The sequence below is a fragment of the Pseudomonas sp. CNPSo 3701 genome, assembly GCF_028674975.1.
Lineage (GTDB): Bacteria > Pseudomonadota > Gammaproteobacteria > Pseudomonadales > Pseudomonadaceae > Aquipseudomonas > Aquipseudomonas straminea.
On record NZ_JAQZSI010000004.1, the window covers coordinates 56015 to 110958 of the forward strand.

The following is a 54944-nucleotide window of genomic DNA, read 5'->3' on the forward strand; positions in this document are numbered from 1 at the left end:
GTCCCTCACGGAACAGATCGACTGCAACTTCAGGGGTCATGTGAGCCTCGCTACAAGGTGCCGAAACTGCTGGCTAGGGTGCCCATGATCAGCGCCCAACCGTCGATCAGCACGAACAGCATGATCTTGAACGGCAGGGAAATGATCAGCGGCGACAGCATCATCATGCCCATGGCCATGAGGATACTGGCCACCACCATATCGATGATCAGAAACGGGATGAAGATCATGAAGCCGATCTGGAACGCGGTCTTGAGCTCCGAAGTCACGAAGGCCGGCACCAGGATGGTCAGCGGCGCCGCTTCCGGCGTGGCGATGTCGGTACGCTTGGACAGACGCACGAACAGTTCCAGATCGCTCTCGCGTGTCTGCGCCAGCATGAAGTTCTTGATTGGCACCTCTGCCCGCTCGATGGCCTGCTGCGCCGGCAGTTGCTGATTCAGATAAGGCTGCAAGGCCTCGCGGTTAATCTGGTCGAACACCGGCGCCATGATGAACATGGTCAGAAACAGCGCCAGGCCGATGAGGATCTGGTTGGACGGCGTCTGCTGCAAACCCATGGCCTGACGCAGGATCGAGAACACGATGATGATCCGCGTGAAGCTGGTCATCAGCATCAGGAACGCCGGGATAAAACTCAGCGCCGTCATGATCAGCAGAATCTGCAGGCTGACCGAGTATTCCTGCTGCCCGTCGGCGTCGGTGCTCAGGGTGATCGCCGGAATAGAAAGCGGATTGCTGCCCTGCTGGATCAATGGGCTGGGCGATGATGGTTCCTGAGCGAAGGCCAGCGAAGTCCCCAGCGCGAACACCAGCACAAGCAGAAGTCGCAACATCAGGACTTGTCCTTCTGGTCCTTGCCCAGCAGTTCCATGAGGCGCTGGGAGAATTCGGTGGATGCCGGCTCGGCATCAGGCAGGTGAACCGGCTCGCCCATCACGTGCAGCGAGTTGATACGCCCAGGTGTGAGGCCTAGCAGAATCTGCTCGTTGCCGACCTGCACCAGCACCAGCCGATCACGGGGGCTCAGCGCCTGAGTGGCGACGATCTTGATCACCTTGCCATTGTTGGGGCCCAGACGCTGCACGCGGCGCATCATCCAGGCGAGCAGGAAGATCAGGCCAATCACCAGTAGCAGGCCAATCACCAGTTGCGCCAACTGGCCGGCGATACCGCCGCTGGCGGCAGGCGCCTGGGCAGAAGGTTCGGCGGCGAAGGCGAAGCACGGCAGCGCAAGGAGTGCGAGCAGGAGTCTGTTCATGGCGTCAGCGCAGCTTCTTGATGCGTTCGCTGGGGCTGATCACGTCGGTCAGGCGAATGCCGAACTTCTCGTTGACCACCACCACTTCGCCATGGGCAATCAGGGTGCCATTGACCAGCACATCGAGCGGCTCGCCGGCCAGGCGATCGAGCTCGATCACCGAGCCCTGGTTGAGCTGCAGCAGGTTGCGAATGGTGATGTCGGCATTGCCCACTTCCATGGAAATGGACACCGGAATATCGAGGATCACATCGAGATTCGGGCCTTCCAGGTTAACCGGATTGTTGACCTTGGGCATGCTGCCGAATTCTTCCATCGGCGCACGGGGCGCCGACGGCTGGCTGGCCGCACTGGCGGCCAGCATCGCGTCGATATCGTCCTGCCCGCCTGCATCTCCGGACTCGGAAAGCGCGGCCGCCCACTCATCGGCGAGCGCTTGTTCTTCGGGGCTGGTTTGTTCGTTCTCGTCTGCCATCGTTCAACCTCGGCTGGCGTTTATCGGCTTGGCTGCGCACAGGGCGCGGCGGAAATAGTGGGCTAGCGGTGACGATCAACCGGATCGAGTACCTGTAGCGAGAGGTTGCCCTTGTGCGAACCGAGCTTGACCTTGAAGGACGGCACGCCGTTGGCGCGCAGAATCATGTGCTCGGGCAGCTCGACGGGAATCACGTCGCCGGGCTGCATGTGCAGGATGTCGCGCACCTTGAGCTGACGGCGCGCAACGGTGGCGCTCAAAGGAACGCTGACATCGAGAATGTCTTCGCGCAGGGCCTTGACCCAGCGTTCATCCTGATCGTCCACGTCGGACTGGAAGCCGGCGTCGAGCATCTCGCGAATCGGCTCGATCATCGAATAAGGCATGGTCACGTGCAGGTCGCCGCCGCCGCCATCGAGTTCGATGTGAAAAGTCGACACCACGATGACTTCGCTGGGGCTGACGATGTTGGCCAGGGCCGGATTGACCTCGGAGCCGACGTACTCGAAGTTGATGTCCATCACCGCCGCCCAGGCTTCACGCAGGTCGACGAAGGCTTGATCGAGCACCATGCGTACAACACGCAGTTCGGTGGGGGTGAATTCACGCCCTTCGATCTTGGCGTGACGGCCGTCGCCGCCAAAGAAGTTATCGACCAGCTTGAACACCAGCTTGGCGTCCAGAATGAACAGGCCGGTGCCGCGCAACGGCTTCATTTTCACCAGGTTGAGGCTGGTAGGCACGTACAGGGAATGCACGTACTCGCCGAATTTCATCACCTGCACGCCACCAACCGCCACATCGGCCGAGCGGCGCAGCAGGTTGAACATGCTGATGCGGGTATAACGGGCGAAACGCTCGTTGATCATCTCCAGGGTCGGCATGCGCCCGCGCACGATGCGATCCTGGCTGGTCAGGTCATATTGCTTGACGCTGCCGGGCTCGACGAACTCCTCGGTTTCCACCAGGCCATCGTCGACGCCGTGCAGCAGCGCATCGATCTCGTCCTGGGACAGCAGGTCTTGTACAGCCATTAGCGAACTCCCGCCCTATTGCAACACGAGGTTGGTGAACAGCACCTGCTCGACAGCCACCTTGCCGGTTTCCTTCTCGGCCACTTGCTGCACGCTGGCGGTCGCCTGCTGGCGCAGCATTTCCTTGCCAACCGGGGTGATCAGGCTGGCGAAATCCTGGCTGGAAAACAGCATCACCAGGTTGTTGCGCAACACCGGCATATTTACTTTGAGCGCGTCCATGGCTGCCTGGTCGCGCCCCATCAGCGCAACGCTGACCTGCATGTAGCGCGGCTTGCCGTTCTGAGTGAAATTGACCACGAAGGCCGGCGTCAGCTCTTCGTAGATTGCCGGCTGCTTGACGGGCGCGGCGTTCTCGGCCTGCGCATGCTCGGCCTCTGGCTTGGCGTTGTCCTTGCTGAGAAAGAACCAGGTGCCGCCGATCGAGGCGCCCACGGCCAGCAACAGGGCCAATACGATGGCGATGATGAGCTTGAGCTTGCCTGGCGGCTTGCTGCCTGCTTCGGCAGCAGCGGCGGGAGGCGCGTTCTTCTTTGCCATGCCAAAAATCCGTCACGGAGCGGAGAACCCTCCGCTTTCAATGGGTTAAGAGCAAGTGTTATGCCAGCTCATAGATGCGGCTGCAATCACCGAGCGCGCCATGTTACGCGAAAGCGTGATGCCTGACCCGACTCGCAGCGCGCCTTAAAACGCAAATCACCCTGCCGATATATCGAGCAGGGTGATTCGAAGTCTAGAACAGCCGCCACAAAGCGGCGTCGTCAGGCGTAATAGTCGACCATACCGCGACCAGCGCCCTGAGCCGGGTCGCGGATCTCGACACTACCGATCACCCGCTCCTCGCCCTCGCCACTCGCGCTCCCTTCATCGACCATACGGCTACCGCGGCCACGGCCATCGCCTTCCTGCCCCTGCCAGGCACGGCCCTGGGACTGGTCGGAAACGTTGACGTCTGCCAGGTTCATGCCCTGCTGGGTGAACATCTCGCGCAGCCGATGCATCTGGCCTTCCAAGGCCTCGCGCACGCTGGGGTGTGCGCTGGCGAAGCTGATCTGGGTCTGATCCTGGTTGAGGCTGATGCGAACGTCGAGACGCCCCAGCTCGGCGGGATCAAGCTGAATCTCCGCGGACTTGAGGTTTTGGCTGGACATCCACATCACCTTGTCCACCACACCTTCGCTAAAGCCAGCTTGCTGCATGGCCAGCGGCTGGCCAGGCACCACGGGCGCCCGACCGACCTGAGCGGTCTGCTGACCAATTGCCTGACTCAGCGCGCTGAGCTTGCTGACGAATTGTTCGGGCGGGGTGTCGGCCGAACTCTCCTTAAGCGCTTCCAGCCCTTCGGTGCTGAGTTCGAAAGACGGCAACGGCGTCGTTTCGCTGGATTCACCTTCCATAGCGCTGCTCTTCACGCCCATTGCAGCCATGGCACTGGCGAACGCCTGGCCGCTGCTGGCCGATGATGAGGTCGCCGCGCCGCCTGGCGTGGCGGTGGACTGAGCAGCGGTTTTCTCCTGAGCGCCGACCTCAAGCGCCAATTGCACGGCAGGCTGCTGATTTAGTGCGTCAATTTCCGGATCGAAGCTCGCCTCGGTCATGGCGGCCGGGGCAGAACCGATCACGCTGGGCGATACATCAACAGTCGGCGCAACCTCGGGCTGCTCTTCGAGCACCTCGGCTTGCGGCTCAGGCTGGAACAAACCCAGCAGCATCAGCGGATCGACGGCGCCCTCTTCGAGTGTAGGCTCTTCGGGCAAATCCTTGCCGCTATCGGCAACCACTGGCTCGGCGGCAACGGCCGCCGCCGGATCGCTGGCGCTTGCCTGGGGGTCGGCCTTGCCGTCGCGTGCTGACTTGGCGGCAGCGTCCTGACGCTCGGCGGCCTTGGCCTGACGCTCCTTGGCGTAGACCTGGGAGAAGCTGGAACCCTCCTGCTTACGTGGTTGCGCGGCGCTCTGCGGGGCATTGGCCGGCGCAGCCTTCGGCTTTGGGGCAGCCGCAGGGGTCAGCAAAAGATCTGGGGCAACGGGCATGAACGCTCTCCGCTTGAATAATGGCGTATACCTTGGCAAAGCAAAGGTCGGGCCAATTATTCCCAATAGCGGTCAGGCGGCAGGAAACCGCTGACGTTCGGACTTCAGCAGAATGCGCAGAATGGCGAACTCGCGTTCGATACGCGCAACCAGTTGTGCCGACTCGTCCAGTTCGCCACGGCGGGCCAGCTCCTCAAGCTCCCGGCAGGACTCGGCCAAGGCCCTGGCGCCCATATTGCTGCAACTGCCCTTGAAACTGTGGGCGGCGCGGCGCATCTCGACGGCGTCCTGGTGCTTCTCAGCCAGATGCAGCAGGCGCAGGCGTTCCTCAGAGTCGGTCATGAAGGTATCCAGCAACACCGGATACTCATCCTCCATGATCTCCTGCAGGGAATTGAGTACATCACGATCAAGATGATTGTCGGACACCCTAGACTCCAGGCCGGCCTCGAATGACGGTACGTCATTACGCGAGCCCGCTGGGGTCGCGCGCGAAAGCCGGAATTATGCCTGCGTGGTCCAGGAAAACTCCACACTGACCCGACGTCCGTCAGGTGACCACTCGCAACGCTCGCTGAACTGTCGGATCAACGCCATGCCACGCCCGCTGAAGCCACCGGCAGTGTGCTCGCGAGCAAGTACCTCCGCGGGATCGAAGCCCCCGCCGCTGTCCTCGACAGTCAGTGTCAGACGCCCACCACCCGGCTGCTGAGTCACATCGAAGACTACACTGACGCAGCCATCCTGCAGGCTGTCGAGCCGCTCGGCACGCAACCGATAATATTCGGCGAATCCTGCCGCATCGCGCTTGAGCGAAGAATCCAGCCCCAGCACACCATGTTCCAGCGCATTGGTATACAACTCGCACAGCACGCTGTAGAGATTGCCGCCGCTGCCGCGCAATCCAGGCACTTCGAGCAGCAACTGCAACAGATGGGGCAACGGATAATAGTCGCGCAGGGTGGGGCCGCGGAAATCATAGCGTGCAGACCAACTCTCAGGGCCGCTCTGGGACTCACTCGCCGCTAACGGCGGTCGGCTGACTGCACTCTCCTCGACCATCGTCACTTCGACCAGGCTGACATCGTCGCGGGCTTCACCGTGGAATGCTTGCAGGGCCTGTTGAATATCGGCGAACAGCCGCGACGGGTCGTGACTGGCATCCAGCACGTCAAGTAGGCGCTGCTCTCCGAAGAGCTCGTCATGCTCGTTCTGCGCCTCGAGCACACCGTCAGAAAGCAGAAAGACCCGGTCGCCCAGCTCCAGCGAATAGGACTCGTAGCCGTCACGAAAACTGTCCGGGTCGAGCACACCCAAAGGTAAGTGATGCGACACCAGCGGTACCCGCTCACCACCCTTGCGCAGTACATAACCGGCGGGCAAGCCACCGCCCCAAAAATCGACCATGCGCCGACGAAAGCTAATGTTCAAAAGCGTTGCACAGCAGAACACGCCGCGAGGCAAAATGCGGCGTAGCTTGGCGTTGCCTTCATGGAGAATCTCCACCAGCGAGTGCCCCTTGCCAGTCATGCGGTAGAACACTTCCGCCAGCGGCATGGCACCAATCGCCGCCGGCAGGCCGTGACCGGTGAAGTCCCCAAGCAGTACGTGCATGTCGCCGCTGGGATGAAAGGCAGCCAGCAGCAGATCGCCATTGAACAGCGCATACGGCGATTGCATATAGCGCACATTGCCAGCGCCCAGACAGCCGGAGTGCGCCACCTTGTCAAAAACAGCCTTGGCGACCAGTTGCTCGTTCTGCAAGTGCTCGTTGTGTCGGGCGATCTGGTCGCGCTGACGCAACACCTCCTGATGCAGGCGCCGCAACCGATCCATGGCGTTGATTTTGGCTTCGAGGATCACCCGACTGTAGGGCTTGGCGAGAAAATCATCGCCGCCCGCCTCCAGGCAACTGGCCAGAGCCTCCTCCTCACTCAGTGAGGTCAGAAAGATGATCGGCACCATAGCCTCGCCCGCCATGGCCTTGATCCGCTTGGCGGCTTCGAAGCCATCCATCACCGGCATCAGCGCGTCCATCAGCACCAGCTGTGGGCGCTGCGATTCGAATAGCGCCACCGCTTCCAGGCCATTGGCGGCAGCCAGCACCCGATGCCCCTGGCGACCGACGATGGTCGACAGCAGCATGCGGTCGGTGGCGCTGTCCTCGGCGATCAGGATGGTGAGCGGTGAGGCCTTCATAGCGCCTCAGTCGATCTGGAAAAGCTGTTCGAAGTTGGAGATGGAGAGAATCTTGCGCACATCGGCATTGCAGTTGAGCAGCCGAATCTGCGCACGGTCGCCACCGGCATGGTCACGCAGCAGCAGCAGCATGCCGAGCGCCGAACTGTCGAGGTAAGTGGTTCCCTTGAGGTCGACCGTGTAACGCTTGGGGCGGATATCGACACGCTCGTAGGCGCGGCGAAATTCCTGATGGGCGCCAAAATCGAAGCGACCTTGAATGGTGATGGTCAACTCTTGCCCGTCTTCCGAGGGCAGCGAGGTGATGGGCATGAAACACTCCTTGATATCCGGGATACCCGCAGCCCGCTAAGGCGAGCCAACCTGGCCGAGGCTGCTCTGGCGAGCAGCCGATAGCTTGTTGACCCGTATGGTGACGCGGTGTCTCACCTGTTTTTCCTGGCCCTGCCCAGCCCGCACTCCGGCGCACTGAATGTCGGCAATAGAAGATTTAGCACTAGCCTGCGTCAGCGGCAACCATCATTCCAGGGAATCACGTCGTGGTATGCGTTGGGACAGCTCATCGAGCAGCTTCTGCTCGCGCTTATCCTCGGCCAGGCGCGCCTCGTCCAGATAGCGCTGCACCAGTTTGCGCAGCCCTTCGAGCCGCGCATAGCGCTGTTGCCAGACATCACGAACCTTGTCCACGTTGTTGCGATGCCAATTCACCGCCTGCTGCTGCTGGGCAATAGCCACGTCGAGCTGTGACAGGAAGCGCTGGTAGTTCATCAACCACTGGCCAGAGACCCCGCGCTGGCCCTCGCCCATCCATTGCTGCTGATAGCCCTGCAGGTATCTATCCAATTCGACCAATTTGCTCTGTGCTTGCCCCAACAGCCCCTGGGCACGGCCAAGCTGCAGCGCCGCCTCGCGCTCGGCCTTCTCGGCCATGTCGACTACCGGCGCCAGGCGCGCCGCTCGGCTGTTGGCCACGGGTTAAGACGCCGCTGTGGGGTTGAGCACTGCCGCCAGCAACTCGCGACTGCTATCCAGGCTCTCGCTCTCGCCAAGGGCCTGACGCAGGTAGCGCACCATCACTGGTTGGCGGGCAATGGCCAGGTCGGTGTCGGCATCGCCGCCCGGAACGTAGGCACCAACGCTGATAAGGTCGCGGCTCTGCTGATAGCGCGACCACAGCTGCTTGAAGCGCTGGGCGTTGCGCATATGCTCTGGGCTGACCACCTGGGGCATCACCCGGCTGATCGAGGCTTCGATATCGATGGCCGGATAATGGCCTTCTTCGGCAAGGCGCCGGGACAGGACGAAGTGACCGTCGAGCACCCCGCGCGCGGCGTCGGCGATGGGATCCTGCTGGTCATCGCCCTCGGAGAGCACGGTGTAGAACGCCGTAATCGAGCCGCCGCCAGCCTCTGCATTACCGGCGCGCTCGACCAGACGCGGCAGCTTGGCGAACACCGAAGGTGGATAGCCTTTGGTAGCGGGTGGTTCGCCGATGGCCAAGGCGATTTCCCGCTGGGCCTGGGCGAAACGGGTCAGCGAATCCATCAGCAGCAAAACGTTCTTGCCCTTGTCGCGGAAGTATTCGGCGATGCGCGTACAGTACATGGCGGCACGCAAGCGCATCAGTGGCGCATCGTCGGCTGGCGAGGCGACGACCACGGAGCGCTTGATGCCCTCCTCGCCAAGAATCTCGTCGATGAATTCCTTCACCTCGCGACCCCGCTCACCGATCAGCCCGACCACGATGATCTCGGCCTCAGTGAAGCGGGTCATCATGCCCAGCAGCACCGACTTACCGACACCGGTACCGGCGAACAGGCCCAGACGCTGGCCACGGCCGACGGTCAGCAAGCCATTGATGCTGCGGATACCGACATCCAGCGGTTCGCTGATCGGGTGGCGCTTGAGCGGGTTGATGGTAGGGCCGTCCATTGGCACCCAGTCCTCGGCCTTCATACCGCCCTTGCCGTCCAGGGCACGCCCGGCGCCGTCGAGCACCCGACCAAGCATCGACATGCCCATGGGCAAGCGCCCCGTATCCGGCAGCGGCACCACCCGGGCGCCCGGCGCTATACCGGCCAGGCTGCCGACCGGCATCAGGTAAATCTTGCCGGAAGAAAAGCCCATCACTTCAGCCTCGACCTGAACCGGGTGATAGCTGTCGTCGTTGATCACCAGGCAGCGGCTGCCCAGGGCGGCGCGCAGGCCTTCGGCTTCCAGAGTCAGACCGACCATGCGCAGCAGGCGGCCTTCGACGATGGGTTGGGCGGGCAGTTTGACGGCCTCGCCATAGCCCTCAAGGCGGCGGGCGAAGCTCAGGCGCTCAAGGCGCATCGGTGGCATCCAGGTCGATGACCATATCGGGAGCGCGTGGCGTGGTGGCGTGCTCGCGCTGCTGTTCGAACAGTTGCTTGATCGCCTGGCTCAACCGAGTTTCCACGCTGGCATCGATACGGCTGTGCTCGGTTTCCACCCGGCAGCCGCCCGGCAGCAGCGAATCGTCTTCGAGAATCCGCCAGCTTTCCTCATGGCGGTCGCGCAGCGCCTTGACCACCTCGAAATCCTGGGGATTAAGGTGAATGCGGATATTTTCCGCGCCCATTGGCAACAGCTTGAGCGCCTCGCGCAACACCTGGCGAATCTGGCTGGAGTCGCGGCTCAATTCACGCTGGATGACTTCGCGGGTGATCTGGCCGATCAACGTGACCAAGGCGAGCTCCAGCTGCTTATCCTGCTCGGCGATTGGCTCGAACAGATGACGCATGACCTGCTCGAGCGCCTGCACGCGCCCCGCCAGAGCGGTATCAGCTTCCTGCTTGGCCTTGAGCTGGCCGGCGCGAAAACCATCCTTCTCACCGGTAGCGAAACCCTCGTTGTAGGCGTCCTGGCGGATAGCCTCTAGCTCGTCGAGCGTCAAGGGTTTGACATCCTCGAGGGCCACCTCCTCGCTTTCCTGAGGCGGAGGTGGCGCCTCGGCAGCCAACGGCTCAGGGTCCGGCGCCTGCTCTTGAGACTCATCGTGTTCGTCAAAGCTGGGCAACGACCAGCGATCGACGCTGCGCACATCCTTGGCGCGAATCAGCTCGCTGACAGGTTCCTTGCCGGCCATGGGTTACACCATCTCCTCGCCGCCCTTGCCGCCCAGCACGATCTCGCCGGCCTCGGCCATGCGTCGGGCGATGGTGAGGATTTCCTTCTGCGCCCCTTCCACGTCGCTGACCCGCACCGGCCCTTTAGCCTCCAGGTCATCTCGCAGCAGCTCGGCGGCGCGCTTGGACATATTCTTGAAGACCTTTTCCTTGATCGCCTCGTCCGCGCCCTTGAGGGCCAGCACCAGCACATCGGAGGAAACCTCACGCAGCAGCGCCTGGATGCCGCGGTCGTCGACGTCGGCCAGGTTGTCGAAGACGAACATCAGGTCCTCGATCTGCGACGACAGGTCCTCGTCGATCTCGCGGATCGAATCCATCAACGGCCCTTCGACCGAGCTGTCGAGGTAGTTCATGATGTCCGCGGCGCGCTTCACACCGCCCATGGTGGCGCGGGTAGTGTTGGAGCTGCCGGAGAACTGCTTCTCCAGAATCAGATTGAGCTCCTTGAGCGCCGCGGGCTGTACGGTATTCAGGGACGACACGCGCAGCACGATGTCCAGGCGCACCTTGTGATCGAAATGCCCGAGCACCTCGCCGGCCTGGTCGGGATCCAGGTAGGCGACCACGATGGCCTGGATCTGCGGGTGCTCGTAGCGAATCACGTCGGCGACCGCCCGCGGCTCCATCCACTTCAGACTGTCCAGGCCGCTGGTGCTGCCACCGAGCAGAATGCGGTCGATCAGGTTGCCGGCCTTGTCCTCGCCCAGCGCCTGGGTGAGCATCTTGCGAATGTAGCCGTCGGCGCCCACACCCAGGCTGGTCTGGTCGCCCACGGTGTCGACGAACTCGCCCATCACCTGCTCGACCTGCTCGCGGTGGATGTTGCGCATGGCAGCCATGGCCACACCCACGCGCTGAACCTCCTTGGGGCCCAGATGACGAAGCACCTGGGCGGCGTCGGTCTCACCCAGCGAGAGCAGAAGAATCGCGGCCTTCTCGACCTTGCTCATCTTGGCGGCAGTGCGGTTCTCACTCATCGGCATTGATCCAATCTTTGACTACCTGGGCGACACGGCCCGGATCTTCGGCGACCAGACTTTTGATCGCGTTCAGTTGCGCATCATACCCCTCGCTCGGGCTCGGCAACATAATGCTTTGCGGCCCGCCGAGGCTTACCCGATCAGAGGACAGGCCGTCGAGCCCCCCCATTTCGCCGAGGTCGACATCGCCGTCGCGGCCGCCACCGGCCAGAGCCAGATCCTTGCCTTTGCCACCACCGGTGATGTTGTTGAGTACCGGGCGCAGCACGAACCACACCAGGAGGAAGATCAACAGTGCCGGGAACAGCGACTTGAGACCGCCCATGGCCATCAGGAACAGATCGCTCTGGTACCACGGTACGTCGATCACTTCCGCGGTTTCGCTGCTGAACGGCGTGTTGATCACGCTGACGCTGTCGCCACGGCTGGCATCGAAGCCGACCGAGTCCTGAACCAGGCGGGTGAAGCGCGCCAGATCGTCGGTGGTCCACGGCACGCGGGTGGTTGCGCCGGTGGCCGGGTCGACACGCATCTGGTCATCGACCACCACGGCGACAGAAAGCCGGCGCAGGCGACCCTGCTGCTGCTTGGTGTAGCTGACCGAACGATCGAGCTCGAAGTTGCGGGTCGACTGGTCACGCTTGTCGGCCGGATACGGCGCCAGCATCGGCTGGCCTGTAGCCGGGTCCATGATCTGCTGACCATTGGCATCGACCAGTGGCTGACCGGGGGCGATCGGGCCGCCAGGCGCCGCGGCGCCGCCAGTTTGCTGCGGGGCGGTAGCCGGGCCAGGCGGCTGATTGCTCAGGGCACCGGGTACGCCCTGCGGGCCGCTGCCGCTGCTGCGTTGTTCATTGACCTGCTGCTCGCTGCGCAGGGCCGGCTGGTCCGGATTGAAGGTTTCCGAAGTCGACTCGACGGCGCTGAAATCCACGTCGGCGGACACTTCAGCCTTGTAGCGGCCAACGCCCAGCACCGGTTGCAGAATGTTGTGCACGCGCTGGGTGAACAGGCTTTCCATGCGGCGGCTGTAATCAAACTGCTTGCCGGCCATGCTCAGCTCGGACATTTCCTGCTGATCGGACAGCAGATTGCCCTTCTGGTCGACCACGGTGACCTGGCCCTTGTCCATTTCCGGTACGCTGCTGGCGACCAGATTGACGATGGCCATCACCTGGCTCGGTTCCAGGCTGCGCCCGGCGTACAGTTCGACCAGCACCGAGGCGCTGGGCTTGCGCTCGTCACGCACGAACACCGAGCTTTTCGGGATCGCCAGGTGCACGCGGGCGGCCTTGACGTTGTTCAGGCTCGACACGGTGCGCGCCAGTTCGCCTTCCAGGCCACGGCGATAGCGGGTGGCTTCCATGAACTGGCTGGTACCCAGGCCCTGCTCCTTGTCGAGGATTTCGAAACCGATGCTGGTATCGGTCGGCGCCACGCCGGCAGACGCCAGGCGAATGCGTGCCTGGGCCAGATCCGAGGACTTGACCAGTAGCGCGCCGGAGTTCGGTTCAACGGTGTAATCGATATTGGCGGCGGTCAGGGTTTCCATCACGCTGCGCGCATCCATGCCCTCGAGGCTGCCATATAGCGGCTTGTACTCGGGCTGTTGCGACCACAGCACCACGGCGAAACCAATCGCTACGCTGGCGGCCAGGCCGATCAGCAGGCCGGCTTGGCGCAACAGCGGCATGTCGGAGAGGTTTTCCAGAAAGGTCAGCCCGAACAGCGGCTTCTTCGGCGCGTTGTCAGCGGCAGTGGCGGGTACGTTTGCAGCGAGCGTGTCGGCCATGATGGAAATCTACCCCTTAAACCGGCATCTGCATGATGTCTTGGTAGGCCTGGACCAGCTTGTTGCGCACTTGGGTCATGGCCTGAAACGAGACACTGGATTTTTGCGAGGCGATCATCACGTCGGTCAGGTCGACGCCGCTCTGACCCATCTCGAAAGCGGTAGCCAGTTGGCTGGCGGCATTCTGGGTTTCGCTGACCTTGCTCACCGCCTGACCGAGCATGTCCGAGAAACTCGACGCGCCAACTTCTTGAGCCTGGGGCACAGCCGGTTTGCGCGCCATGGCCTCGGCCTGCATCGAGCGCATTTCCAGCATTAGACGATTGAACGCGACACCCTGACTCATGACCTTCCTCCACCTGACCGCGGTTTTTTGACGCCGCGAGTGCTTTGCTGAGGGTGTTTGCAACAAGGGTGCCAACTACTGGAAGCGCCATAAACACGTTGCCTGCCAAGGGCTTGAAGCAGAAAGCAGGCCAGCTCTGGCGAAGCGACGCCAGGAAAAGCGCCCCCCATAAAAAAGCCGCGCCTTTCCAGCAAAAGGCGCGGCAAGGATGGAAGGTTTACTGGCTGACAGTGAGTTTGGCGCGGTTGCGTTCGAGCAAGGCTTCACCGATGCCTTTGACTTCGAGCAGCTCGTCCACCGAGGCGAATTCGCCGTGGGTATCGCGATAGGCGACGATAGCCTGCGCTTTCACCGCGCCCACGCCGCTAAGCTCGCGCTGCAGGGTTTCGGCGTCGGCGGTATTGAGGTTGACGGGATTGAGCTCGGCCACTTGCTGGGCCACCGGTTCGGTAGCCGGCGCCTTGGTCGACTCGTTGGCGCCGGCCAGCAACGTGGCGCTGGCGGCCAGGGAAAACAGCAAGGCTTGCAGGGTAGTTTTCAGCATGATTAGACGTCCTTTTCGTGTTCGACTCGAGTTGAGCGACGCGGGTACTCCATACGCCGCATGATCAAAACTAGTCCGCCCGAATCGAGTGTCAACGAATGGCTTTGTAACCACTCTTTCCGCGGCTATCTAAAGCCCCCTCTCGCCGCTAAGATGCGCGTCTCCATTTACCATGCGTGTTCGACCATGCCCGCCAACGCCCGCTTTCCCCTGCTCCCGTACCTCTGTGCCTGCATCGTCGGGCTTCTTGCGCTGGGCAGCCTCTGGCAAACCATCGGCAAGCCCGTGGTGCTGGCCGACGCCGCCACGCCGACCCACAAACTGCAATGTGCGTCCTACACGCCGTTCGGCAAGGATCAGTCGCCATTCGATCTGCCCCTGCAGATCCACCCCGAGCAGATGGACACCGACCTGGCGCTGCTGGCCCAGCGTTTCCAGTGCATTCGTACCTATTCGGTCACCGGCCTGGAGAAACTGCCGGAGCTAGCCCGCAAGCATGGCCTGAAGTTGATCACCGGCGCCTGGGTAAGCCGCAACCCGCATGACACGGACGTCGAGATCCAGGGCCTGATCAAGCTGGCCAAGGAAAACCCGGATGTGGTCGAGGCAGTCATCGTCGGCAACGAAGCCCTGCTGCGCAAAGAAGTAACCGGCGGGCAGCTGGTCGAGCTGATCAACAAGGTCAAGGCTGAAATCACTCAGCCGGTCACCTACGCCGATGTCTGGGAATTCTGGCTCAAGCACCCGGAAGTCGCGCCGGCAGTGGACTTCATTACAATCCACCTGCTGCCGTACTGGGAAGACAACCCGGCCGGCATCGACGCGGCCTTGCACGAAGTGACCGAAGTGCGCGAGCTGTTCGGCAAAAAGTTCGCGCCCAAGGACATCATGATCGGCGAGACCGGCTGGCCCAGCGAAGGCCGCCAGCGGGAAACCGCCGTGCCGAGTCGCGTCAACCAAGCCACCTTCATTCGCGGTTTCGTCGCCATGGCCGAGCAGCACGGCTGGCGCTACAACCTGATCGAAGCCTTCGACCAACCCTGGAAGCGCGTCAGCGAAGGCGCGGTGGGTGGTTTCTGGGGCTTGTACGACGCGGACCGCCAAGACAAGTCGGTCCTCGCCGGCCCGGTGTCCAACCTACCGCACTGGCCGTTGTGGCTGGCCATCAGCGCAGGCGTTCTGGCCCTCGGCCTGCTGATCGGTGGTCGCCCGAGTTCGATGCGCAACGCGGTGCTGCTGCCGCTGGTGGCGGCACTGGGCGCGGCTTGTATTGGCCTGTGGGCGGAGTTGGCCTGGGTGACCAGCCGCTATATCGGCGAATGGCTGTGGGCCGCCGCCCTGCTCGCCCTCAATCTGCTGGTGCTGGCCCATGCCACACTGGCACTATCCACCTCGCAAGGCTGGCGAGCACAGGCTTTCGGCTGGCTGGAGCGGCGTGCAAGCTGGTGGCTGGCGGCAGCCGGCTTCGCCGGTGCGGTGATGATGCTGGCAATGGTCACCGATGCGCGCTACCGCAGCTTCCCCAGCGCCGCGCTGCTGCTGCCGGCAGTGGTCTATCTGCTGCGCCCAGTAGCGGGCCCGCGCCGGGAAATCGCCCTGCTGGCCGTGCTGATCGCCGCCGGCATCGTGCCGCAGCTCTATGAAGAAACCCTGGGCAACCTGCAGGCCATCGGCTGGGCCATTACCAGCGCACTGCTGGCCGCCGCACTATGGCGCAGCCTGCGCCTCTCGAAAAAACGCTAGAAATGCCGCGGGTGCTGCGCTTGCCGCGCAGCGCCCGACTTGGTTAGTGCGTCGCCGTGACAGCCGGCGCGCGTACCAAACGCAGCAGCGCCAGCACCACGGCGAATACCGCCAGGCTAGCGGTGTACAGCGCCAGCGCCGGCACGCCGAGCAGCAGCCCCGGCACCGCCAGGCGCCAGCCCCAGACGCCAGGCACCACGAATGCCAGCAGCGCACAGCCCAGGGCAGTCAGGGCAATGATTCGCAGGTGAATCATCCAGCCCAGGGTGCCACGCACCTGGCAGGCCAGAAGGCCGGGATCGTCGACGCAGCGACCGACCCACTGATCGCCCTCCATGAGCAGGTAGCGCAACGCATAACTGGCGACCACGCAGGCGAGCGCTGCAATCACCAGGGCGACGATGGATGAACGACGAGGCATGCTGCACTCCAGAGGGCTTGAAAACGGCGCTCAGCATAATCTCACGGCAGGCGGATGCAAGCGGCAAATAAGGAGGTGCCGAAAGTGACGTGAGCGCCCGAGTGCAAGGCCGTTGGCGGCTCAACCGCCTTCTGGTATACCCATTGCCAGCGCAGCGAAATTTCCCATGGCACTTTGACACAACCGCGATTGTCCTACTCATCGCGGCTGATGCCGAAAGCACCGGCTTGCCGGCCACCTCTGAAAAGAATGCTCTCTTCCAAAGGGACTTTGTATGTCTTTCATTCCCCGTCTTGCAGCCCTGCTCGGCACCCTGCTGTTCAGCGTCTCCGTCTGGGCCGCCGACGTTGACCCGCAAACCTACGGCTATCCGCTGACCAACCCGTTCGAAGCCACCATCGCCACCACGCCGCCGGATTTGCGCCCCAAGCTGCCCGAAGACTCGGACATCAAGCAGGGCGATTACCAGGTTCGCCTGCGCCCGGAGCGTGAGTTTCAACTGCCTGACAACTTCTGGGCGGTAACCAAGATGAGTTATCGCCTGGCCGAGCAGGATGGCCCGGCACCGCTGATTTTCATCATCGCCGGCACGGGCGCGCGTTATTCGAGCAGCACGCCCGAATACCTGAAGAAGCTGTTCTATGGCGCGGGCTACCATGTCGTGCAGCTGTCCTCGCCGACCAGCTACGACTTCATGACCTCCGCCTCGCGCTTCGCCACACCCGGCATCAGCCGCGACGATGCCGAGGACATGTACCGCGCCATGCAGGCGGTACGCGCCCAACACCCGCGCCTGCAGGTCACCGATTACTACCTGACGGGCTACAGCCTGGGCGCCCTGCATGCGGCGTTCGTCAGCCAGCTGGACGAGACGCGCCGCAGCTTCAACTTCAAGCGCGTGCTGATGCTCAACCCGCCGGTCAACCTTTACACCTCGATCACCAACCTGGATCGACTGGTGCAGACCCAGGTGAAAGGCATCACCAACCGCACCACCTTCTATGAACTGGTGCTGGCCAAGCTGACCCGCTACTTCCAGCAGAAGGGTTACGTAGATATCAACGATGCCCTGCTCTACGACTTCCAGCAGTCCAAGGAACACCTGACCAACGAACAACTGGCCATGCTGATCGGCACCTCGTTCCGCTTCTCGGCCGCCGACATCACCTTTACCTCGGACTTGATCAACCGCCGCGGCCTGATCACCCCGGTCGATTATCCGATTGGCGAGGGCACCAGCCTGACGCCGTTCTTCCGCCGCGCACTGCAGTGCGACTTCGACTGCTACATGTCCGAACAGTTGATCCCCATGTGGCGAGCCCGCTACGACGGCGGCAGCATGAGCCAGCTGATCAACGAGGTCAGCCTGTACGGCATCGAGGACTACCTGAAGAACAGCCCCAAGATCGGTGTGATGCATAACGCCGACGACGTGATCCTCGGCCCTGGCGACCTCGGCTTCCTGCGCCGCACCATGGGCGATCGCCTGACCGTGTACCCCTACGGCGGCCACTGCGGCAACCTCAATTACCGCGTCAACAGCAACGACATGTTGGAGTTCTTCCGTGGCTAAGTCCTTTCCTACTCTCGCACTGTTCGCTGCCGTGTTGAGCTGCGGCACCGCCTCCGCCCAGACCACCGTCGAGGACGATGGCTTCAAGCAGCCGCTCAAGGAGCTCAAGTTCAACCCGGGCCTCAACCAGCGCGAGTTCGAGCGCTCGACCCTTTCGGCACTGGAAATCCAGGATCCGCTGGAGTCATGGAACCGCCGGGTCTACCACTTCAACTACCGCTTCGACGAATGGGTGTTCCTGCCTGTGGTCGACGGTTACCGCTACGTCACGCCGACCTTCATGCAAAAGGGCGTGACCAACTTCTTCAGCAACCTGGGCGACGTGTCCAATCTGGTCAACAGTGCCCTGCAACTCAAAGGCGAGCGCGCCCTGAACACCACCGCGCGCCTGCTGTTCAATACCACCATCGGCGTGGTCGGTCTGTGGGACCCGGCCACCCTGATGGGCCTGCCCAAGCACCGTGAGGACTTCGGCCAGACCCTGGGCTTCTATGGCACCCCGGCCGGCCCCTACCTGATGCTGCCGATTCTCGGCCCGTCCAACCTGCGCGACACCACGGGCCTCGTGGCGGACTTCGGCATCAACCAGCAGATCAACTACCTCAACGTCGCTGAGGCTAGCAGTGCTCACCCCGAGATCATCGTTCTCAGGGGCATCGACCAGCGCTCCACCACCAGCTTCCGCTACGGCCAACTAAACTCGCCATTCGAGTACGAGAAGCTGCGCTTCTTCTATACCGAATCGCGCAAGCTGCAAATCGCCGAGTGAACACTCGGGTGGCGCTGCAAAGCGCCACCCGCTACATCGATATTCTCGATAGATGAGTTGACCTTTTCCCAACCATCTGACGGATCGGCTGGCCTACCATGGACGCATCACTTTTCACGGGAGACAGCCCCATGACCCAACTACGCCGAGTCCTTGCCATTCAGCCAGGGCAGCCTGCCTCAGACGGCGCCGGTGTGCGTCTGAACCGGGTCATTGGTGGTGTCGGCATCGAACGTTTCGATCCGTTTCTGATGCTCGACGAGTTCAGCACCGACAATGCCGACGACTACATCGCCGGCTTTCCGCCCCATCCCCACCGTGGCTTCGAGACCATCACCTACATGCTTGAAGGGCGCATGCGCCATGAAGATCACCTCGGTAACGTGGGCCTGCTGCAGGGCGGTGACGTGCAATGGATGACTGCCGCGCGGGGCATCATCCACAGTGAAATGCCCGAGCAGGAACAGGGCGCCATGCGCGGTTTCCAGTTATGGCTGAACCTGCCTGGCCGCGAGAAGATGGCCGACCCGCAGTACCGCGACATCCCCAGCGCGCAGATTCCGCGTCTGCACACTGAACAGGGTGTCGAGGTCGTGGTAATCGCCGGCAGCTTCGCCGAAGGCCAGCAGCGTCAGGCCGGTGCCGTGCAGCGTCCGGATACTGAGCCCCAGGTCTTAGACCTGCGCCTGCCCGCTGGCAGCGTCGTACGCCCCGAGCTTCCCGCCGGCCACCGCGCCCTGCTGTACGTCTACCAGGGTAAAGCAAAGGTGCAGGACAGCCACGAGGCCCACGCTGGCCGACTGGTACGCCTGGATGATCAGGGCGAGTTGCTGATCAGCAGCGCTGATGGCGCCGGCGTGCTGCTGATCGCCGGCAAGCCGCTGAACGAACCAATCGTGCAGTACGGGCCTTTCGTGATGAACAGCCGGGAAGAGATCGAACAGGCGCTGCGTGATTTCCGTGATGGCACCTTTGGCTGAAATCCCCTTCAGCGCTGGTGATTGCGCCTGAACGTGTCCTCGCCCATCGCAGCGATCTGCCCTTCGATCAGCGCATCGAAGGGTTTGAGCAGTGCCCGGTAATCGGCGGGCGCCTCGATCACGTTAAGGGCTTCGACGATGGCCTCCAGTGTCGACAGCGAGCCCTCCATCGGCGCCTTGCGCAAGCGATAGCGTGATGGCGGCGCGTCGGCCAAGGTCACCCGTGGCAGGCCTGCCAACAGAGGATTCATATAGAGAATTTTGCGAGCCTTGCGCCATGTGCCATCAGGCACGATCAACCGCACAGGCCGTGGATCTGCATCACCAGGCAGTTCGCTGATCGCCCGCGCCTGCTCACCCGGAAACAGCAGGCAGGTGCGATAGCTGGGCTCTGCCACCCACTCCGGTAGCGACTCGAATACCTCACCAACCCACAACGCGGCACTACGCAGCCCCAGTACGGCGAGATTCGCGGTATTGAGCGCGTGGTCGACTTCAGTAGGGTGCTGCAGCACCAGCACTTCGGTGCGACTGGGCAAATCGGGAATCAGGGCGCACAGGCAGTGGCTGGCCGGGCGCCTGCAGCGCGAACAACGGGGGCGTGGCATAGGGCGGGTCTCCTCGACCGCGCAGTGTGCCACAGCACGCCCGCGCAGCCGAGGGCAGAGGGTCAGCGGTTGAAACGCTCGGCCAGGCTGTGCAGGTAGTCGGCCATGCTTTCCAACTCCTTGCCGATCGCCGCGCCCTGGTGAGCCTGCTCGGCGCCCTGCTCGGAGAGCTGGGCGATGCGGGTAATCTGCCGGCTGATATCGTCGGCCACCTGGCCCTGCTCCTCGGAAGCCGCGGCGATCTGCTGGCTCATGCCGCTGATGCGACTGACAGATTCACTGATGCCGTCCAGCGCAATGCGCACCGCTTCTACGCTCTGCACGCTTTCCCGGGAGATCTCCTCACCCCGCCCGGCCGTGGCGACGGCGCGCTCGGCACCGGCCCGTAGCGACGCGATGATCTGGTGAATCTGCTGGGTCGATTCGCGAGTACGCGAGGCCAACGAACGAACCTCGTCGGCCACCACGGCGAAGCCCCGCCCCTGCTCGCCGGCACGGGCTGCTTCGATGGCGGCGTTGAGGGCTAGCAGGTTGGTCTGCTCGGCAATCGAGGTGATCACATCAGCCACGCTGCCGATCGATTGGGTGGAGTTGGCCAGATCGTTTACAGCCTGGCCGATATCCACCACAGCCTTGGCCATGTGCTGCATGGATTCCAGACTACCACCGGCCAGCTGTCGCCCTTCCCGGGCCAATCTATCGGCCTCTTCGGCCGCATGACTGGTAGTCTGCACGTTCTGGGTTACTTCTTGAATGGTCGCTGCCATCTGGTTGATGGCGGTGGCCGACTGGTCAGTTTCGCTGCGCTGCTGATCGAGCATTTCGGCGCCTGAACGCGAGAAACCCGCGGCCTGGGCTGCCTGCCGCTTGACGTTGACGCCGGCATCTTCGAGCCGCGTCAGCGCCGTCTGCAAGCGCGCCTCTTCGCTGATCATCGCCATGTCGAGCAAGGCCTGGGCACCGCGGCTGTCGCTGTAGGTGAGCGCCACCAGGCTGCTGGTAAACGCCTTGGGATGTTCCGCCAGGGTACGGCGAATCAGTGCGCGCTGACTGTACAGCTGATAGGAGCCCAGCGCAGCCATCACCGCGACCACGAGCGCCGCCAGCCACACGCCGGAAAGCGTGCTCTGGGCGGCGAGGATCACCAGCGCGGTGACAAGCAGCGGCCAGGAGCGAATCAGGTCATAGGTCAGGTGTTCGATTTTCGGCACGGGCGCTTTGCCGGCGCGCAACCTTGCATACAGCGCCTCGGCGCGACGCTTCTGATCTTCGCTGGGCAGTGAACGCACGGATTCGTACCCGGCCACCTTGCCATTCTCGTAAACGGGCGTGACATAGGCGCTGACCCAGTAGAAATCGCCATTCTTGGAGCGGTTCTTCACGATACCCATCCACGGCTTGCCTTGCTTGATGGTGTCCCACATGTGGCCGAATACAGCTGGCGGCATATCGGGATGGCGCACCAGATTGTGCGGCTGGCCAATCAGCTCTTCACGTGTAAAGCCGCTGATCGTCACAAAGGCATCGTTGCAATAGGTAATCTTGCTGCTCAAATCAGTGGTGGAAATCAACCGCTCGTGGCCAGGAAAAGTCCTTTCCCGCTGAGTTACCGGAAGATTCTGACGCATGATTGCGATCCTTTAGTACGTTAGGGGTACGTCCTTTCCACTCAACTATGTCTAGCACAGCAAAGTTGCCGCGCCAGCACGGACAGGCAGTAACGTTAAAACGCTGAACAGAAGATGTGCATGAAGCCGAAAGCCGGCTCTTTGCCATCACTCTTGCTCGGGTCTGCCTTGTTGTCGGCAAAGCTTTACGCGACTTGAATAAGTTGAACCAAGTTCGCCAAGGCTTGTCCGCAACGCGAGCACCACTCGCCCCGCGCTACATGTTGGCAATAGGAGCTTCAAGATATGCGGCCGGGGTATGGCGGACAGAACGAACGCCCATGAAAAAGTCGATGCTTACGCATCGACCTGTTCACACCATCATTCGCAAAAAAGGCTAGCGCCAACCAGCTGAAGGACGTTGGCGACTCATGGCAAGCGTCCGAACGACGCTTGCAGAGGAAACTTGCAGGAGATCAGCGGCGGCGACGGCGCTCTTCGGCCAAGCGACGCTGCTCTTCGCTGCGGATTGGAATGGGCTGCATGCGCGGGGCAAACAGGGCATTGAGCTGGGCAGTGATTTTTTCGAACCAGTTTTTCATAAGTGCATCCTCGAACTGCGCACGGCTTTGGTGACCGCTTGACTTGAGAGTAGCCCAAACCCTGGCGCGAGTGGAGGGCCAAGCAGCCTCAAAGCGTTGCAAGTCGCTACCGACTGTCGCTTTGTTTGTCAGCCAGCACGTCCCGCCTCGCCTTAAAACTGATATTCGATGCCCGCACCCGCATACCAGGAGCGCCCGGGCGCCGCTTCGTAAAAACGGCTGTTGCCATCGCCGACAATTACCGAGCCGACGTATTGGCGATCCAGCAGGTTATCCAGGCGCAGGGTCTGGTGGGTTTTCCAGGGGCCGAAGTGCTGCTCGAATCGCGTGCGCCAGTTGAACACTGCGTAGCTCGGAGCCGCTTTCTCGGTATTGGTGTCTTCGATGTAGACCTTGCTGCGGTAAAGCCCCTCGAGTGCCGTACTGATGCCATCGACCGGCTTCCAGGCCAGCTCGCCGAATAGCGTGGTGCGAGGTACGCCAGGCAAATCGTTGCCTTTATCGATGCTGTTGTTGCCGGCGACGAAGCGCGAATCATAAGTTGCGGCCAGGTAAGTGTAGGCCAACGCAGCCGACCATTGTTCGGTGAACTGGCTTTCGACGCCCAGCTCGAAACCGCGCCGCAGGGTCTTGCCGGCGTTCTGGTAGCTGGTGCGGCCGTCGCGATTTTCCAGCACGACGATCTCGTCGTCGGTGTTGATCTGGAAGATTGCGGCATTGATGCGAGTATCTCTGGCGACTCGGGCTTTCAGGCCGATTTCGTACTGAGTGCTTTCAGAAGGTTCTAGTCTGTAGTTGAAACCGGCATTGCCCTGGGAATAAGCCAACTCGGCCTGGCTTGGCGTTTCAAAACCCTTGCCGACGCTGACGTAGCCATTCAGATCCGGCGTAAAGGCGTAGCCAACGCTTACCGATGGCGTGGCCTTTTCGTAGCGTTTGGTGCCACTGTCATCGCCATTGACGCCGACGATGTACTTGTCATCGACATCCACTTCCACGGTGCTGTAGCGCAGGCCGCCCTGCAGAGTCCAGTTGCCGATGGTCCAGGTCGCTTGGGCGTATGGATCCAGGCTGGTAACGGTGTCGACTTCATCGCGGCGCAACTTGCCTTTTACCCCATTACCGGCACCCGAAAAATTCTCATATCCACGGCGATCATCGCGACTCTGATCGTAATCGAGCCCGAACACCAGACGCAGGTCCCCGCTTATCTCGTCCACCGGCTGCAGCCAACGAATGCTGCCGCCATGAAACTCGCGGTCGAAGTCGACGGCGCCGCCGCTGTTGTTCGGGTTGTTTTGCGGCCCACGTGGAATGGCCAAGTACTGAACCACCCTGCGTTTGCCCGCATAAACAGTGGTCTGCAGCGTAGAGTCTCCAAAATAGCGCTCGTAGTTGGCGCCCAGCTGCTGATGATCGATGCTCTTGCGGGTATTGAAATCCAAGGCGTTGGTCGCCACAGAACGCGGATCCGCCTTATAAGCCTCCCACGCCTGCCCCAGCGGATCCTGGGTGCCGTTCTGCTCCAGGCTGCTATAGATCAGCGCCAGCTTGCTGCCTTCATCGGGCTTGAAATTGAGCTTGGCGAAGGTCTGGTCACGGCGCGCCGCGCTGTGGTCGCGATAGCCGTCGGTGTCCATGCGCGAGGCGTCGAGCACGAAGCCCACGCCGTCAGCTTCGCCTTCGGCGCTGAGGTGATTGCGGCTCAGGCCGTCGCTGCCAATCAGCGTCTCGGCGCCGATACGGGGGCGACCGACACCGTCCCTGGAGAACACCTGGATCACCCCACCGGCGTTGCTGCCGTACAACGTGGAAGCCGGCCCGCGCAGCACTTCAATGCGTTCGGCGGTGTCGAGGTTGAAGGTCGCCGCCTGGCCCTGCCCGTCCGGGGTGCTGGCGGGAATGCCATCGGTGATCAGCTTCAGCCCGCGCACGCCAAAGGCCGAGCGCGCCCCAAAACCGCGGGACGATATCTGCAGGTCCTGAGCGTAGTTCTGGCGGTTCTGAACCACCAGCCCGGGCACCCGCGTCAGCACTTCCGAGGCGTTGATGCCCAGCTGACCGTCACTGATCTGTTCGCGATCGATGCTGTCCACCGAAAACGGCAGGTCGAAGCTCTGCGCCTCGCTGCGCGAGCCGCTGACCACGCTGGGCTCAAGCACCAGCGTATCGGTCGCCTCCTGCGCCTGCGCAGTGCCCGCCGCCGCACAGCCACATAACAGGATGGCGCGGCTCAGGTGGGAGAGTTCGAAGGGGCGCGATGGGGAGCTACAGCTCATTGGAAGATCCTTTCATAGTTCGACTCGGCGCCCCGTGGCGCAGCCACCCGGATCGAGTGGCCCAGGCAAGCGGGAGACCTGACCGCTGGCCAGCTCAGCCACGCGGTCGCAAAGCCCGCCATTGTGACCGCTGCAGGCCTGAGGTGCGACCTGCAGGCCTGCGCCGTCGTTCAAACAATAGTGAGCCCCGGGCGCCTCGAGCACGCGACCATGGGCACGCCGCGCATTGCGACGGTAAGCCTATACCGGCGAACGGTGAGCTTGCCTTGCGTGCATCATCCAGCAACACTGCCGCCCTTCTTTAGATGACTGGAGCCCGCCGTGCGCCCTGCCGACATGCTGCGCCTCTTGCTGCTCGCTGCAATCTGGGGGGCCAGCTTCCTGTTCATGCGTATCGTCGCGCCAGTGATTGGCAGTATGCCAACCGCCTTATTTCGCGCCTCCATCGCCATGCTCGGCCTGCTGGCAATCCTGCTGCTGATGCGGGTGAAATGGGACTTTCACGGCAAACTTGGCTTTTGTCTGGCACTCGGCGTGATCAATGCTGGCATCCCCTCGGCCATGTACAGCATGGCGGCGCTGGTGCTGCCGGCGGGTTACTCGGCGATCATCAATGCCACCACGCCGATGATGGGCGTGCTGATCGGTGCCTTGTTCTTCGCCGAAGCGATGACGATGAGCCGCGCGGCGGGTGTCGCCCTGGGCCTGTTCGGCGTCGCCGTGCTGACCCGCAGCGGGCCGGCAGAACTAGACATGGGCTTGCTGCTGGGCGCCCTCGCCTGCTTGCTGGCGACAGCCTGCTATGGTGTGGCCGGTTTTCTGACCCGGCGCTGGATAGCGGGCCGGCTGGATAACCGACTCACCGCGTTCGGCAGCTTGTTGGGCGCCAGCCTGTTCCTGTTGCCGCTGTTCGCCGGCTCACTGGCCTTGGGAGCGCCAACCAGCTGGGGCGGCTGGCTGGAATGGGCATCGCTGCTGGGCTTGGGGCTGGGCTGCACGGCGTTCGCCTATGTGCTGTATTTCCGCCTGCTCAACGACATCGGGCCGATCAAGGCATCGACCACCACTTTTCTGATCCCGATCTTTGGCGTGCTGTGGGGCGCGCTGCTGCTCGGCGAGCCGTTGTCCTGGGCGCATCTGTACGGCGGCGTGCTGATCGCTATCGCGTTGTGGCTGGTGGTTCGACCTGGAGCGAAGGTACCGGCTTGATGCAGGCTCGCTTTTGTTGGGCTGAAGCCCACCCTACAACTGCATGTACCGCGTAGGGTGGGCTTCAGCCCAACAATTGGCAGATCACCTGACGTCCCTCAAGGCGTTCCCGCGCAGAGCATCGGGAACGATCTGGTCGCGCAAATCTACTGCTGCAGTTCCTGCTCGGTGAACAGGTCGCTGAACAGCATGCTGGTCAGGTAGCGCTCGCCGGAATCGGGCAGGATCACCACGAGGGTCTTGCCCTGCATCTCCGGCTGTTCGGCCAGGCGTACCGCTGCGGCCATCGCAGCGCCGCAGGAAATCCCGCAGAGAATGCCTTCTTCACGCATCAGGCGCAGGGCCATGGCCTTGGCGTCTTCGTCGGTGACCTGCTCGACGCGGTCGACCAGCGACAGATTGAGGTTCTTCGGCACGAAGCCGGCGCCGATGCCCTGGATCTTGTGCGGGCTGGGTTTGACTTCATCTCCGGCGATGGTCTGGCTGATCACCGGCGAAGAAACCGGCTCGACCGCCACGGACAGGATCGCCTTGCCCTGGGTCTGCTTGATGTAGCGGGAGATGCCGGTGATGGTGCCACCGGTGCCGACGCCGGACACCAGCACATCGATGGCGCCCTCGGTGTCGTTCCAGATTTCCGGGCCGGTGGTTTTCTCGTGGATCGCCGGGTTGGCCGGGTTCTCGAACTGCTGGGGCATGTAGTACAGCTCGGGGTTGGAGGCGGCGATTTCGGCGGCCTTCTCGATGGCGCCCTTCATGCCCTTGGCCGGCTCGGTCAGCACCAGCTCGGCACCCAGCGCCTTCAATACCTTACGGCGCTCCAGGCTCATGGAGGCCGGCATGGTCAGCATCAGTTTGTAGCCACGGGCGGCGGCGACGAAGGCCAGGCCGATGCCGGTGTTGCCGGAGGTCGGCTCGACCAGGGTCATGCCCGGCTTGAGCACTCCGCGGGCCTCTGCGTCCCAGACCATGTTGGCGCCGATCCGGCACTTCACCGAATAAGCCGGGTTGCGGCCTTCGATCTTGGCCAGGATGGTCACGCCCTTGGGCCCGAGGCGGTTGATCATCACCAGCGGAGTGTTGCCGATAGCCTGGGCGTTGTCTGCGTAAATGCGGCTCATGGTATACCGGTTCCTTGTCATGACTGAGCCCGTCAGCCTATGCCTCAAGCCCAGGCGCGTCCAGCGTCTGGAAAGTCGAACTCAGGCCGATCGGCGGCAGTCCACTTCCACACACCGCGCAACCGGACACCTCCGATGAAACGTCGCTACAGCCTGCCCCTGTGGATCTGCCTCGGCCTGCTTGCCCTGCTGCTGGCGGTGCACGTCGCCCTGCCCTACATGGTGCGCGACTACCTGAACGAAAAGCTGGCCGAAATGGGCGACTACCGCGGCCATATCGATGACATCGACATAGCGCTATGGCGCGGCGGCTATCGGATCAACGGCCTGCGCATCGTCAAGGTCAACCAGGACCTCCCCGTCCCTTTCGTCGACGCACCGCAGATCGATATCTCGGTGAGCTGGAACGAACTGCTGGAAAAACGCGCCGTGGTCGCCCGGGTGGTATTCGAGCGCCCGGAGGTCAACTTCGTCGACGGCAAGAGCCGCGAGGATTCGCAGACCGGTGAAGGCACCGACTGGCGCGAACAGCTGAACAAACTGTTGCCTATCACCCTAAACGAAGCGCGAATCAACGACGGCACCCTGGGTTTCTACAACTTCAATGCCTCGCCGCCGGTGAAGCTCAAGGCCAACGCCATCCAGGCCAGCTTCTACAACCTGACCAACGTGGCGGACGAACAGGGCGACCGCGTCGCGCGTTTCGAGGGCAAGGCCAAGCTGATGGACCAGGCACCGCTGGAGGCCAGTGCCGTGTTCGACCCTTTCCACAACTTCCAGGATTTCGAGTTCCGCGTGCGCGCCACCAACATCGAACTGCCACGCCTGAATGATCTGGCCAACGCCTACGGCAAGTTCGACTTCAAATCGGGAACCGGCGATATCGTCATCGAGGCCTTCGCCGAGGACTCCCAGCTCAGCGGCTATATCAAACCGCTGCTGCGTAACGTCGAGGTGTTCGACTGGCAGCAGGATGTCGAGAACCAGAACAAGGGCTTTTTCCGCTCGATCTGGGAAGCGGTGGTAGCCGGCAGTGAAAAGGTGCTGCGCAATCAGCCGCGTGACCAGATCGCCACCCGTGTGGAACTGCGTGGCAGCACCAAGCAACAAAACGTCAGCGCCTTCGAGGCCTTTATCGGCATCCTGCGCAACGGCTTCGTGCAGGCCTTCAACAGTGGTTTCGAAAGGGACGCCGCTGAAGAGCCGTGAGCCGTCCATTCAGTGACTGAATACCTCGGCGGCGTTCACAGTTACAAGCTGCACAAGCTATAGTCGGCGCTTTCGCATTCGCCTGCCCCGCGTGAGGATTCCCGATGAAGTTCGAAGGCACCGAGCACTATGTCGCCACCGATGACCTCAAGCTGGCGGTCAATGCCGCTATTACTCTGCAGCGCCCGCTGTTAGTCAAGGGCGAGCCCGGCACCGGCAAGACCCTGCTCGCCGAGCAACTGGCCGAATCCTTCGGCACGCGGCTGATCACCTGGCACATCAAGTCGACCACCAAGGCGCACCAGGGGCTGTACGAGTACGATGCGGTAAGCCGCCTGCGCGACTCGCAACTGAGCTCCGACAAGGTTCACGACGTTCGCAACTACATCAAGAAAGGCAAGCTTTGGGAAGCATTCGAGGCCGAGGAGCGCGTTGTCCTGCTGATTGACGAAATCGACAAGGCCGATATCGAGTTTCCCAACGACCTGTTGCAGGAACTCGACAAGATGGAGTTCTACGTTTACGAAACCGACGAGACGATCAAGGCCAAGCAGCGGCCGATCATCATCATCACCTCGAACAACGAGAAGGAGCTGCCGGATGCCTTCCTGCGCCGCTGCTTCTTCCACTACATCGCCTTTCCGGATCGTCAGACCCTGCAGAAGATCGTTGACGTGCACTACCCCGGCATCAGCAACAGCCTGGTGGCCGAGGCGCTGGACGTGTTCTTCGACGTCCGCAAGGTACCGGGCCTGAAGAAGAAGCCATCGACAAGCGAGCTGGTCGACTGGCTCAAGCTGCTGATGGCCGACAACATCGGTGAGGCGGTACTGCGCGAGCGCGACCCGACCAAGGCCATTCCGCCACTGGCCGGTGCCCTGGTGAAGAACGAGCAGGATGTGCAGTTGCTCGAGCGTCTCGCCTTCATGGCACGTCGCGGTAACCGCTGATGCATAGTGGCAGTTGCCTGTGCGGCACGGTGAAATACCAGATCGACGCCCCCATCGAGTCGGCCAGTCATTGCCATTGCAGCCAGTGCCGCAAAGCCCATGGCGCGGCGTTCGCCAGCTACGGCAATGTGCGCCGCGAGCATTTTCGCTTCATCGAAGGTGAGGCATCGGTCAGCACCTTCAGTTCTTCGCCCGGCGTGAGCCGTACCTTCTGCCAGCGCTGTGGCTCGAACCTGCAATGGTTTTCCGAGAAGCCTTACCCCAAGTGGGTGTCGGTGGCACTTGGCACACTGGACACGCCCCTGCCGACGGTCGAGCTCGAGCAGAAGCACATCTACACCCGCTCGAAGGCCGACTGGTACTGCCTCAACGACGGCCTGCCCGTCGATGACCGCCACTGAGGACGCGCCATGCTGCTCAACCTGTTCAACGAAATGCGCGCGGCCAAGGTGCCGGTGTCCCTGCGCGAGTTGCTAGACCTGATCAGTGCGCTCGAGCACAAGGTCGTGTTCGCCGACATGGACGAGTTCTATTACCTGGCGCGTGCCATTCTGGTGAAGGACGAGCGGCACTTCGACAAGTTCGACCGGGCCTTTTCCGCCTACTTCGACGGTTTGCAGAACCTCGATCAGCACCTCGAAGCGCTGATCCCCGAGGAATGGCTGCGCAAGGAATTCGAGCGTTCACTGACCGACGAGGAACGCGCGCAGATCCAGTCGCTTGGCGGTCTCGACAAGCTGATCGAGGAGTTCAAGAAGCGCCTGGAAGAACAGAAGGAACGCCACGCTGGCGGCAATAAATGGATCGGCACCGGCGGCACCAGCCCCTTCGGCTCGGGCGGTTACAACCCGGAAGGCATCCGCGTCGGCGATGCCGGCAAGCGCCAGGGCAAGGCGCTCAAGGTGTGGGACCAGCGCGAGTACAAGAACCTCGACGACTCGGTGGAGATCGGCACGCGCAACATCAAGGTCGCCCTGCGCCGCCTGCGCAAGTTCGCCCGCCAGGGCGCCCAGGACGAGCTGGACCTGGACGGCACCATCGACCACACCGCCCGCGACGGCGGCCTCTTGAACATTCAGATGCGCCCGGAGCGTCGCAACACCGTCAAGCTGCTCCTGCTCTTCGATATCGGCGGTTCGATGGACGCTCACGTGAAGGTCTGCGAGGAGCTGTTCTCGGCCTGCCGTACCGAGTTCAAGCACATGGAGTATTTCTACTTCCATAACTGCGTGTACGAATCGGTGTGGAAGAACAACCTGCGCCGCACGTCCGAACGCATGTCCACCCACGACCTGCTGCATAAATACGGCGCCGACTACAAGGTGGTGTTCATCGGTGATGCGGCCATGGCGCCCTACGAGATCACTCAGCCGGGCGGCAGCGTCGAGCACTGGAACGAGGAGGCGGGTTACGTATGGCTGCAGCGCTTTATGGAAACCTACAAGAAGCTCATCTGGATCAACCCCTACCCGCGCGAAGCCTGGGACTACACAAGCTCGACGCGCATCGTCCGCGATCTGATCAACGACCAGATGTTCCCGCTGACCCTGCAGGGTTTGGAAGACGGCATGCGTTTTCTGGCCAAGTAGTTGCGCACCTGTAGCCCGGGTCGAGCGAAGCGACACCCGGGAGATGGGCAACCTGGGTACCGCTTCGCTCAACCCAGGCCACGCAACTTGCGCAATACCGAATATCGCTTGGTGGGTTCATGCACGCACTAGCGCATGCGCGGCGTCTGTCGCTCGGGCACGCTGCGACGCTCGCGGCGCCGGAATGGCAGAGCCAGCAACAGCAGGATGCTTTCCACCACCCATGCGAGGAACAGTGCGCAGGCGATACCCCAGGCGATTGCTTCAGGCGCGAGGAGCACCTGGTAGCGATAGGCTGCGCGGGTTTCCGCCAGCAACTGTGAGTCGGCCGCGGTCGCCAGGTGCCAGACCTGTCGGTACCAAGGCCCCTTCATGGCAAGGGACTCCTGCTCCAGCAGCGCCGAGCGTTCAACCAGCAGGCCGACGCTACGTGCATCGTTCTGCATCACCGGGTCGCTGCTGTTGCGGTAATGGCCGACCAGCCGCTGCAGATCGCCATCGAAGAAACGCCGGGCAGTGTCGCGAAAGCCGCTCAGGCTCTGCTCGGACTCCAGGCGGTGGGCTTCGACGCGCTTGGCGTAGTCATCGATGAAGCCGGGCACCTGAACGCCCAGGAGCAGCCCCAGAGCGAACAACGCCAGACGCAGATAACTTCGAATCATCCTTCCCTCGCGGCCCCGCCACGCGGGACATCTGTCAGTTGCTCAGGCCCTGGGCGATGCACTCGCCCGCGCGCCACAAACGCCATTCACCCGGCTGGTAGACCGACCAGGCTTCGTTGTCGGTCAACGGCTCGGTGGCCAGTACCGAAACTACGTCATCGGGCGTGGTTTCGGCGTGAAAATCCACGCTCATATCGGCGTCACGCAAGTGCGCAGGGCCGAACGGCGCACGCCGGGTGATGTGCGCCAGCTTGGTGGAGCAGAAGCTGAACAGCCAGTCGCCATCGCTGAGCAGGCAGTTGAACACGCCATGCTGTCGATAGGCCGCGCAGGCCGCGACAAGTTCAGGCAACAGCACCTCGACCGGCACGGCTTCCGGGAAGCTGGTACGAATACGGTTGAGCAAGTCGCAGAAGGCCGACTCGCTGTCGGTGTCGCCCACCGCACGGTAGAAGCTCAGGGCCGGGCGGAAGTCGGCCAGTTGACCGTTATGGGCGAAGCACCAGTTGCGCCCCCACAGCTCACGCACGAAGGGATGGGTGTTGGCCAGGCACACCCGGCCGACGTTGGCCTGGCGAATATGTCCGATCACCACTTCGCTCTTGATCGGGTAACGCTGCACCAGCTGCGCCACTTCCGACTCGCTGCTCGCCCGCGGATCCTGAAACAGGCGCAGGCCGCGCCCTTCATAGAAGCCGATGCCCCAGCCATCACGATGCGGCCCGGTACGTCCGCCCCGCTGCATCAGCCCGGTAAAGCTGAAAACGATATCGGTAGGGACGTTGGCACTCATGCCGAGCAATTCACACATGGGCGGGCTCCCGACTGGTCAGGCTTACAAACGCGGTTCGACGCGCGCGCCGCGGCCGCTGCGTGGCGCCGAATAAGTGGGTTCTTGCTCCTGCTGCAGGCGCTCGCGCAGGGTCAGGTCGCTGTCTTCGCCCTGCTCCTCTTCGCGCGCCGCCTTGCGCGCCTTGGCGCGGCTCAGGAACGGCCAGCGAATGGCCACGAACACCAGGTAGACGGCGACGATCGCCACGGCCGGGGCGAACAGATCCTTGGCCGGGTCGACGATGGTCGGGCAAAACAGAAGGATCGCCACCAGCACGCGCAGCGGCTCGCGCAGGTAGCGCCACATCCAGCTGGTCAGCTTGAACCACACCAGCAGGCAGCCCAGTGCGGCAATCGCGTAGGCGCCCCAGGCGAGGAGATAGTCGTTTTCGATCATGAGGGCGGTGTTCCCTGGCTTGACTGGGCTCGCGCAGGCGGCAGCGCATTTACGCGGTCGCCAGACGACAAAGGCGCTTATGATAACGGCTTTTACCCGGTTCGGCGCCTTCGCAGCCTTCCTAGAAACCAGTCGCAGCAGTTTTTGGAAATGCTGCCGAGGCCGCCACGCGCTCTGGAGACACTCATGACCACCGCCCCCATCGCCCGCAAGGCCTCTGGCGCCGATCCCTATAACTGGCTGGAAGCACGCGATAGCGACGAGGTACTGGAACACCTGCGCGCCGAGAACGCCTACCTGGAAAGCCAGCTGGACGACCTGCCGCTGCGCGAGCAGCTGTTCCAGGAAATCAAGGCGCGCATCCGCGAAACGGACCTGTCGCTGCCCACGCCCTGGGGCGACTACCTCTATTACCAACGCACCACGGCAGGCGATGAGTACCCGCGCCACTATCGCTGCCCTCGCCCGACCGATGACGGTTTGGCTATCGATGAAAAGGCCGAGCAACTGCTGCTGGATCCCAACGAGATTGCCGCGGGCGGCTTTCTGTCCCTGGGCGCCTTCAGCATCAGCCCGGACCAGCAGCGCCTGGCCTACAGCCTGGACACCAGCGGCGACGAGATCTATCGGCTGTTCGTCAAGGAGCTGGCTCGCGGCACCATCACCGAGCTGCCGTTCGAGAACTGCGACGGCAGCATGACCTGGGCCAACGACAGCCAGACCTTGTTCTACGGCGAACTGGACGACACCCACCGCCCTGCCACCCTGCATCGTTTTCGCCTGGGCGATGCGCGCAGCAGCCAGGTTTTCCACGAAGCCGACGAGCGTTTCTTTCTCAGTTGCTATCGCAGCAGCTCCGAGCGCCAGCTGGTGCTACTGCTGGGCAGCAAGACCACCACGGAATGCTGGGTTGTCGATGCCGAAAGCCCCGACCGGGCCTTTCAGTGCCTGGCACCGCGCGAGGAAGGCCACGAGTACTACGCCGACCACGGCAAGCTGAACGGCCAGTGGGCCTGGCTGATTCGCAGCAACCAGAGCGGCATCAACTTCGCGCTGTACAGCGCAGCGCCCGAGCAGCCCAGCCGGCCTCACTGGCAGGAACTGGTGGCGCATGACGAACACGTCATGCTCGAAGGGGTCAGCCTGGCGGAGTCGGCGCTGGTACTCAGCCTGCGCGAAGGCGGCTTGCCGGTGATCGACGTGCGTCCGCAGGGCATGGCCGGCTACCGCGTCAGCCTGCCGGATGCGGCCTACAGCTTGTACGTTCAGGACAGCCTGGAGTTCGCCAGCCCGGTGATTCGCCTGCGCTACGAGGCGCTCAATCGCCCGGCGCAGATCCGCGAACTGAACCTGGCTGACGGAACCCAGAAGGTGCTCAAGGAAACACCGGTACTTGGCGACTTCGATGCCGACGATTACCTGAGCCAACGTCTATGGGCGACCGCGCCGGACGGCACCCAGGTACCGATCAGCCTGGTGGCGCGTCGTGATGCCCTGGGCCAGGCAGCGCCACTTTATCTATATGGCTATGGCGCCTACGGCGAAAGCCTCGACCCCTGGTTTTCCCACGCACGGCTGAGCCTGCTCGACCGCGGCGTGGTGTTCGCAATCGCCCATGTGCGTGGTGGCGGCGAGCTGGGCGAAGCCTGGTACCGCACCGGCAAGCTCGCCCATAAGCAGAACAGCTTCAGCGACTTCATCGCCTGCGCCGAACACCTGATCGCCAAGGACTTCACCAGCACCTCGCAACTGGTGATCAGCGGCGGCAGCGCCGGCGGCCTGCTGATCGGCGCCACACTCAACCAGCGCGCTGATCTGTTCGCCGCTGCCATCGCCGAGGTGCCCTTCGTCGACGTGCTCAACACCATGCTCAATCCGGAGCTGCCACTGACGGTCACCGAATACGACGAATGGGGCGACCCCAACGAGCCCGCGGTGCATGCGCGGATCAAGGGCTATGCCCCGTACGAGAACGTGCAGGCGCAGCGCTATCCGGCGATTCTCGCCGTGGCCGGCTATAACGACAGTCGCGTGCAGTACTGGGAGGCAGCCAAATGGGTGGCGCGGCTACGTGAGCTGAAAACCGATGACAACCTGCTGCTGCTCAAGACCGACCTGGAGGCCGGCCACGGCGGCATGAGCGGCCGCTACCAGGCCATCCGCGATGTGGCGCTGGAATACGCCTTCATCTTCAAGGTGCTCGGCATAAGCGCGGCAGGCTGATAGCGGGTGATCGCAGCGCGCGGCGTCAGTCCGGAACCTGCTCGCCTGGCTGCTCAGGGATCAGCTCCTGCTGATCCTCGGAATCGTCATCGGCCGCTTCGGTGGAGCCGTCGTTGTAACGCCCGTCACGAATCACCGGCGGGGTATCGGGGTCGACCTTGGAAGGGTCCGGTACCTGCGGCGTCTGAATGGCGCCAGCCGGCTCGGGTTGTGCCGACTGAGGCTGCTGCGCCTGGGCAATGTCGGCGATCGACAGCAGGCTGATCAGCACGAGTGACGGGGTGCGCATGGTCTGTACTCCAAAAAGTGGAACGTGCTGCGTTGGGCATTGGCCGCCGACGGAAAGTGCAGGCTGATTGCACGGCCCTGGCTATATACTGCGCCAAACGCCAGCCAGGAACGACCATGAGCAGCCCAACCACGCCGACCTCCAAGCTCGACCGCATTCTCGCCGAAGCCCAGCGCAGCCGTGAAGAAGGCTACCGGGACAAGGCGCTGCGCATGTACCCTCACGTCTGTGGCCGCTGCGCCCGCGAATTCTCCGGCAAACGCCTGAGCGAGCTGACCGTGCACCACCGTGACCACAACCACGACAACAACCCCCAGGACGGTTCCAACTGGGAGCTGTTGTGCCTGTTCTGTCACGACAACGAGCACGCCCGCTACACCGATCAGCAGTATTTCAGTGAAGGCTCCACTGCCAGCCAGACCGGACTGAAGACTACCCACAAGGCGTTCGCCAACCTGGCCGAGCTGCTGCAGAAAAAGTCCTGAGAAGCGTATAAAGCCCACAAACCGTATAATGCCGGCCCTTTTCTCGAGGCCTGGTCCGTGGGCAACAAACGATACAGCTGCATCGGTCTCTACAATCCGAAATCGCCGGAAAACGTCGGCGCCGTGATGCGCGCCGCCGGCTGCTACGGCGTGGCGTCGGTCTTCTACACCGGCAAACGCTATGAGCGCTCCCGCGACTTCGTCACCGACACCAAGCGTGTGCACCTGGATATTCCGCTGATCGGCATCGATGACCTGCAGAAAGTCATCCCCTTGGGCTGCACGCCGGTCGCCGTGGAACTGGTCGATGGCGCCCGTCCCCTGCCCACCTACACCCATCCGGATCGCGCCTTCTATATCTTCGGCCCCGAAGACGGCTCGCTCGACAAGAGCATCCGCGACTGGTGCGAGGAAGTGGTCTACATCCCCACCGAGGGCTGCATGAACCTGGCAGCTACGGTAAATGTGGTGCTCTACGACCGCCTGGCCAAAGGCAACAACACCCGCACCGGCGCCAAGTACTGAGTCAAATCGCAGGCAAAATAAAGCCCAGCTAATGCCGGGCTTTTCGCATAAGGGCCTGGAGCTAGCAGCGATCAGGCGAAGGTCTGGCCTGCTGGGGTACGGTCGAAACCATCTTCGGCGACAGCCTGGCCTGCCGGGGTGCGGTCAAAGCCGTCTTCAGCGACAGTCTGACCTGCCGGGGTGCGGTCAAAACCGTCTTCGGCAACAGTCTGACCTGCTGGAGTACGATCAAAGCCATCTTCAGCGACAGTCTGGCCTGCTGGGGTGCGGTCGAAACCATCCTCGGCGACAGTCTGACCTGCCGGGGTGCGGTCAAAGCCATCCTCGGCGACAGTCTGACCTGCCGGGGTGCGGTCAAAGCCATCTTCAGCGACAGTCTGGCCTGCTGGGGTGCGATCGAAACCATCCTCGGCGACAGTCTGACCTGCCGGGGTGCGGTCAAAGCCATCTTCAGCGACAGTCTGGCCTGCTGGGGTGCGGTCAAAGCCGTCTTCGGCCACTTTCTGAGTGCTGATCGAGTGCGAAGTGTTGGCTTCTACCGGGCCTTGGGGCAGTGCGAATGCAGCGCTGGCAAGGGTGGCGATGAACAGGCTGGCGATAAATTCAGTTTTCATGGTGAGCTCCTTGGGAGGACGTAAGTGGGTATGGAGCTCATGTTACTCAAGAAAATTTGATCAAAAACTTGATCGCGCAAATAGTAAAGATCGATTCCATTGATATCTATATAAACCTTTGTAAATAAAAGAATTTAATATTTTAAACATGCCCTAAACGGCAGCATACCGGGCATTTTAGGCACGAAAATAAAGATCAAAAAAATAGATAAATCTAGAGATATGTGGGTTTTAACGCAGGACCAACAGTTTTCCAGCGCACTGAGATGCAGATCCAGGGCTGGAACGCGAAGTTTTCGAGAGCAGAAGCGCCTATGCGTACAGAGATGATGCATAGGGCCGGGGAGGGATCGACCACCGCGCATCATCTGCGCGATGGCCTAAAGGATCAGCGCAGCAGCCGGGTATCCAGCACCTTGGAGCTGCGGCCCATGACGTTTTCGGTAATTTCGATAAAGTCCTTGGTGCTGGCCTTGTCCAGGCGCATCAGGCCGCGGGCCACGTCGTCGAGGGAGCGCTGCTGGCCATCCTTGGTCGCCTGGCGAATCTCACGGTCGAGCTCCTGCAGCAGCAGTACTGCCCGGGCGGTAACTGGCCCGGTGGAGGTTTCGGTACGCAGCGACTTGACCGGCTTGCTCCATTTGATCAGGTGCTCGCGGACTTTCTGGTAGCGGTCTTCGCTCAGCCCACCGGCGCGACGCATCACCTCAATAGCGTAGTACTCGGCGATGCCTTCGCTGATCCAGTCGCTCTTGTCGGTGTCGCTGATGCGGCTGAACACGTGCACCAGCTCGTGCACCAGAGAGCTGGTGCCGTTCTCGCTGACCAAAGGGCGGTCGGCATGCATGAAATAGGAATTGGGCGCCGACAGGCCACCGCGCCACATCGGGTCACCGGCGCCGACCACCAGCAGCTTGGCGGGGTCGCGCGGGAATACTGCCTGCATTTCCGGCCAGACGAAGGTCAGCAGGGTCAGCGCATCCATCCGGCGCATGCCCTCGCCCACCGGTGCGGCGACGGTCACCTGGGTTTCGCCGAGCTTGGCGCGGCGGGTGCCGATCTTGCCAGCCAGGATCCAGCCCGTGGGCCGGTCGAACTTGCGCTGCGGGTTGTCGATGCGAAACTTGTTCTTGCCGACTCGCGGCCAGCCGGTCTCGACGCTGCGCCAGCCCTTGGGTAGGTCGAACTCCAGGCGCGCGACCAGATCGGTGCCGTCGGCCTGATTGAGTACCGCGCTGGGAATCAAATCATCACCGCGCAGCAGTGCCCAGTCCTCGGTCATGCGCGCGTCGAAACGGCCTTCCCCACGCGGATGATCGACACGCACCTTGTAGCTCAGGCTGCTCTTGCCCTTGGCCGGCACCCACAGGCCTCGGTTATCGCCTTCCGGCTTCCACTCGCCATCGGCCTTGAAGTCGCTGTAATAACCCTCGTCGCCGAGGTTGAAATTCAGCCCGCGTACACGCTCGCCCTTCTCCAGGGTGATGCTCACTTCTGCCTCGTCGCTCTGCGGCAGGAATTTGATCTTGTAATCCAGATCGACCTTCTCGGCGGCCCACAAGGGTGTGCCGGTACTCAACAGAACAGCGGACAGCAGCAGGCAGCGAATCGACATACGGGAGACTCCAGAACGGACAAGCGATACGTCACGGGGATCAGCGCACAAAAGACTATGCGCAACGGCGTCATCAAACACCAGCGCGCTTAAACGAGCCTTAACGGCTCATCACAGACACTCAGCCGGCGCGAAAGATCAGGTGATCTTCCCAATCATCCTCGGCCACGGCGTTCTCACTGAGCATGCGCCCGGCCTGGGAAATGCGCTCGCGGTGCACGGCATCGGGGTCGCCGCATACCAGGTGATGCCAGGACGGCAGATCCTTACCCTCGCTGACCAGCCGATAACCGCAGGTCGGCGGCAGCCACTGGAACTGATCGGCCTGGGCCGGAGTGAGCTGAATACAGTCGGGCACGAAGGCCTTGCGATTCGGGTAGTCGCTGCAGCGGCAGGTCTGCAGATCGAGCAGCTTGCAGGCGATGCGTGTGTAATACACCGCGCCGTCGTCCTCATCCTCCAGCTTCTGCAGGCAGCACAGCCCGCAGCCGTCGCACAGCGACTCCCACTCCTGGTGGTCGAGCTGCTCGAGAGTCTTGTGTTGCCAGAAGGGATGCGCAGGTGCGGCCATGGTCGAGCTTGCAGGGAGGAAACGAAAAGGCCGGCAGTCTAGGTCTGCCGACCGCACAGTACAAGCCGCGCGCGACGGCGCGCTCAGTAGCCGCGGGCGAAATCCACCAGACCGTGCAGCTCGGCGCCGGCCTGATAACGCTGCAGGTTGGCGAGGAACAACTCGACCAGCAGGTGCGGCAGGGTCGGCGCCGCGCTGTGCCCGGTCAACGTCAGGTTGCGCGCGGTCCAGAACGGATGGCCGGGCGGCAACGGCTCTTCGCGGCAGACATCGATCACCGCCGCGGCCAGTTGGCCAGCAGCCAGCGCAGCGACCAGATCCTCATCGACCACCGACGTACCACGCCCGGCGTTGATCAACACCGCCGGGGGCTTGAAACAGGCCAGCAAGGCGGCATCATAGATATCCCGGGTCGCGGGCGTATTGGGCAGCAGGTTGACGACGTAATCGGCCCGGGCCACCAGCCGCGGCAATTCGCCGAGCGCGGCCACTTCCGTGAACGGCGCAAGAGTTCGCGGGCTGCTGGCAACGCCGCTCAATTCGACGTTGAACGGCTGCAGGAAACGGGCGACCGCCGCGCCGATCTCACCGGTGCCGACGATCAGCACCCGGCGCCCGGCCAGGCTGCCCGGCAGGCGGCCATCCCAGCACTGCTCACGCTGCGCCTGCTGGCGGGCGACCAGCTCGCGCTCATGGGCAAGCATATGGCACAGCACGTACTCGGCCATGATCTGCCCGAACACGCCAACCGCTCGAGTGAGCGGGTAGTCCTGGGGCAGGTCGTCCGCCAGCAGTGGTGTAATACCTGCCCAGGTCGACTGCAGCCAGGCCGGCTTATGGCCGGCGCGCAGCACGCTGGCGAACAGGTCGGGCTCGCCCAGCCAGATCGGGCAACGGGCGGCCTGTTCGGCCAGCGCCGCGCCCTCGCCCACGACGAGTTCGAGCTGTGGCGCAGCTTGCTGCAGCAATCGCTGGTACTCGGCGTGATCCTGCTCGGCAATCAGTACGCGCATGGCAGCCCTTTCCCGTCAGACCGGATCGTTACGGCGCAGCAGTTCCTCGGGAAGATGCTGGATGTAATCCTCTTCCGGCGGCGGCATCTGCAGGTGATAGCCCTGGTTGTCGAGGTTTTCCAGCACCTTGGTGATGTCCTCGCGGGCCAGGGTGCGCTCGGGCGTGAGCACCATGTCAAAGGCATGCACGGGCGCGCCGAAGGCACCCAACAGTGGCTCGGGCACCCGGCTCAGCGCGTCGGCACGCAGCACGTAGAGGTACATCTCGTGCTTGCGCGGACTGCGGTAGATCGAGCAGATACGTTTCAAGCAGCTTCTCCTTCATCGGCCAGGCAGTCGAGTAGCGCCTGGCCCATCAATTCGCGACGCCAGCCGCGCAGGCTCTCGGGCAGGCGGTAGGGGCCGTTCGGATAGCCGCTCTTGAGCAGCGCCTCGAGGGTCTTCTTGCGCAGCATCAGTTCGGGGACGATTTCCAGACGCTCGCCTTCACGCTGACCGATCGCGCGCAGCTTCTTGAGCAGCCCAGAGGCTTCGATCGGCAACGGCTCTGGCATTGCCGGCGGCCACTCGGCCGGTGACAGTGCGGCGGCCTCGCGAATCAACTGCAGAATGGTTTCGCCATCCTGGCGCACGGTTTTCGGGTGCATGTCCTCGATGCGCGCCAGGCTGACCAGGTCGTTCGGCTGATGGCGCGCCAGCGGCCATAGCGAATGCTCGCGCAGGATGCGATTGCGCGGCTGATTGCGCGCCCGCGCCTGACGTTCACGCCAGGCACACAGCGAACGCAATACGGCCAGTTGCGCGCGGGACAGCTTCCAGGCCAGCTTGGCTTCGCGGTAGGCGTCCTCGGGCGAGGTCTCGCGGCGCAACCCGGCGGCCAGCTCAGCGCCGTCCTCGAGCACCCAGGCGTTCTTCTCGGCGGACAGCCTGGCCTGCAGGCGACGATAGAGTTCGGCCAGGTGCACGACGTCTTCGGCGGCGTAGCTGACCTGGGTCTCGGACAACGGGCGCTGCAACCAGTCGGAGCGGGTCTCACCCTTGGGCAGTTCGATCTCCAGCACGGCCTGCACCAGGCGCGAATAGCCCATGGAGAAGCCCAGATTGAGGTAGCCGGCGGCCAGTTGCGAGTCGAACAGCGGTGCCGGCAGGCTGCCGGTCAGGCGCAGGAACACCTCCAGATCCTCGCTGCAGGCGTGCACTACCTTGACCACCTGCGGGTCTTCGAGCAATGCGGCGAACGGTGCCCAATCGCCGATCAGCAAGGGGTCGATCAGGTAGGCACGCTCGCCCTCGCTGACCTGCAGCAGACCGGCGATCGGGTAGAAGGTATCGACACGCATGAACTCGGTGTCCAGCGCCACGAAGGGCTGTTTGCGCCAGACAGCGCACTGCGCTGCCAGGCTGGCGTCGTCTCGAATCCAGACAATTTCGATGGTCACGCGGCTCTCCCGTAAAGATTGCCGCGCAGTATATCCCGTGAGCCTCTGCCGTGCGCTCATGGCAACTCATTGCGCAGTTGCGCCCGCAAGCCATCGGAAACGCACAGCATGGGTTCACGCAGTTCATCGGCGATCATGCCCTGCAATGCCAACGCGGCCTTGACCGGCGCGGGATTTGGCTCGCTGAAGGCCAGGCGTATCCACGGCAACAGCTCACGGAACAGCGCACGCCCGGCAAACAGGTCACCCTCGCGCAGCAGGCTGACCACCCTGGCGAAGTCGGCGGTACGCAGGTGCGCGGCTGCGGAAATGGCGCCGCTGCCGCCCAGGCACAGGGTGGCGAAGATCTGCTCGTCCTCGCCGGTGAGCACATCGAGCTGGCCATCGCCGATCAGCGCCTGGGTCTTGCGCACGTCACCGCCGCAGTCCTTGATCGCCACGATGCGCGGGTGCCGGGCCAGTTGCCGCAGGGTCTGCAATTCCAGGGTCACAGCGCTGCGATAGGGAATGTCGTAAAGAATGATGGGCAGCCGCGAGGCCTCGGCGAGAGCCAGGAAGAACGCCTGCAAACCGTCTTGCGACGGCCTTATGTAGTACGGCGCCGGTACCAGGATGCCGGCCAGCGGGCGACGCTGGATCCGCTGCAGGCGGGCCAGCACTGCCGCCTGGTTGTTGCCGGCAAGGCCCATCACCACGCGGCTGGCCGGCACCACCTCGAGCACGGCATCCAGCACCGCCAACTGCTCCTGCTCATCCAGGGCTGCCGCCTCGCCGCTGGTGCCGCAAACCACCAGCCCGGCCGCACCGCTTTCGATCAAATGCGCCGCTAAGGATCGCAATGCCGGCAGATCCACCTGCCCGCCGCGAAACGGCGTTACCAACGCAACCCAGATACCGGAAAATGTAGACATGCTTGCAACTCCTCGGTGTAGACCGTCTGGTCACCGTCGATGGAGTGCGGGAAGGGAGTGTAGCGAAGGGATACTTCGACTCTGCGCCTCTGTCCTGTCAGCCCATCTGACGGGACAGCGCGCCCCGGTCAAATGAGCAACTGTTTCTTCGACTTGCCAGCGTCCAGGCACACGCACGCATCCATGGCGACAAGGCCAGGATTGGGGCACGTGGGCAGGGAGATGATGAACATGGACAGCTCGGCAGGACGATATGGGTCTGATACTGCCGAAGCCGCCGCAGCGGTGTCAATCAGGTCGACGCGAAGTTTCAACCGTGGCTGCAGTTCCAATTCGATCTATGCAGGCCGCGCCAAATCTTCAAACGATTTAAAAACAGCCCTTTACTGCATGAATATCCCACTACGCTTCAAGTTGAGCGGCTAAGGCCCGCTCCCAGTGGGATTTATCGGCCATCAAACCAGAGTATCGACGCCTCAGGCAGCTTTGAATCTGCCCCCAGCGCCCTCCCCCACAGGCCACCATCGTGTAGAGGCTCGTATGGGAATCGCCGCCAGTGATCTGAACCAGCAGGTCATCCGCCCGACCTTGCTATACCTGAACAGCCAGTGTGTGGCAGCCGAGGCCCTGCTGCTGGGCATCGCCGCCTGCCAATCTTCCCTGGGAGCAGAACTCGACAACCACAGCGGCTATGGCCTGTATCGGATTTCAGCCGCTCACCACCAGCAACTCTGGGACCACTACCTGGCAGTCGACCCGGACTTGGCCAGCCGAGTCCGGGGCTTGGCCAGCCAGCATGCATTCCTGGGCGCGCCGCATTTCGAACTGACGGTCAACCTGCGCTATGCCACAGCCATTGCCTGGCTGCTGATCGAGCAGCGCTGCGAAACTCTGCCGGCAGCCGATGATCTCGGCGCCCAGGCGATGATCTGGCAGCAGATTTTCGCGCCCTGCAGGCAGCCGAACGAATTCGTTCGCGCCTGGCAACGCTGCATCCAGCACAGCGCGACCGCAGCTTGAGAAACTGACTGCATGGTCATAGGTGCCAAGCGGCGAAAGGCTCTATATCCTGCGTTTCAGGGACAGCAAGACCTCGACGGATCGTGTTTACCCTGAACTTTCGAAAGTGGCCCCGAGTCAGCAGCGAGAGTTCCCCGACCCTGCCAAGGAGTACCCCGTGAGTAAAACAATGCTAAGAACCGGCCTGGCAATCGCCATCGCAACCACCTCCACCTACGGCCTAGCCAGCGGCTTTGCGCTCAACGAGCAAAGCATCTCTGGCATGGGCCTGTCGTTTGCCGGCCGTTCTTCCGCCGCTGACGATGCCAGTACCGTCTTCGGCAACCCGGCCGGTATGGCGCGCATTCAGCGCGAACAGGTCAACTTCGGCGTCGCGGCTATTCATGCCAAGAGCCGGATCAGCAACACCAGCAGCACGACAGCCCCAGCTGCGGGCGGTGGTGGCGCAAACGTTGGTAGTAACGACGGCGATATGGTGCCGGACACTGGTGTGCCAATGGGTTATTACGTCAAACCACTGGATGAAAAAGTGGCCTTTGGCGTGGGTGTCTATGTGCCCTTCGGCCTGGCGACCGATTATGAGAATGGTTTCCAGGGTCGCTATTTTGCCGACAAGAGCTATGTACGCGTCATCACCGTACAACCGACACTCAGCTATCGCTTCAATGACAAGCTGTCAGTGGGTTTCGGCCCGACTTTCAACCATATCGAGGGTGAACTGAGTTCTTCGCTGACCAACCCCTTTGGCCCGGCTGGCTCAAATGACGGCAAGGTCAAGGTTAAGGGTGACGACACAGCAGTGGGCTTCAATGCCGGCGTGCTTTACGAGTTCACACCCCATACTCGCGTCGGTGTGACCTATCGCTCTCGGGTAAAATACGAACTTGAAGGCGACACCCGTGTATCCGGACCGGGGGCTGCCATCGCTACATCTGCTGGCAAATACGACGCCTCGCTTGATGTGACAACACCCGAATCGGTGGATATGTCCTTCACCCACGAACTTAACGATGCTTGGACACTTTACGCTGGTAGCACTTGGACTCGCTGGAGCCGCTTCAAGGAGCTGCGTATCGAAAACGAAGGTGTCGGCGGTGCCTTTGCAGGCTCGTTAGGCACCATTGTCGAAGAACAGAACTGGCACGATACTTGGGCGCATGCCGTTGGCCTGTCCTACAAGGTCAACCCACAGTGGGTACTGCGTACCGGTCTCGCCTTCGATCAGTCGCCAATCAACAACACCGATCGTTCGCCGCGCATCCCTTCGGGTGACCGGACCATCTTCAGCCTCGGCGCAGGCTGGAGCCCAACCGATGACATGACCATCGACGTGGCCTACTCCTATCTGAAGGAAGAGGACGTCGACGTCAACCGCAGCAGCGCGGCGCGTGGTAGCTACAACGCCACCTACAAAAACAGCGCTCATGGTCTGGGGGCCTCCCTGACCTACCGTTTCTGATAGAAGCAAGCCCGTGCCCCAAAGGCACGGGCTACGCAGTTTCAGTCAGCTAAAAAACCATCGCGGCCATGGGCCGCTCCCACGATCAGGTAGGAGCGGCCCATGGCCGCGATGCATTCCGATGGCGAGCAAAGCCTCAAGGCTTTGAAGCAATCGCCTTCTCGATAGCCGAGATAAGTTCGGGATCGTCCGGCTTGGTCATGCTGGAGAACCGCGCAATCACCTGCCCCTGGCGATCGATCACGTACTTGAAGAAATTCCAGCGCGGCGCGGCCGTCTGCCGGGCCAGTTCCTTGAACAGCGGGATGGCCTTGTCACCGGTAACGGGCTGGGTTTCGCTCATGGTGAAGGTCACGCCGTAGTTCACGAAGCAGACCTTGGCCGTTTCCTCAGCATTGTCGGACTCCTGTTTGAACGAGTCCGACGGCACGCCAAGAATTTCCAAGCCTTTATCGCGATAGCGTTTGTTGAGTGCCTCCAGCCCCTCGAACTGGGAGGTGAATCCGCAGAAGCTGGCGGTATTGACCACCATCAGCGGTTTGCCGGCGAACTGCGCGCACAGGTCGATCTTGTCCTTGGAGCGCAACTTGGGCAGCTCGCCCTGGTCCGCCAACAGCGCTGGGCATTCTGCAGCCTGCAGCGGAGCGCTCAACGCCAGCAAAGCCAGGGGCACGGTAAACAATGAGAGTCGCATCGAATCGCTCCTTATCGGTAGTCGCTCAGCAAAGGCTCATGTTCAGCTGCATGATCGCCAGCCCACCGGCGCGCCAGGCCCAGAAGATCAGAGTCAGCACGACAAATCCGACCAGTGCTGCCAATGCGAAGGTGGGCTTGAAGGTCATGCCTGGGCTCCTTGCAGACGCGCTACGGGTTGCTCGCGAACCGGCCAGTTGAGCGCGGCGGCAAGCACGCTGAGCAGAATGGAGATCTGCCAGACCAGATCATAGCTGCCCGTGTGGTCGTAGAGGTAACCGCCGAGCCAGCCGCCCATGAACGAACCCAGCTGGTGGAACAGAAACACGATACCGCCGAGCATCGACAGGTTGCGCACGCCGAACAGGGTCGCCACGGTGCCATTGGTCAGCGGCACCGTGGACAGCCACAGCAGCCCCATGGCGATGCCGAATGCGTAGGCCGTCCATACGCTCAGCGGCACGCTGATGAACAGCGTGATGACCACACCGCGGGCCAGGTACAAAGCGCTGAGCAGCCTCGGCTTGGAACGGCGCCCGCCGAGCCAGCCGGCAATATAGGTGCCGAACACGTTGAACAGCCCCACCAGCGCCAGCACCGTGGTGCCGACGATGGCCGGCAGATGCTGGTCGACCAGGTACGCTGGCAGGTGCACGCCGATGAACACCACCTGAAAGCCGCAGACGAAAAAGCCCAGCGCCAGCAACCAGAATCCGGAATGGCTGCAGGCCTCGCGCAGTGCCTCGCCCAGGGTCTGCTGCGGCCCCTGGCTCACCTGCGGGCGATCCTTGATCATCAGCGCCAGCGGCACGATCAGCGCCACCATCATGCCCAGGGCGATCAAGGCAGCCGACCAGCCCAGCCAGCCGATCAGCCCCAGGGTGCCCGGCAACATGGCGAACTGGCCGAAGGAGCCGGCCGCCGCAGCGATGCCCATGGCCATACTGCGCTTCTCCACCGGTACGGCCCGACCGACGACGCCGAGAATCACCGAGAACGAGGTACCCGACAGGCCGATGCCAATCAGCAACCCCGCGCTCAGCGACAGCGACAACGGCGAGTCCGCCAGCCCCATCAGCACGAGGCCCGCGGCATAGAGCACACCGCCAACGATGATCGCCCGCTGCGCACCGAAACGGTCGGCCAAGGCGCCGGTAAACGGTTGTGCGATGCCCCAGATCAGATTCTGCAAGGCGATGGCGAAAGCGAACACGCCACGCCCCCAGCCGAAATCCGCGCTCATCGGCGACAGGAACAGGCCGAAGCCGTGACGCACGCCAAGGGACAGGGCGAGGATCAGCGAAGCCCCCAACATGATCCAGACGCTGGTACGCCAAACCGAATTCATTGCATGTCCTTTTGTTGTAGGTCGAAACGGGAAATGGCAGTGGCACCGCCCTGCCCGTCAATCCAGGCTGGCGAGCAATTCGTCCAGCGCTTGCAGATGATGCGGTTGTAGCCGTTGCTTGAGCTCGAGCTGCACACCCTGCCAGGCATCCAGCGCCTCGGCGAGCAGCTTCTCGCCTCTGATGGTCAGGCTCACCAGGCGATTGCGCTGGTCGGCGCCGTCCGCGAGGGCCACCAGGCCGCGCCCTTCGAGCAGCCTGAGGTTGCGACCCAGCGTGCTGCGCTCCAGGCCCACCGCGTCGGCCAGATCAGTGATGCTCGGTTGATCAAGCCGTTGCAGGTGGCGCAGCAGAGAATACTGGGCAACGCTCAGCCCGACACCGCTCAAGGCGTCGTCGTAGAGCTTGCTGACGCCACGACTGGCGCGACGCAAGCGAGTGCACAGGCATTCGGTCGGCAACATGGATATAGGTATATACCCGTAATTTGGCTTTAACAAGCTATGCGCTGCCGAATCGAGCGAAAGCCGAACACGGTACCTTTCGGGCTTAAGTTCTATTCACGATCTTTATGCGCTGAGGCGGTAACTACGAGGCAGAAGCGGACATCACTGACCCATTGTGGGAGCGGGCCATGCCCGCGAAAAGTCGCGGGCATGGCCAGCTGACCTGCAGCGCCGCAGCGAGCAGCACCGCGCACTCGATCAGTTCCAGCAACGCACCCGCCGTATCGCCGGTCGTGCCGCCGAGGCGCTGCAGCATCATCCGGCGCAGCCAGAGGAAGACGCCCGCTACCGCCACCATCACCCAGAAACCGCCGAGCAGCAGGCCGAACAACGTGGTAACCGCCAGCGCGACCGTGGCGCTGAAGCGCGGCAAATGGGCTTTCAGCGCATCGCCCAGCCCGCCGGGTCGCACATAGGGTGTGTAGAGAAACAGCGCCAGCAGCGCCCCTCGCCCCAGCACCGGCGCCAGCAGCAACACGAGGTGATCACCCTGTTCGAGCAGTGCCAGCAAGGCGGTGAACTTGAGCAGCAGCAGCAATACCAGCACCACCACGGCGATCGGGCCGCTGCGCGGGTCCTTCATGATCGCCAGGGTGCGCTCGCGGTCACCGAAGCCGCCCATCCAGGCATCGGCGCTGTCAGCCAGGCCATCGAGGTGCAAGGCGCCGGTCAATCCCACCCACAGTGTCAGCAACAAAGCCGCCTGCAAAGGCACCGGGGCACCGTCGAGTAGATGAATGGCAACGAGCAAGAACCCACCGATCACCACGCCTACCGCTGGATAGAACAGCAGCGAGCGGCCCATCTGCTCAGGCGTGGGCATGCCCGCCAGGCGCACCGGCAAACGGGTGAGAAATTGCAGGGCGATCCACAGTGGCGTCATGGCAGTTCCTGTAACCCGTGCCCGTCGAACTGCAGATGCACGCGCTGGCCGTGGGCCACGCTGACCTGCAGCAGTTGCTCGCGCGGCAAGCCTCGCGCCCGGGCCAGCAACAGGCGCATTACGCCACCGTGGGTGATCACCAGCAGTTGCCGCTCGCGGTACTCGGCGCGCAATCGTTGTAGCGCAGCCAATACTCGTGCTTCGAAAACCGGCAGCGGCTCGCCGCCCGGCGGCGTGAACGCGTAAGGATCGGCCCAGAAGCGGCCAAGATCATCCGCATTAGTCTCCATCAGTTGCGCGGCCGTGCACCCTTCCCACTCACCGAAATGCAGCTCCTGCAGGCCCGGTTCGAATTGCAGCGGCAGGTCGCGGGCAGCCGCCAGCTCCTCGGCAAACCGCGCACAGCGCTGCAGCGGCGAGCTGACCAGCGCATCCCAGTGCTCATCGGCCTGCACGGCCGCACGTAACTGCGCCCAGCCTGCTGCGGTCAGGGCGTCATCGAGGCTGCCACGCAGGCCGCCACCCTGCTCGGTCTCGCCGTGGCGTAGCAGATGCAGGATCACGCCGGACGATCCGCAACCGCCGCTTCGGCGAAGGTAGCCATGCCGTTATGCAGCGCGCAGGCCAGGCGCAGCATCGGCACCACCAGCGCCGCGCCGCTGCCCTCGCCCAGGCGCAGACCGAGGCTGACGATCGGCGTGGCCTGCAACGCAGCGAGCACCCGCTGATGGCCAGGCTCGGCGCTCTGGTGGGAGAACAGTAGCCAGTCGCGGCAGGCCGGGTTCAGGCGCACCGCCAGCAAGGCCGCAACGCTGCAGATGAAACCATCGACCAGCGCCACCACGCCCTTCTGGGCGCAGGCCAGGTAGGCGCCGGTCAATGCGGCGATCTCGAAGCCGCCCAGGCAACGCAGCGCTTCCATGGACTCACCGGCAGCGCTCTGGTGCAGCTTAAGCGCCGTTTCGATCACCTGCGCCTTGTGGGCAACGCCGGCCGCCGCCAGGCCGGTGCCGGGGCCAACCAGCTCGCTTACCGGGCAGTCGAGCAACAGGCAGGCCAGCGCCGTGGCTGCCGTGGTATTGCCGATGCCCATTTCGCCACCGATGAACAGCTCATGGCGCTGTTCGGCAGCACGAATCACACTGTCGCGCCCGGCCTGCATGGCGATCAGCGCCTGGGCCGGGGTCATCGCCGCCTCGCGCATCAGGTTGGCGGTACCCGCGCCGACTTGCAGATGACGCACGCCCGGCAACGGTTCGAGCGGCTCGGAGGTGCCCAGATCGGTCACTTCCAGGGCAGCGCCCAACTCTCTGGCCAGCACGCTGATCGCCGCCCCGCCGGCCACGAAGTTGCGCAGCATCTGCCCGGTCACCGCCTGCGGATAGGCGGAAACGCCTTCGGCGACCACGCCGTGGTCACCGGCGAAAATGGCGATCCACACCTTGTCTACCAGCGGCCGCTCACGGCCCTGTAGCGCCGCCAGGTGCACCGCCAGGCGCTCCAGTTCACCAAGCGAGCCGGCCGGTTTGGTCAATTGGGCCTGGCGAGCCGCAGCCTTGTCGCGCGCCACCGGGTCAAGCGGCTGCGTGGGGTTGAGCCACCAGTCGAGGGTCATAACGGGTCTCCCTTGAGAATCATCGGCAAGCCGGCAATGGTAAGCACCACGCGCTCGCAGCGTTCGGCAATGGCCTGGTGCAGCAAACCGGTGGCATCCACGTAACGGCGGGTCAGCTCGCCCATCGGCACCACACCAAGTCCGGTTTCGTTGCTGACCAGAATCACCCGGCCAGGCAAGGTTTGCAGGCCCGCCAGCAGCGCGTCGCACTCGCGGTCGAGATGCGCCTCGTCGTCCAGCATCAGCAGGTTGGTCAGCCACAGGGTCAGGCAGTCGACTAGCAGGCAACGCTCTGGCGAAGCCTGCTCTTCGAGCACTCGCGCCAGCGCCAAAGGCTCCTCGACCAGCCCCCACTCGACCGGGCGGCGGTCACGGTGCGAACGGATACGGCTGTTCATTTCACCGTCGATCGGTTGGCTGGTGGCAACATAGACGACCTCCAGCCCGGACTCAGCAGCCAGGCGTTCGGCCAGGCGACTCTTGCCCGAGCGGGCGCCGCCAAGAATCAGCTCACGCATCTAGCGCGCCTCCTCGTCCAGACCGCAGAGCGCGCGCAAGGCGGCCGTATCCAGATGATTTTCGACCAGATCGGCCAGGCGCTCGATATCGCGCTCGCGCAGCGCGTGGTAATCCACGGTCTGCACGTCACGCAGCCCGGCCCAACGCAGCAATGCGCTGCACGCCGCCGAAGACTCGAACAGCCCGTGCAGGTAGGTGCCCATGACCTGGCCATCTTCGCTCAGCGCGCCATCGCTGCGGCCATCGTCGAGCCTCACCGCGGCGCGCTGCAGGCCAGCGCCGGCAGTCACCCCGGCATGGATTTCGTAGCCGCTGATGACGGCACCGTCCAGGCACAGCCGGCCACTGACGTTGCGCAGCTGCTTGTGCGGCTCCAGCACGGTATCAATGTGCAGCAGGCCGAAGCCGTCGCTGCCACCCGCCGGCCCTTCCAGCCCTTGCGGGTCCTCGACCCGACGCCCGAGCATCTGCAAGCCGCCGCAGATGCCCAGCAGCTTGCCGCCATAGCGCAGGTGCCGGTCGATGGCCGCCGCCCAGCCGCCGCTGCGCAGGAAGGCGAGATCGGCGCGCACGCTCTTGGAGCCAGGCAGGATGATCAGGTCGGCCGGTGGAATGGCTTCACCGGGGCCGACGAAGGTCAGCTCGACCTGGGGGTGCAGGCGCAGCGGATCGAAATCGGTGTGGTTGCTGATCCGCGGCAACACCGGCACCACCACCTTGAGCACCTGATCGGCCTTGCTCACCTGACGTCGGTCGATGGCGTCCTCGGCCTCCAGGTGGAAATCCATCAGGTACGGCAGCACGCCCAGCACCGGTTTGCCGGTGCGCTGCTCGAGCCAGTCCAGCCCTGGTTTGAGCAAGGCGATATCACCGCGAAACCGGTTGATCACGAAACCCTTGAGGCGCGCCTGTTCACTCGGCGACAGCAGCTCCAGAGTGCCGACCAGATGCGCGAAGACGCCGCCCTTGTCGATATCGGCGATCAGGATCACCGGGCAGTCGACCGCCTCGGCGAACCCCATGTTGGCGATATCGTTGGCGCGCAGGTTGATTTCGGCCGGCGAGCCGGCACCCTCGACCATCACCACCTGGTGGTTCGCCCGCAGGCGAGCGTGAGACGCCAGCACCGCTTCACGGGCGACGCGCTTGTAGTCGTGATAGGCCACGGCATTCATGTTGCCGACGGCCTGGCCATGGATGATCACCTGGGAGCCGGTGTCGCTGTTGGGCTTGAGCAGCACCGGGTTCATGTCGGTGTGCGCTGGCAGGCCGCAGGCCTGGGCCTGCACCGCCTGGGCCCGGCCGATCTCGCCACCGTCGGCGGTCACCGCGCTGTTGAGCGCCATGTTCTGCGGTTTGAACGGCGCCACGCTGACGCCCTGGCGCTGCAACCAGCGACACAGGGCGGTCACCAGGGTGCTCTTGCCCGCATCCGAGGTGGTGCCCTGCACCATCAGGGTGGCGCCGGCTTGCAAATGACTCATCGCGCCTCCTCGGCAAAGACCTGTAGCGCTGCGGCCAGGCGCTGCCAACCGGCCTCATCGGGTGGCAGGCCGAAGCGAATGCTGGCCGGGCGCTCGAACAGGCGGGTGAAGATGCCATTGCAGGCCAGGAACTCATGCAGCAGCGCGGCGTGCTCGCTGGCGATCCACTGGAACAGCGCACAGCCACCGGTGGGCGCCAGACCATGCTCACGCAGCAGGCTGGCCAGGCGCTGGCCGTCAGTGCTCAGGCGCTGGCGCTGGGCTTGCTGAGCGGTCTTGTCTTCGAGCATTCGGGCCGCCAGCCAGCGGGTCGGGCCGCTGATCGTCCAGGGCCCGAGCATTTCTTCCAACTCATCGAGCAGCGTGCGTTCAGCCAGCACGAAGCCCAGGCGGGCACCGGCCATGCCGAAGAACTTGCCGAACGAGCGCAGCACGATCAGCCCCGGCAATTGTGCATGAGCCGCCAGGCTCTGCTCCGGGGTGCAGTCGATAAAGGCTTCATCGACGATCAGCCAGCCGCCCCGCTCGGCCAGGCGCGCATGCCAGGCATACAGCTGCTCGGGGGAAAAGCGCCGACCGGTAGGGTTGTTGGGGTTGACCAGCAAGAGCACGTCGAGCCGCTCCAAGGCGCGGTTGACGCCGGCCTCGCTGATCTCCAGCACCCGATGCCCTTCACGCTGCCAGGCTGCCGCATGCTCAGCGTAGGCCGGCGAGACGATGCCGACCCGTGCCTCGCGGCGCAGCCGCGGCAGGCACTGGATCGCCGCCTGGGAGCCGGCCACCGGCAGCAGATCGGCGGCGCCGTAATAGGCGCAGGCGGCGGCCTCCAGTCCGTCGTCCTGCTCCGGCAAACGGTTCCAGGCCTGCGCGGGAATCTCCGGAAGTGGCAGGCCGTATGGCGCCACGCCGGTCGAAACGTCCAGCCAATCGCTCAGCGGGATGCCATAACGAAGCGCCGCCTTGCGCAACCGCCCGCCGTGCTCAAGCAATGCACACCTCCACGATCAGCATCAGCAGCAACCAGAGCAGCACGCCGCCCCACACCAGGTTCATTGCCCGCTCGATATCCCGCGCCCGTGGCGGTGGGCCTTCGCCCAGCTCGGGGCGCTGGTGCAGCTCACCGTGATAGACCGCCGCTCCGCCGAGGCTGACGCCCAGCGCGCCCGCGCCTGCGGCCATCACCGGCCCGGCATTGGGGCTGTCCCATTGTGGCGCCTGGCGTTGCCAGCAACGCATCGCCAAGGCGCTGCGACCGAGTACGGCATAGGTCAGCGCGACCAGGCGGGCCGGCAAGTAATTGAGCAGGTCATCGATCTTCGCGGCGGCCCAGCCGAAGCGCTCGAAGCGCTCGTTGCGGTAGCCCCACATAGCGTCCAGGGTGTTGCTCAGGCGATACAGCACCACGCCCGGCGCCCCGGCGACGAGAAACCAGAACAGCGCGGCGAACACCGCATCGCTGCCGTTCTCCAGCACCGACTCGGTACCGGCACGGGCCACGCCAGTGGCGTCCAGGTCCTCGGTACGTCGGCTGACCATGTAGCCCACTCGCTGGCGTGCCACCGGCAGATCACCCAGGCGCAGCGCCTGGGCCACCGGCTGGGCGTGCTGATCGAGGCTGCGCAGCCCCAGGGCGGCGTAGAGGGCGACGATCTGCACCAGCCAGCCGATCCACGGTAGCTGCACCAGCAGCACGGTAAGCAGCGTCAACGGCAGCACCGCCAGGCACCAGGCGCTCACGCCATGGCTGCGCCAGCCGCCACCGGACGGGTTGAAGCGCTGCTCCAGGCGGTTGGCCAGCTTGCCGAAGCCCACCAGCGGGTGCCAGCGCTTCGGCTCGCCGAGGGCGGCATCCAGGGCCACGCCCGCGACAGCGCAGAGGATCAGGCTCATGGACGGCTCTCGTTATTCATGGTGATCCCAGCGATCCTCGAACAGCAGCTCGTGCAGCGGCCGTACCTGCGCCCAACCTTCCTGGGCCAGCATCGGCGCCGGGTAAAAGGCCTGCACCGGCCCCAGGCAGAGCACCGCGACCGGCTTGCTGCCCGGCGGCATGCCCAGCAGCTCGGCCAGGGCGACGGGGTCGAACAGCGACACCCAGCCCATGCCCAGGCCTTCGGCGCGGGCCGCCAGCCACAGGTTCTGGATCGCGCAGGACAGCGAGGCCATGTCCATTTCCGGCAAGGTGCGCCGGCCGAACACATGGGCCTCGCGGCCTTCCATCAAGGCCGCCACCAGCACTTCGGCGCAATCGCGAACGCCCTCGACCTTCAGCCGCATGAACTCGTCCGAACGTTCGCCCAGTGCCTCCGCAGTCAGCTGGCGTTCGCGCTCGACCAACTGGTAGATGTCTTCTCGCAGCGCCGGCCGGGTGATGCGGATGAAACGCCACGGCTGCATCAGGCCGACGCTGGGCGCCTGGTGCGCCGCTTCGAGCAGGCGGGCGAGCAAGTCGGGCGCGACCTCGCCGCCGCTGAAATGGCGCATGTCGCGGCGCTCGGCAATGGCGCGGTAGACCGCGGCGCGCTCCTCGGCGCTGAAGGCGTGCGCGGTCATGGACGAAACAACGCCGCAGCGGCTGGCGGATTAGAAGGCAGGTAGAAATGGATGTAGGACGCGGTCAGGCGCTCAAGTCGGAACACCGCCTCGCTAACCGGCTTGTCGTTCGGGCAGTCCCCACGGGCCAGCGGCTGCAGCGCAGAGTCCAGGCGCGAGTGGTGGTAACTGTGCCCGCGCAGCACGCCCTCAGGCAGTTCGACGCTCTGCAGGGCCAGGGCGACCAGGCGCTTCTGCATCTGCGCAGTTCCCGGCAGCAGACCGGCCAGTTCGGCGCGCTCGCCAGCGACATCGCTCAGCGACTCGAGCAGATACAGCATGCCACCGCACTCGGCGAGCAGCGGTTTGCCGGCCTGCTGATGCGCCTTGATCGCGTCGATCATCGGCCGATTGGCGGCTAGCGCCTGCAGATGCAACTCCGGGTAGCCGCCTGGCAGGTAGAGGCTGTCCACGTCAGGCAGTGCCTTGTCGGCCAGCGGGCTGAAGAACGTCAGCGTTGCGCCCATCTGCTCGAGCAGGTCGAGGTTGGCCTGGTAGATGAACGCGAAGGAAGCATCAAAGGCCACCCCGATGCATACGCCAGCGAGCAGCGGCGCCAACGGTTCGGTCAAGGGCGCGGCGAAGGTCACCGGCGGCGGCAGCGTGATCGTCGCCGTCTGCTCCAGGGCGTCGGCCGCGGTATCCAGGCGCGTATCGAGGTCGGCGAGCTCGCCAGCCTGCACCAGACCGAGGTGCCGGCTAGGCAGTTCGATGGCCGCACTGCGTGGCAGCGAGCCATACCAGCGGATCGATGCCGGCAGGCTGTCACGGATCAG

At 63.3% G+C, this 54944-nt stretch carries 61 protein-coding genes (2 of these 61 running past the window's edge); 14 read left to right on the top strand and 47 right to left on the bottom strand.

Features of this window, described 5'->3' with window-relative positions:
- From fliQ to PVA39_RS12640, 17 genes are all read right to left on the bottom strand, one after another.
- On the bottom strand, window positions 1-40 hold the 5' end (the start) of the coding sequence (fliQ, locus tag PVA39_RS12560; RefSeq protein WP_013791040.1) for a flagellar biosynthesis protein FliQ. It extends 230 nt beyond the left edge of the window; the window shows 40 of its 270 coding nt (coding positions 1-40); it begins with the start codon at window positions 38-40; the stop codon falls past the left edge of the window.
- A 10-nt stretch (window positions 41-50) separates the two neighbouring features.
- Window positions 51-836 carry a flagellar type III secretion system pore protein FliP gene (gene fliP, locus PVA39_RS12565; protein ID WP_093503444.1) on the bottom strand — a complete coding sequence of 262 codons (786 nt, stop codon included), beginning with the start codon at window positions 834-836 and terminating at the stop codon, window positions 51-53.
- On the bottom strand, window positions 836-1261 hold the full coding sequence (fliO, locus tag PVA39_RS12570; protein WP_274124337.1) for a flagellar biosynthetic protein FliO: 426 nt from the start codon (window positions 1259-1261) through the stop codon (window positions 836-838). Before fliO ends, fliP begins: the two co-directional genes overlap by 1 nt.
- A 4-nt stretch (window positions 1262-1265) precedes the next feature.
- Window positions 1266-1736, bottom strand: a complete 471-nt coding sequence (gene fliN, locus PVA39_RS12575) for a flagellar motor switch protein FliN (RefSeq protein ID WP_093503440.1) — start codon at window positions 1734-1736, stop codon at window positions 1266-1268.
- Window positions 1737-1798: 62 nt separating this feature from the next.
- The gene (fliM, locus tag PVA39_RS12580; protein ID WP_073268173.1) at window positions 1799-2770 is read right to left on the bottom strand and encodes a flagellar motor switch protein FliM; all 972 of its coding nucleotides are present in this window, start codon (window positions 2768-2770) and stop codon (window positions 1799-1801) included.
- Between the two features lie 15 nt (window positions 2771-2785).
- On the bottom strand, window positions 2786-3310 hold the full coding sequence (gene fliL / locus PVA39_RS12585; RefSeq protein WP_274124338.1) for a flagellar basal body-associated protein FliL: 525 nt from the start codon (window positions 3308-3310) through the stop codon (window positions 2786-2788).
- Between the two features lie 221 nt (window positions 3311-3531).
- Window positions 3532-4803: a flagellar hook-length control protein FliK gene (locus PVA39_RS12590; protein ID WP_274124339.1), complete on the bottom strand. Its 1272-nt coding sequence runs from the start codon at window positions 4801-4803 to the stop codon at window positions 3532-3534.
- 72 nt (window positions 4804-4875) lie between these two features.
- On the bottom strand, window positions 4876-5232 hold the full coding sequence (locus tag PVA39_RS12595; protein ID WP_274124340.1) for an Hpt domain-containing protein: 357 nt from the start codon (window positions 5230-5232) through the stop codon (window positions 4876-4878).
- Window positions 5233-5307: 75 nt separating this feature from the next.
- Window positions 5308-7002, bottom strand: coding sequence for an ATP-binding SpoIIE family protein phosphatase (locus PVA39_RS12600; protein WP_274124341.1), 1695 nt, complete (start codon window positions 7000-7002; stop codon window positions 5308-5310).
- A 6-nt stretch (window positions 7003-7008) separates the two neighbouring features.
- Window positions 7009-7314 carry an STAS domain-containing protein gene (locus PVA39_RS12605; RefSeq protein WP_013791031.1) on the bottom strand — a complete coding sequence of 102 codons (306 nt, stop codon included), beginning with the start codon at window positions 7312-7314 and terminating at the stop codon, window positions 7009-7011.
- 207 nt (window positions 7315-7521) lie between these two features.
- Entirely contained in the window at window positions 7522-7974 is a 453-nt protein-coding gene (gene fliJ / locus PVA39_RS12610) for a flagellar export protein FliJ (RefSeq protein ID WP_274124342.1), read from the bottom strand.
- Between the two features lie 3 nt (window positions 7975-7977).
- Window positions 7978-9336, bottom strand: a complete 1359-nt coding sequence (fliI, locus tag PVA39_RS12615) for a flagellar protein export ATPase FliI (RefSeq protein ID WP_274124343.1) — start codon at window positions 9334-9336, stop codon at window positions 7978-7980.
- Window positions 9326-10111, bottom strand: coding sequence for a flagellar assembly protein FliH (fliH, locus tag PVA39_RS12620; RefSeq protein ID WP_274124344.1), 786 nt, complete (start codon window positions 10109-10111; stop codon window positions 9326-9328). Before fliH ends, fliI begins: the two co-directional genes overlap by 11 nt.
- 3 nt (window positions 10112-10114) lie before the next feature.
- A complete protein-coding gene (gene fliG, locus PVA39_RS12625) occupies window positions 10115-11131 on the bottom strand; it encodes a flagellar motor switch protein FliG (protein WP_274124345.1) in 1017 nt (338 codons plus the stop codon).
- Window positions 11124-12926, bottom strand: a complete 1803-nt coding sequence (gene fliF / locus PVA39_RS12630; protein WP_274124346.1) for a flagellar basal-body MS-ring/collar protein FliF — start codon at window positions 12924-12926, stop codon at window positions 11124-11126. Before fliF ends, fliG begins: the two co-directional genes overlap by 8 nt.
- Before the next feature lie 16 nt (window positions 12927-12942).
- On the bottom strand, window positions 12943-13272 hold the full coding sequence (gene fliE, locus PVA39_RS12635) for a flagellar hook-basal body complex protein FliE (protein WP_274124347.1): 330 nt from the start codon (window positions 13270-13272) through the stop codon (window positions 12943-12945).
- Window positions 13273-13489: 217 nt separating this feature from the next.
- Window positions 13490-13816: a ComEA family DNA-binding protein gene (locus PVA39_RS12640; RefSeq protein ID WP_093503422.1), complete on the bottom strand. Its 327-nt coding sequence runs from the start codon at window positions 13814-13816 to the stop codon at window positions 13490-13492.
- A 186-nt stretch (window positions 13817-14002) separates the two neighbouring features.
- On the opposite strand from PVA39_RS12640, the gene PVA39_RS12645 reads away from it, so the two are divergent.
- The gene (locus PVA39_RS12645) at window positions 14003-15559 is read left to right on the top strand and encodes a glycoside hydrolase family 17 protein (RefSeq protein WP_274124348.1); all 1557 of its coding nucleotides are present in this window, start codon (window positions 14003-14005) and stop codon (window positions 15557-15559) included.
- A 43-nt stretch (window positions 15560-15602) separates the two neighbouring features.
- Here PVA39_RS12645 and PVA39_RS12650 read toward each other — a convergent pair whose 3' ends face one another.
- Entirely contained in the window at window positions 15603-15980 is a 378-nt protein-coding gene (locus PVA39_RS12650) for a hypothetical protein (protein ID WP_093503418.1), read from the bottom strand.
- A gap of 274 nt (window positions 15981-16254) precedes the next feature.
- Here PVA39_RS12650 and PVA39_RS12655 point away from each other — a divergent pair, with 274 nt between their 5' ends.
- The 3 genes from PVA39_RS12655 to PVA39_RS12665 all read left to right on the top strand — a co-directional run bounded on the left by PVA39_RS12655 (window position 16255) and on the right by PVA39_RS12665 (window position 19302).
- Window positions 16255-17553 carry a serine/threonine protein kinase gene (locus PVA39_RS12655; RefSeq protein ID WP_274124349.1) on the top strand — a complete coding sequence of 433 codons (1299 nt, stop codon included), beginning with the start codon at window positions 16255-16257 and terminating at the stop codon, window positions 17551-17553.
- Window positions 17546-18322 (top strand): MlaA family lipoprotein, encoded by a 777-nt coding sequence (locus PVA39_RS12660; RefSeq protein ID WP_147177711.1) that lies wholly within the window; start codon window positions 17546-17548, stop codon window positions 18320-18322. The genes PVA39_RS12655 and PVA39_RS12660 overlap by 8 nt, the downstream gene beginning before the upstream one ends.
- Before the next feature lie 131 nt (window positions 18323-18453).
- The gene (locus PVA39_RS12665; RefSeq protein ID WP_274124350.1) at window positions 18454-19302 is read left to right on the top strand and encodes a pirin family protein; all 849 of its coding nucleotides are present in this window, start codon (window positions 18454-18456) and stop codon (window positions 19300-19302) included.
- Between the two features lie 8 nt (window positions 19303-19310).
- Here the strand turns inward: PVA39_RS12665 and PVA39_RS12670 are convergent, their stop codons facing one another.
- From PVA39_RS12670 to PVA39_RS12685, 4 genes are all read right to left on the bottom strand, one after another.
- Window positions 19311-19910, bottom strand: a complete 600-nt coding sequence (locus tag PVA39_RS12670) for a tRNA-uridine aminocarboxypropyltransferase (RefSeq protein WP_274124351.1) — start codon at window positions 19908-19910, stop codon at window positions 19311-19313.
- A gap of 62 nt (window positions 19911-19972) precedes the next feature.
- Complete coding sequence (locus PVA39_RS12675) at window positions 19973-21538, bottom strand: methyl-accepting chemotaxis protein (protein WP_274124352.1); 1566 nt, start codon at window positions 21536-21538, stop codon at window positions 19973-19975.
- A gap of 455 nt (window positions 21539-21993) precedes the next feature.
- On the bottom strand, window positions 21994-22119 hold the full coding sequence (locus PVA39_RS12680) for a PA1414 family protein (protein WP_013791016.1): 126 nt from the start codon (window positions 22117-22119) through the stop codon (window positions 21994-21996).
- A 152-nt stretch (window positions 22120-22271) separates the two neighbouring features.
- Window positions 22272-24398, bottom strand: a complete 2127-nt coding sequence (locus tag PVA39_RS12685; RefSeq protein ID WP_274124353.1) for a TonB-dependent receptor family protein — start codon at window positions 24396-24398, stop codon at window positions 22272-22274.
- A gap of 321 nt (window positions 24399-24719) precedes the next feature.
- On the opposite strand from PVA39_RS12685, the gene PVA39_RS12690 reads away from it, so the two are divergent.
- On the top strand, window positions 24720-25607 hold the full coding sequence (locus tag PVA39_RS12690; RefSeq protein WP_274124354.1) for a DMT family transporter: 888 nt from the start codon (window positions 24720-24722) through the stop codon (window positions 25605-25607).
- A 146-nt stretch (window positions 25608-25753) separates the two neighbouring features.
- Here the strand turns inward: PVA39_RS12690 and cysK are convergent, their stop codons facing one another.
- Window positions 25754-26728, bottom strand: a complete 975-nt coding sequence (cysK, locus tag PVA39_RS12695; RefSeq protein WP_274124355.1) for a cysteine synthase A — start codon at window positions 26726-26728, stop codon at window positions 25754-25756.
- A 135-nt stretch (window positions 26729-26863) separates the two neighbouring features.
- On the opposite strand from cysK, the gene PVA39_RS12700 reads away from it, so the two are divergent.
- From PVA39_RS12700 to PVA39_RS12715, 4 genes are all read left to right on the top strand, one after another.
- Complete coding sequence (locus PVA39_RS12700; protein ID WP_274124356.1) at window positions 26864-27937, top strand: DUF748 domain-containing protein; 1074 nt, start codon at window positions 26864-26866, stop codon at window positions 27935-27937.
- A gap of 104 nt (window positions 27938-28041) precedes the next feature.
- Window positions 28042-28887 (top strand): AAA family ATPase, encoded by an 846-nt coding sequence (locus tag PVA39_RS12705; protein ID WP_274124357.1) that lies wholly within the window; start codon window positions 28042-28044, stop codon window positions 28885-28887.
- The gene (locus PVA39_RS12710) at window positions 28887-29288 is read left to right on the top strand and encodes a GFA family protein (protein ID WP_274124358.1); all 402 of its coding nucleotides are present in this window, start codon (window positions 28887-28889) and stop codon (window positions 29286-29288) included. Before PVA39_RS12705 ends, PVA39_RS12710 begins: the two co-directional genes overlap by 1 nt.
- 9 nt (window positions 29289-29297) lie before the next feature.
- Complete coding sequence (locus PVA39_RS12715) at window positions 29298-30476, top strand: vWA domain-containing protein (RefSeq protein ID WP_274124359.1); 1179 nt, start codon at window positions 29298-29300, stop codon at window positions 30474-30476.
- Window positions 30477-30604: 128 nt separating this feature from the next.
- Here PVA39_RS12715 and PVA39_RS12720 read toward each other — a convergent pair whose 3' ends face one another.
- From PVA39_RS12720 to PVA39_RS12730, 3 genes are read right to left on the bottom strand one after another with little or no spacing between them, the layout of a single operon-like run.
- The gene (locus tag PVA39_RS12720) at window positions 30605-31138 is read right to left on the bottom strand and encodes a DUF2937 family protein (RefSeq protein WP_274124360.1); all 534 of its coding nucleotides are present in this window, start codon (window positions 31136-31138) and stop codon (window positions 30605-30607) included.
- A gap of 34 nt (window positions 31139-31172) precedes the next feature.
- Window positions 31173-31949: a class II glutamine amidotransferase gene (locus PVA39_RS12725; protein ID WP_147177731.1), complete on the bottom strand. Its 777-nt coding sequence runs from the start codon at window positions 31947-31949 to the stop codon at window positions 31173-31175.
- 24 nt (window positions 31950-31973) lie between these two features.
- Window positions 31974-32366, bottom strand: a complete 393-nt coding sequence (locus PVA39_RS12730; RefSeq protein WP_274124361.1) for an MFS transporter — start codon at window positions 32364-32366, stop codon at window positions 31974-31976.
- A 186-nt stretch (window positions 32367-32552) separates the two neighbouring features.
- Here PVA39_RS12730 and PVA39_RS12735 point away from each other — a divergent pair, with 186 nt between their 5' ends.
- A complete protein-coding gene (locus tag PVA39_RS12735) occupies window positions 32553-34589 on the top strand; it encodes a S9 family peptidase (protein ID WP_274124362.1) in 2037 nt (678 codons plus the stop codon).
- A 25-nt stretch (window positions 34590-34614) separates the two neighbouring features.
- Here PVA39_RS12735 and PVA39_RS12740 read toward each other — a convergent pair whose 3' ends face one another.
- Window positions 34615-34878 (bottom strand): hypothetical protein, encoded by a 264-nt coding sequence (locus PVA39_RS12740; protein WP_274124363.1) that lies wholly within the window; start codon window positions 34876-34878, stop codon window positions 34615-34617.
- Window positions 34879-34994: 116 nt separating this feature from the next.
- On the opposite strand from PVA39_RS12740, the gene PVA39_RS12745 reads away from it, so the two are divergent.
- Window positions 34995-35363 (top strand): YajD family HNH nuclease, encoded by a 369-nt coding sequence (locus tag PVA39_RS12745; protein ID WP_274124364.1) that lies wholly within the window; start codon window positions 34995-34997, stop codon window positions 35361-35363.
- A 57-nt stretch (window positions 35364-35420) separates the two neighbouring features.
- Entirely contained in the window at window positions 35421-35888 is a 468-nt protein-coding gene (locus PVA39_RS12750) for an RNA methyltransferase (protein WP_274124365.1), read from the top strand.
- A 71-nt stretch (window positions 35889-35959) separates the two neighbouring features.
- On the opposite strand, the gene PVA39_RS12755 is transcribed toward PVA39_RS12750, so the two are convergent.
- The 7 genes from PVA39_RS12755 to dapA form a co-directional block, all read right to left on the bottom strand.
- A complete protein-coding gene (locus PVA39_RS12755) occupies window positions 35960-36502 on the bottom strand; it encodes a hypothetical protein (RefSeq protein WP_274124366.1) in 543 nt (180 codons plus the stop codon).
- A gap of 388 nt (window positions 36503-36890) precedes the next feature.
- Window positions 36891-38117 carry a hypothetical protein gene (locus tag PVA39_RS12760; RefSeq protein ID WP_274124367.1) on the bottom strand — a complete coding sequence of 409 codons (1227 nt, stop codon included), beginning with the start codon at window positions 38115-38117 and terminating at the stop codon, window positions 36891-36893.
- 121 nt (window positions 38118-38238) lie between these two features.
- Complete coding sequence (locus PVA39_RS12765; protein WP_093503376.1) at window positions 38239-38688, bottom strand: YcgN family cysteine cluster protein; 450 nt, start codon at window positions 38686-38688, stop codon at window positions 38239-38241.
- An 83-nt stretch (window positions 38689-38771) separates the two neighbouring features.
- Complete coding sequence (locus tag PVA39_RS12770; RefSeq protein ID WP_274124368.1) at window positions 38772-39701, bottom strand: D-2-hydroxyacid dehydrogenase; 930 nt, start codon at window positions 39699-39701, stop codon at window positions 38772-38774.
- 15 nt (window positions 39702-39716) lie between these two features.
- The gene (locus PVA39_RS12775) at window positions 39717-40010 is read right to left on the bottom strand and encodes a YcgL domain-containing protein (RefSeq protein ID WP_093503372.1); all 294 of its coding nucleotides are present in this window, start codon (window positions 40008-40010) and stop codon (window positions 39717-39719) included.
- Window positions 40007-41140 (bottom strand): ribonuclease D, encoded by a 1134-nt coding sequence (rnd, locus tag PVA39_RS12780; protein WP_274124369.1) that lies wholly within the window; start codon window positions 41138-41140, stop codon window positions 40007-40009. The genes PVA39_RS12775 and rnd overlap by 4 nt, the downstream gene beginning before the upstream one ends.
- Window positions 41141-41196: 56 nt before the next feature.
- Window positions 41197-42051, bottom strand: a complete 855-nt coding sequence (gene dapA, locus PVA39_RS12785; RefSeq protein WP_274124370.1) for a 4-hydroxy-tetrahydrodipicolinate synthase — start codon at window positions 42049-42051, stop codon at window positions 41197-41199.
- Between the two features lie 540 nt (window positions 42052-42591).
- Between dapA and PVA39_RS12790 the strand changes: the two genes are divergently transcribed.
- Both PVA39_RS12790 and PVA39_RS12795 read left to right on the top strand, forming a co-directional pair.
- The gene (locus tag PVA39_RS12790) at window positions 42592-43071 is read left to right on the top strand and encodes a hypothetical protein (RefSeq protein WP_274124371.1); all 480 of its coding nucleotides are present in this window, start codon (window positions 42592-42594) and stop codon (window positions 43069-43071) included.
- Window positions 43072-43228: 157 nt separating this feature from the next.
- Entirely contained in the window at window positions 43229-44530 is a 1302-nt protein-coding gene (locus PVA39_RS12795; RefSeq protein WP_093503364.1) for an OmpP1/FadL family transporter, read from the top strand.
- A 136-nt stretch (window positions 44531-44666) separates the two neighbouring features.
- Here the strand turns inward: PVA39_RS12795 and PVA39_RS12800 are convergent, their stop codons facing one another.
- The 13 genes from PVA39_RS12800 to PVA39_RS12860 form a co-directional block, all read right to left on the bottom strand.
- Window positions 44667-45224: a glutathione peroxidase gene (locus tag PVA39_RS12800; protein ID WP_274124372.1), complete on the bottom strand. Its 558-nt coding sequence runs from the start codon at window positions 45222-45224 to the stop codon at window positions 44667-44669.
- Window positions 45225-45249: 25 nt separating this feature from the next.
- Window positions 45250-45372 (bottom strand): hypothetical protein, encoded by a 123-nt coding sequence (locus tag PVA39_RS12805; protein WP_274124373.1) that lies wholly within the window; start codon window positions 45370-45372, stop codon window positions 45250-45252.
- Complete coding sequence (locus tag PVA39_RS12810; RefSeq protein WP_274124374.1) at window positions 45369-46571, bottom strand: MFS transporter; 1203 nt, start codon at window positions 46569-46571, stop codon at window positions 45369-45371. The genes PVA39_RS12805 and PVA39_RS12810 overlap by 4 nt, the downstream gene beginning before the upstream one ends.
- Window positions 46572-46628: 57 nt before the next feature.
- Window positions 46629-47033, bottom strand: coding sequence for a MarR family winged helix-turn-helix transcriptional regulator (locus PVA39_RS12815; RefSeq protein ID WP_274124375.1), 405 nt, complete (start codon window positions 47031-47033; stop codon window positions 46629-46631).
- Between the two features lie 124 nt (window positions 47034-47157).
- The gene (locus tag PVA39_RS12820; protein ID WP_274124376.1) at window positions 47158-47958 is read right to left on the bottom strand and encodes an adenosylcobinamide-GDP ribazoletransferase; all 801 of its coding nucleotides are present in this window, start codon (window positions 47956-47958) and stop codon (window positions 47158-47160) included.
- A complete protein-coding gene (locus PVA39_RS12825; RefSeq protein ID WP_274124377.1) occupies window positions 47955-48521 on the bottom strand; it encodes a histidine phosphatase family protein in 567 nt (188 codons plus the stop codon). Before PVA39_RS12825 ends, PVA39_RS12820 begins: the two co-directional genes overlap by 4 nt.
- Window positions 48518-49573, bottom strand: a complete 1056-nt coding sequence (gene cobT, locus PVA39_RS12830) for a nicotinate-nucleotide--dimethylbenzimidazole phosphoribosyltransferase (RefSeq protein WP_274124378.1) — start codon at window positions 49571-49573, stop codon at window positions 48518-48520. Before cobT ends, PVA39_RS12825 begins: the two co-directional genes overlap by 4 nt.
- Window positions 49570-50091, bottom strand: coding sequence for a bifunctional adenosylcobinamide kinase/adenosylcobinamide-phosphate guanylyltransferase (gene cobU, locus PVA39_RS12835; RefSeq protein WP_274124379.1), 522 nt, complete (start codon window positions 50089-50091; stop codon window positions 49570-49572). Before cobU ends, cobT begins: the two co-directional genes overlap by 4 nt.
- The gene (locus PVA39_RS12840; RefSeq protein ID WP_274124380.1) at window positions 50092-51576 is read right to left on the bottom strand and encodes a cobyric acid synthase; all 1485 of its coding nucleotides are present in this window, start codon (window positions 51574-51576) and stop codon (window positions 50092-50094) included.
- On the bottom strand, window positions 51573-52565 hold the full coding sequence (cobD, locus tag PVA39_RS12845; protein WP_274124381.1) for a threonine-phosphate decarboxylase CobD: 993 nt from the start codon (window positions 52563-52565) through the stop codon (window positions 51573-51575). Before cobD ends, PVA39_RS12840 begins: the two co-directional genes overlap by 4 nt.
- Window positions 52558-53466, bottom strand: a complete 909-nt coding sequence (gene cbiB / locus PVA39_RS12850; RefSeq protein ID WP_274124382.1) for an adenosylcobinamide-phosphate synthase CbiB — start codon at window positions 53464-53466, stop codon at window positions 52558-52560. Before cbiB ends, cobD begins: the two co-directional genes overlap by 8 nt.
- A 12-nt stretch (window positions 53467-53478) precedes the next feature.
- Window positions 53479-54129 carry a 5,6-dimethylbenzimidazole synthase gene (gene bluB / locus PVA39_RS12855; protein ID WP_274124383.1) on the bottom strand — a complete coding sequence of 217 codons (651 nt, stop codon included), beginning with the start codon at window positions 54127-54129 and terminating at the stop codon, window positions 53479-53481.
- Window positions 54126-54944: the 3' portion of a cobyrinate a,c-diamide synthase gene (locus tag PVA39_RS12860; protein WP_274124984.1), read on the bottom strand. It continues 498 nt past the right edge of the window; only the last 819 of its 1317 coding nucleotides appear in the window; its start codon lies beyond the right edge, outside the window — the gene reads right to left on this strand; its stop codon occupies window positions 54126-54128. The genes bluB and PVA39_RS12860 overlap by 4 nt, the downstream gene beginning before the upstream one ends.

Bases quoted from the DNA above. Each gene is read 5' to 3' on its own strand.
- PVA39_RS12735 (WP_274124362.1), top strand. From the start codon at position 32,553: ATGACCACCGCCCCCATCGCCCGCAAGGCCTCTGGCGCCGATCCCTAT.
- fliN (WP_093503440.1), bottom strand. From the start codon at position 1,736: ATGGCAGACGAGAACGAACAAACCAGCCCCGAAGAACAAGCGCTCGCC.
- PVA39_RS12590 (WP_274124339.1), bottom strand. From the start codon at position 4,803: ATGCCCGTTGCCCCAGATCTTTTGCTGACCCCTGCGGCTGCCCCAAAG.
- cysK (WP_274124355.1), bottom strand. From the start codon at position 26,728: ATGAGCCGCATTTACGCAGACAACGCCCAGGCTATCGGCAACACTCCG.
- fliE (WP_274124347.1), bottom strand. From the start codon at position 13,272: ATGAGTCAGGGTGTCGCGTTCAATCGTCTAATGCTGGAAATGCGCTCG.
- PVA39_RS12710 (WP_274124358.1), top strand. From the start codon at position 28,887: ATGCATAGTGGCAGTTGCCTGTGCGGCACGGTGAAATACCAGATCGAC.
- PVA39_RS12725 (WP_147177731.1), bottom strand. From the start codon at position 31,949: ATGTGTGAATTGCTCGGCATGAGTGCCAACGTCCCTACCGATATCGTT.
- PVA39_RS12805 (WP_274124373.1), bottom strand. From the start codon at position 45,372: ATGACCTTCAAGCCCACCTTCGCATTGGCAGCACTGGTCGGATTTGTC.
- PVA39_RS12675 (WP_274124352.1), bottom strand. From the start codon at position 21,538: ATGCGTCAGAATCTTCCGGTAACTCAGCGGGAAAGGACTTTTCCTGGC.
- PVA39_RS12640 (WP_093503422.1), bottom strand. From the start codon at position 13,816: ATGCTGAAAACTACCCTGCAAGCCTTGCTGTTTTCCCTGGCCGCCAGC.
- fliG (WP_274124345.1), bottom strand. From the start codon at position 11,131: ATGAGTGAGAACCGCACTGCCGCCAAGATGAGCAAGGTCGAGAAGGCC.
- PVA39_RS12730 (WP_274124361.1), bottom strand. From the start codon at position 32,366: ATGATCGAAAACGACTATCTCCTCGCCTGGGGCGCCTACGCGATTGCC.
- PVA39_RS12740 (WP_274124363.1), bottom strand. From the start codon at position 34,878: ATGCGCACCCCGTCACTCGTGCTGATCAGCCTGCTGTCGATCGCCGAC.
- PVA39_RS12650 (WP_093503418.1), bottom strand. From the start codon at position 15,980: ATGCCTCGTCGTTCATCCATCGTCGCCCTGGTGATTGCAGCGCTCGCC.
- bluB (WP_274124383.1), bottom strand. From the start codon at position 54,129: ATGACCGCGCACGCCTTCAGCGCCGAGGAGCGCGCCGCGGTCTACCGC.
- PVA39_RS12815 (WP_274124375.1), bottom strand. From the start codon at position 47,033: ATGTTGCCGACCGAATGCCTGTGCACTCGCTTGCGTCGCGCCAGTCGT.
- PVA39_RS12820 (WP_274124376.1), bottom strand. From the start codon at position 47,958: ATGACGCCACTGTGGATCGCCCTGCAATTTCTCACCCGTTTGCCGGTG.
- PVA39_RS12810 (WP_274124374.1), bottom strand. From the start codon at position 46,571: ATGAATTCGGTTTGGCGTACCAGCGTCTGGATCATGTTGGGGGCTTCG.
- PVA39_RS12770 (WP_274124368.1), bottom strand. From the start codon at position 39,701: ATGCGCGTACTGATTGCCGAGCAGGATCACGCCGAGTACCAGCGATTG.
- fliM (WP_073268173.1), bottom strand. From the start codon at position 2,770: ATGGCTGTACAAGACCTGCTGTCCCAGGACGAGATCGATGCGCTGCTG.
- PVA39_RS12670 (WP_274124351.1), bottom strand. From the start codon at position 19,910: ATGCCACGCCCCCGTTGTTCGCGCTGCAGGCGCCCGGCCAGCCACTGC.
- PVA39_RS12700 (WP_274124356.1), top strand. From the start codon at position 26,864: ATGAAACGTCGCTACAGCCTGCCCCTGTGGATCTGCCTCGGCCTGCTT.
- dapA (WP_274124370.1), bottom strand. From the start codon at position 42,051: ATGTCTACATTTTCCGGTATCTGGGTTGCGTTGGTAACGCCGTTTCGC.
- PVA39_RS12665 (WP_274124350.1), top strand. From the start codon at position 18,454: ATGACCCAACTACGCCGAGTCCTTGCCATTCAGCCAGGGCAGCCTGCC.
- PVA39_RS12715 (WP_274124359.1), top strand. From the start codon at position 29,298: ATGCTGCTCAACCTGTTCAACGAAATGCGCGCGGCCAAGGTGCCGGTG.
- PVA39_RS12685 (WP_274124353.1), bottom strand. From the start codon at position 24,398: ATGAGCTGTAGCTCCCCATCGCGCCCCTTCGAACTCTCCCACCTGAGC.
- PVA39_RS12645 (WP_274124348.1), top strand. From the start codon at position 14,003: ATGCCCGCCAACGCCCGCTTTCCCCTGCTCCCGTACCTCTGTGCCTGC.
- fliL (WP_274124338.1), bottom strand. From the start codon at position 3,310: ATGGCAAAGAAGAACGCGCCTCCCGCCGCTGCTGCCGAAGCAGGCAGC.
- fliO (WP_274124337.1), bottom strand. From the start codon at position 1,261: ATGAACAGACTCCTGCTCGCACTCCTTGCGCTGCCGTGCTTCGCCTTC.
- PVA39_RS12790 (WP_274124371.1), top strand. From the start codon at position 42,592: ATGGGAATCGCCGCCAGTGATCTGAACCAGCAGGTCATCCGCCCGACC.
- cobT (WP_274124378.1), bottom strand. From the start codon at position 49,573: ATGACCCTCGACTGGTGGCTCAACCCCACGCAGCCGCTTGACCCGGTG.
- fliH (WP_274124344.1), bottom strand. From the start codon at position 10,111: ATGGCCGGCAAGGAACCTGTCAGCGAGCTGATTCGCGCCAAGGATGTG.
- PVA39_RS12760 (WP_274124367.1), bottom strand. From the start codon at position 38,117: ATGTCGATTCGCTGCCTGCTGCTGTCCGCTGTTCTGTTGAGTACCGGC.
- cobU (WP_274124379.1), bottom strand. From the start codon at position 50,091: ATGCGTGAGCTGATTCTTGGCGGCGCCCGCTCGGGCAAGAGTCGCCTG.
- fliP (WP_093503444.1), bottom strand. From the start codon at position 836: ATGTTGCGACTTCTGCTTGTGCTGGTGTTCGCGCTGGGGACTTCGCTG.
- PVA39_RS12605 (WP_013791031.1), bottom strand. From the start codon at position 7,314: ATGCCCATCACCTCGCTGCCCTCGGAAGACGGGCAAGAGTTGACCATC.
- PVA39_RS12840 (WP_274124380.1), bottom strand. From the start codon at position 51,576: ATGAGTCATTTGCAAGCCGGCGCCACCCTGATGGTGCAGGGCACCACC.
- PVA39_RS12680 (WP_013791016.1), bottom strand. From the start codon at position 22,119: ATGAAAAACTGGTTCGAAAAAATCACTGCCCAGCTCAATGCCCTGTTT.
- cbiB (WP_274124382.1), bottom strand. From the start codon at position 53,466: ATGAGCCTGATCCTCTGCGCTGTCGCGGGCGTGGCCCTGGATGCCGCC.
- PVA39_RS12765 (WP_093503376.1), bottom strand. From the start codon at position 38,688: ATGGCCGCACCTGCGCATCCCTTCTGGCAACACAAGACTCTCGAGCAG.
- fliF (WP_274124346.1), bottom strand. From the start codon at position 12,926: ATGGCCGACACGCTCGCTGCAAACGTACCCGCCACTGCCGCTGACAAC.
- PVA39_RS12655 (WP_274124349.1), top strand. From the start codon at position 16,255: ATGTCTTTCATTCCCCGTCTTGCAGCCCTGCTCGGCACCCTGCTGTTC.
- PVA39_RS12720 (WP_274124360.1), bottom strand. From the start codon at position 31,138: ATGATTCGAAGTTATCTGCGTCTGGCGTTGTTCGCTCTGGGGCTGCTC.
- PVA39_RS12705 (WP_274124357.1), top strand. From the start codon at position 28,042: ATGAAGTTCGAAGGCACCGAGCACTATGTCGCCACCGATGACCTCAAG.
- PVA39_RS12745 (WP_274124364.1), top strand. From the start codon at position 34,995: ATGAGCAGCCCAACCACGCCGACCTCCAAGCTCGACCGCATTCTCGCC.
- PVA39_RS12800 (WP_274124372.1), bottom strand. From the start codon at position 45,224: ATGCGACTCTCATTGTTTACCGTGCCCCTGGCTTTGCTGGCGTTGAGC.
- PVA39_RS12755 (WP_274124366.1), bottom strand. From the start codon at position 36,502: ATGAAAACTGAATTTATCGCCAGCCTGTTCATCGCCACCCTTGCCAGC.
- PVA39_RS12600 (WP_274124341.1), bottom strand. From the start codon at position 7,002: ATGAAGGCCTCACCGCTCACCATCCTGATCGCCGAGGACAGCGCCACC.
- fliI (WP_274124343.1), bottom strand. From the start codon at position 9,336: ATGCGCCTTGAGCGCCTGAGCTTCGCCCGCCGCCTTGAGGGCTATGGC.